The 55,273-nt window shown below is 64.5% G+C and carries 56 protein-coding genes and 1 tRNA gene (2 of these 57 only partly in view); 23 read left to right on the forward strand and 34 right to left on the reverse strand.

Annotated features, from left to right (window positions below; translation table 11 throughout):
• The 5 genes in view from ROH8110_RS15310 to ROH8110_RS15330 are tightly spaced (at most 58 nt apart) and all read right to left on the reverse strand, a layout consistent with a single transcriptional unit that may run on beyond the window.
• On the reverse strand, positions 1–343 hold the start of the coding sequence (locus ROH8110_RS15310; protein ID WP_085818635.1) for a winged helix-turn-helix domain-containing protein. It extends 827 nt beyond the left edge of the window; the window shows 343 of its 1,170 coding nt (coding positions 1–343); its start codon is at positions 341–343; its stop codon lies off the left edge, out of view.
• Positions 340–1,914, reverse strand: a complete 1,575-nt coding sequence (locus tag ROH8110_RS15315; protein WP_085818636.1) for an ABC transporter ATP-binding protein — start codon at positions 1,912–1,914, stop codon at positions 340–342. The genes ROH8110_RS15310 and ROH8110_RS15315 overlap by 4 nt, the downstream gene beginning before the upstream one ends.
• Positions 1,911–2,729 carry an ABC transporter permease gene (locus tag ROH8110_RS15320; RefSeq protein WP_085818637.1) on the reverse strand — a complete coding sequence of 273 codons (819 nt, stop codon included), beginning with the start codon at positions 2,727–2,729 and terminating at the stop codon, positions 1,911–1,913. The genes ROH8110_RS15315 and ROH8110_RS15320 overlap by 4 nt, the downstream gene beginning before the upstream one ends.
• Positions 2,726–3,673 carry an ABC transporter permease gene (locus tag ROH8110_RS15325; RefSeq protein WP_085818638.1) on the reverse strand — a complete coding sequence of 316 codons (948 nt, stop codon included), beginning with the start codon at positions 3,671–3,673 and terminating at the stop codon, positions 2,726–2,728. The genes ROH8110_RS15320 and ROH8110_RS15325 overlap by 4 nt, the downstream gene beginning before the upstream one ends.
• A gap of 58 nt (positions 3,674–3,731) precedes the next feature.
• Positions 3,732–5,171, reverse strand: coding sequence for an ABC transporter substrate-binding protein (locus tag ROH8110_RS15330; RefSeq protein ID WP_245962886.1), 1,440 nt, complete (start codon positions 5,169–5,171; stop codon positions 3,732–3,734).
• Positions 5,172–5,367: 196 nt separating this feature from the next.
• On the opposite strand from ROH8110_RS15330, the gene panB reads away from it, so the two are divergent.
• Both panB and panC read left to right on the forward strand, forming a co-directional pair.
• Positions 5,368–6,195, forward strand: coding sequence for a 3-methyl-2-oxobutanoate hydroxymethyltransferase (gene panB, locus ROH8110_RS15335; protein WP_085818639.1), 828 nt, complete (start codon positions 5,368–5,370; stop codon positions 6,193–6,195).
• A complete protein-coding gene (gene panC / locus ROH8110_RS15340) occupies positions 6,192–7,043 on the forward strand; it encodes a pantoate--beta-alanine ligase (RefSeq protein ID WP_085818640.1) in 852 nt (283 codons plus the stop codon). The genes panB and panC overlap by 4 nt, the downstream gene beginning before the upstream one ends.
• A gap of 22 nt (positions 7,044–7,065) precedes the next feature.
• Here the strand turns inward: panC and ROH8110_RS15345 are convergent, their stop codons facing one another.
• On the reverse strand, positions 7,066–7,878 hold the full coding sequence (locus ROH8110_RS15345) for an alpha/beta fold hydrolase (protein WP_085818641.1): 813 nt from the start codon (positions 7,876–7,878) through the stop codon (positions 7,066–7,068).
• Between the two features lie 170 nt (positions 7,879–8,048).
• Between ROH8110_RS15345 and ROH8110_RS15350 the strand changes: the two genes are divergently transcribed.
• A complete protein-coding gene (locus tag ROH8110_RS15350) occupies positions 8,049–9,065 on the forward strand; it encodes a ribose-phosphate pyrophosphokinase (RefSeq protein ID WP_085818642.1) in 1,017 nt (338 codons plus the stop codon).
• Positions 9,066–9,086: 21 nt separating this feature from the next.
• Here ROH8110_RS15350 and ROH8110_RS15355 read toward each other — a convergent pair whose 3' ends face one another.
• On the reverse strand, positions 9,087–9,437 hold the full coding sequence (locus ROH8110_RS15355; RefSeq protein ID WP_085818643.1) for an H-type lectin domain-containing protein: 351 nt from the start codon (positions 9,435–9,437) through the stop codon (positions 9,087–9,089).
• 182 nt (positions 9,438–9,619) lie between these two features.
• Here ROH8110_RS15355 and ROH8110_RS15360 point away from each other — a divergent pair, with 182 nt between their 5' ends.
• On the forward strand, positions 9,620–10,363 hold the full coding sequence (locus ROH8110_RS15360; protein WP_085818644.1) for an SDR family NAD(P)-dependent oxidoreductase: 744 nt from the start codon (positions 9,620–9,622) through the stop codon (positions 10,361–10,363).
• Positions 10,364–10,509: 146 nt separating this feature from the next.
• On the opposite strand, the gene ROH8110_RS15365 is transcribed toward ROH8110_RS15360, so the two are convergent.
• The 5 genes from ROH8110_RS15365 to ROH8110_RS15385 form a co-directional block, all read right to left on the reverse strand.
• The gene (locus tag ROH8110_RS15365) at positions 10,510–10,935 is read right to left on the reverse strand and encodes a F0F1 ATP synthase subunit epsilon (RefSeq protein WP_085818645.1); all 426 of its coding nucleotides are present in this window, start codon (positions 10,933–10,935) and stop codon (positions 10,510–10,512) included.
• A gap of 63 nt (positions 10,936–10,998) precedes the next feature.
• Complete coding sequence (atpD, locus tag ROH8110_RS15370) at positions 10,999–12,423, reverse strand: F0F1 ATP synthase subunit beta (RefSeq protein WP_085818646.1); 1,425 nt, start codon at positions 12,421–12,423, stop codon at positions 10,999–11,001.
• 21 nt (positions 12,424–12,444) lie between these two features.
• Positions 12,445–13,329 (reverse strand): F0F1 ATP synthase subunit gamma, encoded by an 885-nt coding sequence (locus ROH8110_RS15375; RefSeq protein ID WP_085818647.1) that lies wholly within the window; start codon positions 13,327–13,329, stop codon positions 12,445–12,447.
• Between the two features lie 15 nt (positions 13,330–13,344).
• Entirely contained in the window at positions 13,345–14,883 is a 1,539-nt protein-coding gene (gene atpA / locus ROH8110_RS15380; protein WP_085818648.1) for a F0F1 ATP synthase subunit alpha, read from the reverse strand.
• Positions 14,884–15,444: a F0F1 ATP synthase subunit delta gene (locus ROH8110_RS15385; RefSeq protein ID WP_085819042.1), complete on the reverse strand. Its 561-nt coding sequence runs from the start codon at positions 15,442–15,444 to the stop codon at positions 14,884–14,886. It abuts the gene before it with no gap.
• 394 nt (positions 15,445–15,838) lie between these two features.
• Between ROH8110_RS15385 and ROH8110_RS18755 the strand changes: the two genes are divergently transcribed.
• Complete coding sequence (locus tag ROH8110_RS18755; protein ID WP_085818649.1) at positions 15,839–16,171, forward strand: VanZ family protein; 333 nt, start codon at positions 15,839–15,841, stop codon at positions 16,169–16,171.
• Between the two features lie 157 nt (positions 16,172–16,328).
• Here the strand turns inward: ROH8110_RS18755 and ROH8110_RS15395 are convergent, their stop codons facing one another.
• The gene (locus ROH8110_RS15395) at positions 16,329–17,069 is read right to left on the reverse strand and encodes a methyltransferase domain-containing protein (protein WP_085818650.1); all 741 of its coding nucleotides are present in this window, start codon (positions 17,067–17,069) and stop codon (positions 16,329–16,331) included.
• Between the two features lie 63 nt (positions 17,070–17,132).
• On the opposite strand from ROH8110_RS15395, the gene gloB reads away from it, so the two are divergent.
• The 3 genes from gloB to ROH8110_RS15410 all read left to right on the forward strand — a co-directional run bounded on the left by gloB (position 17,133) and on the right by ROH8110_RS15410 (position 21,365).
• The gene (gene gloB / locus ROH8110_RS15400; protein ID WP_085818651.1) at positions 17,133–17,900 is read left to right on the forward strand and encodes a hydroxyacylglutathione hydrolase; all 768 of its coding nucleotides are present in this window, start codon (positions 17,133–17,135) and stop codon (positions 17,898–17,900) included.
• Positions 17,901–18,054: 154 nt separating this feature from the next.
• The gene (gene clpA, locus ROH8110_RS15405) at positions 18,055–20,388 is read left to right on the forward strand and encodes an ATP-dependent Clp protease ATP-binding subunit ClpA (protein WP_085819043.1); all 2,334 of its coding nucleotides are present in this window, start codon (positions 18,055–18,057) and stop codon (positions 20,386–20,388) included.
• Positions 20,389–20,390: 2 nt separating this feature from the next.
• Positions 20,391–21,365 (forward strand): M23 family metallopeptidase, encoded by a 975-nt coding sequence (locus ROH8110_RS15410; RefSeq protein ID WP_085818652.1) that lies wholly within the window; start codon positions 20,391–20,393, stop codon positions 21,363–21,365.
• On the opposite strand, the gene ROH8110_RS15415 is transcribed toward ROH8110_RS15410, so the two are convergent.
• From ROH8110_RS15415 to ROH8110_RS15425, 3 genes are all read right to left on the reverse strand, one after another.
• A complete protein-coding gene (locus tag ROH8110_RS15415; RefSeq protein WP_085818653.1) occupies positions 21,352–23,277 on the reverse strand; it encodes a peptidoglycan -binding protein in 1,926 nt (641 codons plus the stop codon). The genes ROH8110_RS15410 and ROH8110_RS15415 overlap by 14 nt on opposite strands.
• A 3-nt stretch (positions 23,278–23,280) precedes the next feature.
• The gene (locus ROH8110_RS15420; RefSeq protein WP_085818654.1) at positions 23,281–24,507 is read right to left on the reverse strand and encodes a biopolymer transporter ExbB; all 1,227 of its coding nucleotides are present in this window, start codon (positions 24,505–24,507) and stop codon (positions 23,281–23,283) included.
• A 68-nt stretch (positions 24,508–24,575) separates the two neighbouring features.
• Complete coding sequence (locus tag ROH8110_RS15425) at positions 24,576–25,106, reverse strand: gamma-glutamylcyclotransferase (RefSeq protein WP_170156529.1); 531 nt, start codon at positions 25,104–25,106, stop codon at positions 24,576–24,578.
• A gap of 65 nt (positions 25,107–25,171) precedes the next feature.
• Between ROH8110_RS15425 and ROH8110_RS15430 the strand changes: the two genes are divergently transcribed.
• Complete coding sequence (locus ROH8110_RS15430) at positions 25,172–26,182, forward strand: DUF2125 domain-containing protein (RefSeq protein WP_085819044.1); 1,011 nt, start codon at positions 25,172–25,174, stop codon at positions 26,180–26,182.
• Between the two features lie 83 nt (positions 26,183–26,265).
• Here ROH8110_RS15430 and ROH8110_RS15435 read toward each other — a convergent pair whose 3' ends face one another.
• From ROH8110_RS15435 to ROH8110_RS18760, 13 genes are all read right to left on the reverse strand, one after another.
• The gene (locus tag ROH8110_RS15435; RefSeq protein WP_085818656.1) at positions 26,266–26,871 is read right to left on the reverse strand and encodes an extensin-like domain-containing protein; all 606 of its coding nucleotides are present in this window, start codon (positions 26,869–26,871) and stop codon (positions 26,266–26,268) included.
• A gap of 4 nt (positions 26,872–26,875) precedes the next feature.
• Complete coding sequence (locus ROH8110_RS15440) at positions 26,876–27,793, reverse strand: prephenate/arogenate dehydrogenase family protein (protein ID WP_085818657.1); 918 nt, start codon at positions 27,791–27,793, stop codon at positions 26,876–26,878.
• Positions 27,793–28,875, reverse strand: a complete 1,083-nt coding sequence (gene hisC / locus ROH8110_RS15445) for a histidinol-phosphate transaminase (RefSeq protein ID WP_085818658.1) — start codon at positions 28,873–28,875, stop codon at positions 27,793–27,795. The genes ROH8110_RS15440 and hisC overlap by 1 nt, the downstream gene beginning before the upstream one ends.
• A 179-nt stretch (positions 28,876–29,054) precedes the next feature.
• Positions 29,055–29,675: a 30S ribosomal protein S4 gene (gene rpsD / locus ROH8110_RS15450; protein ID WP_085818659.1), complete on the reverse strand. Its 621-nt coding sequence runs from the start codon at positions 29,673–29,675 to the stop codon at positions 29,055–29,057.
• Between the two features lie 169 nt (positions 29,676–29,844).
• A complete protein-coding gene (locus ROH8110_RS15455) occupies positions 29,845–30,912 on the reverse strand; it encodes a Hint domain-containing protein (RefSeq protein WP_085818660.1) in 1,068 nt (355 codons plus the stop codon).
• Between the two features lie 596 nt (positions 30,913–31,508).
• The gene (locus ROH8110_RS15460) at positions 31,509–32,093 is read right to left on the reverse strand and encodes a GNAT family N-acetyltransferase (RefSeq protein WP_085818661.1); all 585 of its coding nucleotides are present in this window, start codon (positions 32,091–32,093) and stop codon (positions 31,509–31,511) included.
• Positions 32,090–32,485: a ketosteroid isomerase-related protein gene (locus ROH8110_RS15465; protein WP_085818662.1), complete on the reverse strand. Its 396-nt coding sequence runs from the start codon at positions 32,483–32,485 to the stop codon at positions 32,090–32,092. Before ROH8110_RS15465 ends, ROH8110_RS15460 begins: the two co-directional genes overlap by 4 nt.
• On the reverse strand, positions 32,482–32,943 hold the full coding sequence (locus tag ROH8110_RS15470; protein ID WP_085818663.1) for an arsenate-mycothiol transferase ArsC: 462 nt from the start codon (positions 32,941–32,943) through the stop codon (positions 32,482–32,484). The genes ROH8110_RS15465 and ROH8110_RS15470 overlap by 4 nt, the downstream gene beginning before the upstream one ends.
• Positions 32,944–32,949: 6 nt before the next feature.
• Positions 32,950–33,429, reverse strand: coding sequence for a UPF0262 family protein (locus ROH8110_RS15475; protein WP_085818664.1), 480 nt, complete (start codon positions 33,427–33,429; stop codon positions 32,950–32,952).
• A 4-nt stretch (positions 33,430–33,433) separates the two neighbouring features.
• A complete protein-coding gene (hisD, locus tag ROH8110_RS15480) occupies positions 33,434–34,738 on the reverse strand; it encodes a histidinol dehydrogenase (RefSeq protein WP_085818665.1) in 1,305 nt (434 codons plus the stop codon).
• Positions 34,739–34,815: 77 nt separating this feature from the next.
• Positions 34,816–35,286: a DUF2948 family protein gene (locus ROH8110_RS15485; RefSeq protein ID WP_085818666.1), complete on the reverse strand. Its 471-nt coding sequence runs from the start codon at positions 35,284–35,286 to the stop codon at positions 34,816–34,818.
• Positions 35,283–36,551 (reverse strand): UDP-N-acetylglucosamine 1-carboxyvinyltransferase, encoded by a 1,269-nt coding sequence (murA, locus tag ROH8110_RS15490; protein WP_085818667.1) that lies wholly within the window; start codon positions 36,549–36,551, stop codon positions 35,283–35,285. The genes ROH8110_RS15485 and murA overlap by 4 nt, the downstream gene beginning before the upstream one ends.
• Before the next feature lie 5 nt (positions 36,552–36,556).
• Entirely contained in the window at positions 36,557–36,715 is a 159-nt protein-coding gene (locus tag ROH8110_RS18760; protein ID WP_170156527.1) for a hypothetical protein, read from the reverse strand.
• 86 nt (positions 36,716–36,801) lie between these two features.
• Between ROH8110_RS18760 and ROH8110_RS15495 the strand changes: the two genes are divergently transcribed.
• The 7 genes from ROH8110_RS15495 (at position 36,802) to ROH8110_RS15525 (ending at position 43,595) form a co-directional block, all read left to right on the forward strand.
• Positions 36,802–36,876, forward strand: a tRNA-Thr gene (locus tag ROH8110_RS15495).
• 144 nt (positions 36,877–37,020) lie between these two features.
• Positions 37,021–38,067 carry a rod shape-determining protein gene (locus tag ROH8110_RS15500; RefSeq protein WP_085818668.1) on the forward strand — a complete coding sequence of 349 codons (1,047 nt, stop codon included), beginning with the start codon at positions 37,021–37,023 and terminating at the stop codon, positions 38,065–38,067.
• Positions 38,068–38,099: 32 nt separating this feature from the next.
• Complete coding sequence (mreC, locus tag ROH8110_RS15505; RefSeq protein ID WP_085818669.1) at positions 38,100–39,047, forward strand: rod shape-determining protein MreC; 948 nt, start codon at positions 38,100–38,102, stop codon at positions 39,045–39,047.
• On the forward strand, positions 39,040–39,579 hold the full coding sequence (locus ROH8110_RS15510; protein ID WP_085818670.1) for a rod shape-determining protein MreD: 540 nt from the start codon (positions 39,040–39,042) through the stop codon (positions 39,577–39,579). The genes mreC and ROH8110_RS15510 overlap by 8 nt, the downstream gene beginning before the upstream one ends.
• Positions 39,576–41,519, forward strand: a complete 1,944-nt coding sequence (gene mrdA / locus ROH8110_RS15515; protein WP_085818671.1) for a penicillin-binding protein 2 — start codon at positions 39,576–39,578, stop codon at positions 41,517–41,519. Before ROH8110_RS15510 ends, mrdA begins: the two co-directional genes overlap by 4 nt.
• On the forward strand, positions 41,516–42,655 hold the full coding sequence (gene rodA, locus ROH8110_RS15520) for a rod shape-determining protein RodA (protein ID WP_085818672.1): 1,140 nt from the start codon (positions 41,516–41,518) through the stop codon (positions 42,653–42,655). Before mrdA ends, rodA begins: the two co-directional genes overlap by 4 nt.
• 4 nt (positions 42,656–42,659) lie before the next feature.
• The gene (locus tag ROH8110_RS15525; RefSeq protein ID WP_085818673.1) at positions 42,660–43,595 is read left to right on the forward strand and encodes a 2-hydroxyacid dehydrogenase; all 936 of its coding nucleotides are present in this window, start codon (positions 42,660–42,662) and stop codon (positions 43,593–43,595) included.
• Between the two features lie 10 nt (positions 43,596–43,605).
• Here the strand turns inward: ROH8110_RS15525 and ROH8110_RS15530 are convergent, their stop codons facing one another.
• A complete protein-coding gene (locus ROH8110_RS15530; RefSeq protein ID WP_085818674.1) occupies positions 43,606–45,822 on the reverse strand; it encodes a primosomal protein N' in 2,217 nt (738 codons plus the stop codon).
• A gap of 78 nt (positions 45,823–45,900) precedes the next feature.
• Between ROH8110_RS15530 and fsa the strand changes: the two genes are divergently transcribed.
• The 4 genes from fsa to ROH8110_RS15550 are packed head-to-tail and all read left to right on the forward strand — an operon-like array spanning position 45,901 to position 48,945.
• Complete coding sequence (gene fsa, locus ROH8110_RS15535) at positions 45,901–46,554, forward strand: fructose-6-phosphate aldolase (RefSeq protein ID WP_085819045.1); 654 nt, start codon at positions 45,901–45,903, stop codon at positions 46,552–46,554.
• A 38-nt stretch (positions 46,555–46,592) separates the two neighbouring features.
• A complete protein-coding gene (locus ROH8110_RS15540; RefSeq protein WP_085818675.1) occupies positions 46,593–47,300 on the forward strand; it encodes a DUF484 family protein in 708 nt (235 codons plus the stop codon).
• Entirely contained in the window at positions 47,297–48,220 is a 924-nt protein-coding gene (locus ROH8110_RS15545) for a tyrosine recombinase XerC (protein WP_085818676.1), read from the forward strand. Before ROH8110_RS15540 ends, ROH8110_RS15545 begins: the two co-directional genes overlap by 4 nt.
• A gap of 26 nt (positions 48,221–48,246) precedes the next feature.
• Entirely contained in the window at positions 48,247–48,945 is a 699-nt protein-coding gene (locus ROH8110_RS15550; RefSeq protein WP_085818677.1) for a CDP-alcohol phosphatidyltransferase family protein, read from the forward strand.
• Positions 48,946–49,043: 98 nt separating this feature from the next.
• On the opposite strand, the gene ROH8110_RS15555 is transcribed toward ROH8110_RS15550, so the two are convergent.
• From ROH8110_RS15555 to ROH8110_RS15570, 4 genes are read right to left on the reverse strand one after another with little or no spacing between them, the layout of a single operon-like run.
• Positions 49,044–49,979 carry an OmpA family protein gene (locus ROH8110_RS15555; protein ID WP_254903798.1) on the reverse strand — a complete coding sequence of 312 codons (936 nt, stop codon included), beginning with the start codon at positions 49,977–49,979 and terminating at the stop codon, positions 49,044–49,046.
• 38 nt (positions 49,980–50,017) lie between these two features.
• Entirely contained in the window at positions 50,018–50,590 is a 573-nt protein-coding gene (locus ROH8110_RS15560; protein WP_085818679.1) for a peroxidase-related enzyme, read from the reverse strand.
• Complete coding sequence (locus ROH8110_RS15565; RefSeq protein ID WP_085818680.1) at positions 50,587–51,315, reverse strand: GNAT family N-acetyltransferase; 729 nt, start codon at positions 51,313–51,315, stop codon at positions 50,587–50,589. Before ROH8110_RS15565 ends, ROH8110_RS15560 begins: the two co-directional genes overlap by 4 nt.
• Complete coding sequence (locus ROH8110_RS15570; RefSeq protein WP_085818681.1) at positions 51,312–52,034, reverse strand: competence/damage-inducible protein A; 723 nt, start codon at positions 52,032–52,034, stop codon at positions 51,312–51,314. Before ROH8110_RS15570 ends, ROH8110_RS15565 begins: the two co-directional genes overlap by 4 nt.
• A 46-nt stretch (positions 52,035–52,080) precedes the next feature.
• Here ROH8110_RS15570 and sfsA point away from each other — a divergent pair, with 46 nt between their 5' ends.
• The 3 genes in view from sfsA to ROH8110_RS15585 are tightly spaced (at most 32 nt apart) and all read left to right on the forward strand, a layout consistent with a single transcriptional unit that may run on beyond the window.
• Positions 52,081–52,782, forward strand: a complete 702-nt coding sequence (sfsA, locus tag ROH8110_RS15575; RefSeq protein ID WP_085818682.1) for a DNA/RNA nuclease SfsA — start codon at positions 52,081–52,083, stop codon at positions 52,780–52,782.
• Between the two features lie 32 nt (positions 52,783–52,814).
• On the forward strand, positions 52,815–54,590 hold the full coding sequence (locus ROH8110_RS15580; protein ID WP_085818683.1) for a sensor histidine kinase: 1,776 nt from the start codon (positions 52,815–52,817) through the stop codon (positions 54,588–54,590).
• Positions 54,587–55,273, forward strand: the 5' portion of a protein-coding gene (locus tag ROH8110_RS15585) for a sigma-54-dependent transcriptional regulator (protein ID WP_085818684.1). It continues 555 nt past the right edge of the window; 687 of the gene's 1,242 nt are visible here — the first part of the coding sequence; the start codon lies at positions 54,587–54,589; its stop codon lies off the right edge, out of view. The genes ROH8110_RS15580 and ROH8110_RS15585 overlap by 4 nt, the downstream gene beginning before the upstream one ends.

A 55,273-nucleotide genomic window follows, 5' to 3' on the forward strand; every position in this document is an offset into this window, starting at 1 on the left:
GATACCAGTCCGCGCGCGCCACCTTCTCGCCAAGACGACGGAACTGGCGCTGCCAGAGCGGCAGCACCTCCATCGGCAGAAGCGAGGCATCATGGGTGAAGTGCTCGAACAGGTCACGCTTGCGCAGCAGCGGCCACAGCATCCCCTCGCGATAGGACTGGTTGCGCGACCACACGATATGATGATGCGCGCGCGTCACGTTGCGGATCGTGTCGATCTGCACGAAGCCCAGCGCGCGGATGATCCCCATCACATCGGGCTTCCCGCCCGGCGCGCCCGTCAGCCCGTTGCTCCAGAGCCATAATCGGCGCGCATCGCCATTCGGGATCGCCAGCGCGCTCATGCCGACACCGGCAAGCGCGGCGTCGCCGCGATCAGGCGGCGCGTATAGGGATGGCGCGGTGCCTCGAATACCTGCGCCGTCGCGCCCTCTTCCACGATGCGTCCGTCCTGCATCACCAGCACCCGGTCGGTGACATTGCGCACCACGCTCAGATCATGGCTGATGAACAGATAGGTCAGCCCCAGCCGCGTGCTCAGATCGGCCAGCAGGTCCAGCATCTGCGCGCGGATCGACACATCCAGCGCGCTCACCGCCTCGTCCAGCACGATCAGATCGGGGCGGATGATCAACGCGCGCGCCAGCGCGATGCGCTGCCTTTGCCCGCCGCTGAACTCGTGGATATAGCGCGCACCATCCTCGGGCTTCAGCCCGACACTGGTCAGCGCCTCGGCCACGGCGGCCTTGCGCGCAGCGTCCTTCGGGGGATCATCCAGCAGGTAAAGCGGCTCGGCCACAAGCCGCGCGACGCTCCAGCGCGGGTTGAAACTGCCATAGGGGTCCTGGAACACCACCTGCATCCGCCGCCGCACCGCGCGGTTCACGCCATGCCCGTCGAAAACCGGCTGGCCGTCCAGTTCGATCCGCCCGTCCTCGACAGGCTCAAGACCAAGGATCGCGCGCGCCAATGTCGATTTCCCGCAGCCCGATTCACCGACCAGCCCAAGGTTCTCGCCCTGCCTGATGTCGAAACTCACGCCATCGACGGCCCGGACCGGGGCCGCGCGCCCGCGCCAGCCGCTCCGCTTTCCGGGATATGCGCGCACCACCTCGGAAACCCGCAACAGCGGCGCCTGCCCCTCGTGGGCCGGGCGCGCGGGCACATGGTCGGATGCTTCCAGAAGCGCGCGCGAATAGGGATGCGCCAGCGTGCCGAAACGCCCCTGTTCGACGACGCGACCCTGCCGCATGATGACGATCCGCTCGGCCATGCCCGCCACCACACCAAGGTCGTGACTGATCAGCATCAGCCCCATGCCATCCTCCTGCACCAGCCGCTTCAGCAGCTTCAGAACCTCGGCCTGCGTGGTCACATCGAGCGCGGTTGTGGGCTCGTCCGCGATCAACAGGCGCGGGCGCAGCGCGATGGCCATCGCAAGGCCGACGCGCTGGCGCTGCCCGCCGCTCAGTTCATGGGGATAGCGCGACAGCGCCACCCGTTCGGGGGGCAGTTCGACCCGCTCCAGCGCCTCGGCGGCGCGCATCATCGCCTCGCGCCGCCCGACGCGCTCGTGGATCAGGATGGTCTCCGCCACCTGCGCGCCGATGGTCTGCAACGGGTTGAGCGCGCTCATCGGCTCCTGGAATACCATGCCCACCGCCTGCCCGCGCAGCCCGCAAAGCGCGCGTTCGCGCAGGCTCAGCACATCCTGCCCCGCCAGCATCACGCGCCCCTCGCAGCGCGCGCCCCGCGGCAAGAGCTGCATCACCGACAGCGCCGTCATCGACTTGCCCGAGCCGCTCTCGCCGATCACCCCGACGATCTCGCCGGGATCGACATGCAGCGACACATCGCGCAGCACCTCGTGCCCGTGAATGGACAGGCCCAGCGCCTCGATCCGCAACAGGCTCATCGCGCATCCCTCCGCAGGCGCGGGTCCAGCCAGTCGCGCAGCCCGTCGCCCATCAGGTTCAGCCCCAGCACCGTCAGCAGGATCGCCAGCCCCGGAAACAGCGCCATATGCGGTGCCATCGAGATCATCGTCTGGCTGTCCGCCAGCATCCGCCCCCAGCTCGGGATCGGCGGCTGCGCGCCCAGACCCACGTAACTCAGCCCCGCCTCGGCGAGGATCCCAAGGCTGAACTGGATCGTCCCCTGCACGATCAGCAGGTTGGCGAGGTTGGGCAGGATATGCTCGGCGCTGATCCGCAGCCGCCCCTTGCCCGCCACCCGCGCCGCCAGCACGAAATCGCGTGTCCACAGGCTCAGCGCTGCACCGCGTGCCAGCCGGGCAAAGACCGGGATGTTGAAGATCCCGATGGCGATGATCGCATTCACCGCGCCCGCGCCGAACACGGCCGTGATCATCACCGCGATCAACAGGCTGGGAAAGGCGAAGATCAGGTCATTGCCGCGCATGATGATCTCGTCCAGCCAGCCGCCCCGCCGCGCCGCCGCCAGCAGGCCCAGCGGCACGCCCAGCCCCATGCCGATCCCCACCGCCACCAGCGCCACCGCGATCGAGGTGCGCGCACCCACCATGATCATGCTCAGGATGTCACGCCCGAAATGATCCGTGCCCAGCGGATGCGCCGCGCCGGGCGGCTGCATCCGCTCGGCGATACGCATCGCCTCGATGTCGTAAGGCACCCAGACCAGCGACAGGATTGCCGCGCCGGTGAACAGCAGCGTCAACACCGCGCCCAGGATCAGCCCGGTCCGGCTCATCGCTGCCCCCTCAGCCGCGGATCGACCCAGGCATAGGCCATATCGACCGCGAAATTCACCACGATCACCGCAAAGACCAGCAGCATCACCACCGATTCCACCACGATGAGGTCGCGCGCGCTGATCGCCTGAAACACCAGCCGCCCCAGCCCCGGCAGGAAAAAGACATTCTCGATGATGATCGCCCCCGCCAGCAGGAACGAGAACTGCAAGCCGATGATCGTCAGCACCGGGATCATCGCATTGCGCAGCGCATGCCCGCGCAACGCCTGCCCGCGCGTCAGCCCCTTGGCACGCGCGGTGCGGATATAATCCTCGCCCAGCGTCTCAAGCAGGGCCGAGCGCATCACCCGCGTCAGGATCGACGCCTGCGGCAGCGCCAGCGCCACCGCGGGCAGGGTCAGGCTTTTCAGGCCTGCGCCGATGCCCGCCTCCCAGCCAGCGAACCCCCCGGCGCTGAACCAGCGCAGGTTGATGGCAAATACCAGCACCATCAGCATGGCGAACCAGAAATTCGGAATTGCCACGCCCAGCTGCGTGACCCCCATCACCCCCAGATCCACCGCCGATCCGCGCCTCTGCGCGGCCCATATCCCGGCAGGAAAAGCGATCAGCGTGCTCAGCCCCAACGCATAGAGCGCCAGCGGCAGGCTCACCTTCAGCCGCTCGGCGATCATGTCCGCCACCGGCGTGCGATAGGTATGGGAAATCCCGAAATCGCCCTGCATCATCCCGCCGATCCAATCGAGATAGCGCAGCGGCGCCGCCCGATCGAGGCCCAGCTCCGCGCGCAGCGCCGCCAGCGTGTCGGGTTCGGCATTGATGCCCAGCATATAGGCCGCCGGATCGCCCGGCACGATCTCGAGCGCGAAAAAGATCACGAGACTCGCCACCAACAGCGAAACCATCAGGGACATCGCGCGCCGCGCGCCATATTGCAGCATCACTTGCCCCGCCGTTCCATCGCGCCGAAAAGACAACCGCCCCGAAGCGCTCTTGCGCTCACTCCTCCCAATAGACGCCGGTCAGGTCGGTCGCCTGCGTCGGCGCATCCGCCCAGAGCCCGCGCAGCCGGGCATCGGCCACGGTCGGCACCGCCAGCTGGAAAAGGTAGGCGTTGACGTGATCCTCGGCGATCCGGGTCTGCATCTGAACCAGAAGCTCCGAACGCTTCTCGGGGTCGGTCTCGGTGCTCAGCGCCGCATTCAGCGCCTGGAAGTCCGGGCTGTCATACTGGAAATAATACTCCGGGCGCGCATAGATGCCGATATCCATCGGCTCGGTGTGGCTCACGATGGTCAGGCCGAAATCCTTGCCGCGAAACACCTCTTCCAGCCACTGCGCCCATTCCAGGTTAGTGATCTCGGTCTCGATCCCCACATTGCGCAGCTGCGCCGCGACGATCTCGCCGCCGCGCCGCGCATAGGATGGCGGCGGCAGCTTGAGCGTGGTTGTGAAACCCTCCGCCATCCCCGCCTCGGCCAGCAACTGGCGCGACAATTCGGGATCGTAATCGGACAGATACATCAGATCGACGTAATCGGGATGATGGGGTGCGAAATGCGTGCCGATCGCCGTGCCAAGGCCGAACATGGCCCCCTCCATGATCGCCTTGCGGTCGATTGCATGGGCCACCGCGCGGCGCACCATCGGATTGTCCAACGGCGGCAGCGCGTTGTTCATCGCCAGGATCGTCTCGCCCTCGGTCGATCCGACCAGCACCTGGAAACGCGGATCGGCCTCGAATTGCGGCAGGTTCTCGGGTGCGGGATAGAACGGAAACGCCTGCACATCCTCGGCCATCACCGCCGCAAAGGCCGCCGTGGGGTCGCTGATGAACTTGAAGGTCGCACTGTCCAGCCGCGCCGCCTCGCCCCAGTAATCGGGATTGCGTTCAAGCGTGATCCGGTCGCCCTGCACCCAGCCCTTGAACCGGAACGCGCCGGTGCCCACCGGGCTTTGCTTGATGCTCTCGATGCTTTCGGGCGCCACGATCACCGCATCGCCCCAGGCCATGTTGAACAGGAACCCGCCATCGGGCTGCGCCAGCGTCACCCTGGCCGTGAGATCGTCCAGCGCCTCCACGCTTTCGATCCCGGCGAACAGCGCCTTTTGCGCGTTCTGGCTGTCCTCGGCGCGGGCGCGGTCCAGCGTGAACACCACGTCCCCGGCATCCAGCGCGCTGCCATCGTGAAACGTCACGCCCTTTCGCAGGTGAAACGTATAGACCCGCCCGTCATCCGATATGTCCCAGCTTTCCGCGAGGCCGGGATTGACCGAACCGTCCGGCCCGAACCGCGTCAGACCCTCGAAGACATTGGCATATAGCACCTGGTCGATCGCCCCCGCCGCGGCGCTCGTCGGGTCCAGATGCGGCGGCTCCAGCTGCAGCCCGACCACCAGATCGCTCTTTGCCTGCGCAACCGGGGCCACAAACGTCATCGCGCCCACAAGCGCAGTCATCGCCAGCACCTTCATCGCATGTCTCCTTCCCTCGGCGGAACCACGCGAGGCCCCGCGCCCGCAGTGAACCCGCATTTGCCCGCGCAATCAAGCACCCTGCGGCCAGAACGCAGTGGCGTTTTCACCGGCGAGTTGATATTTGACGCCGCAACGCAGCAAGCTCCGGTGACCAGACATGAGCGCGACAGCCCGCAAGACCGCCCCCCTCCCCGACGATATCCGCGCCATGAAAGGCGCCGCCCCGATCGTCAGCCTGACCGCCTATACCACTCCGATGGCGCGAATGATGGACGGGGTCTGCGACTTCGCGCTGGTGGGCGATTCCGTAGGCATGGTGCTGCATGGACTCAATTCCACCCTCGGCGTCACGATGGAGATGATGATCCTGCACGGTCAGGCGGTGGCGCGTGGACTGACGAAAACCATGCTGGTGATCGACATGCCCTTCGGCAGCTACGAGGAAAGCCCCGCGCAGGCCTTCGCCAATGCCGCGCGCCTCATGCGTGAAACCGGCGCAGCGGCCGTCAAGCTCGAAGGCGGGCGGCACATGGCCGAAACCATCGCCTTTCTCGTGGCGCGCGGCGTGCCGGTGATGGCCCATATCGGCCTCACCCCGCAATCCATCAACACGCTTGGCGGCTACAAGGTTCAGGGCCGCGCCGAACAGGGGGATGCACTGATGGCCGATGCCAAGGCCGTGGCCGATGCCGGCGCCTTTTCCGTGGTGCTCGAAAAACTGCCCGCCAGCCTGGCCGACCGCATCACCGCCGCCATTCCCATCCCCACCATCGGCATCGGCGCTTCGGTCGATTGCGACGGTCAGATCCTGGTGGTCGATGACATGCTGGGCCTCTTCACCGCCTTCAAGCCGAAATTCGTCAAACGCTACGCCACCCTCGGCGAGGACGGCGAAGCCGCGATCCGCGCCTATGCCGATGATGTCCGCGCCCGCCGCTTTCCCGGTCCCGAACATATCTTCGCCGACAAGGCACCGGGCCAATGAGCGCGGCCCCTGCCCCCATCATTCGCACCCTGCCCGAACTGCGCGCCGCCACCGCGCCCTGGCAGCGGGCGGGCGAAACCATCGGCGTCGTGCCCACGATGGGTGCGCTGCATGACGGCCACCTGTCGCTGGTCGAGGCCGCCAAGCGCAGCTGCGACCGCGTGATCGTCACGATCTTCGTCAATCCCAAGCAGTTCAACAATCCCGACGACCTCAAGAACTATCCGCGCACCGAAGAAGAGGACGCCCGCAAGCTGGCGCGCTTCTCGGTCGATGCCCTCTATGTGCCCGACGCCGATCAGATCTATCCCGACCGCTTCGCCACCACCGTCTCGGTCGCCGGACTGACCGACGTGATGGAAGGCGCCCACCGCCCCGGCCATTTCGACGGGGTCGCGACCGTCGTGACCAAGCTCTTCCTGCAAAGCGCGGCCACCGATGCATTCTTTGGCGAGAAGGATTTTCAGCAGTTGCAGGTGGTGCGCCGGATGGCGGCGGATCTGGACATTCCCATCACCGTGCATGGCTGCCCCACCATCCGCGAGATCGACGGCCTCGCCATGGCCTCGCGCAATCTGCTCCTCTCGGACCGCGCCCGCACCCTCGCGCCGCGCCTCCACGAGGAAATGGAAACCCTGGCGCAGGGCGTCGCTTCGGGCGGGGCGTTTGACGCCCTGCAACGCGCCGCGATCGAGCGGCTGGAAAAGACCGGCTTCACCGGCGTCGATTACCTCGAGATCCGCGCCAATGACGATCTGTCGCTCATTGACCGCCCCGACCGCCCCGCGCGGCTCTTCGCGGCCGCATGGCTCGCCGGGGTGCGCCTGATCGACAATATCGCAGTGTGAACGCCGCCCGCTCCGGCGCGCCTCACGCCCATTCCAGGAACCGCAGCACTTCCGATCCCACCTGCTTGGGATGCGTAAGCGGCGCCATATGCCCCGCGCCGCCGATCATCGTGCGCTCCGCGCGCGGCAGCCGCGCCGCCAGCGCCTCGTGGATCGCCGCCACGATGGGCGGCGATTCGCTGCCCTCGACCAGCAGCACCGGCACATCGACGGCCCCCAGCACGCCGGGCGCCAACAGCCCCGCCTCGTCCTCGTAGAGCGTCGGTTCCGCCGCCTTGATCAGCGGCATCCGCTCGGCCATCGCTTCGCGTTGCGCAGGCGGGATCGCATCCCAGGGCATCCCCGCCCCCCAGATCGTCGCAAAGGCCTGCGCCGCGCCCATCAGGTCGCCCGCGGCCATCGCCCCTGCATACCCCATCATCATGCTGTCGAATGTCGCGCGCGCCCCCGGCGCATCGGCGAAACCGGCGGCAAAGAAGACCGGCTCGATCAGGATCAGGCTGCGCACCAGCTCCGGGCGCTCCACCGCCAGCCGCAACGCCACCGTCGCGCCAAAGGAATGCCCGATCAGGTCGGCAGGCGCCCCGCTGTCCAGGAAATCCGCCGCGATGGCGACGCTCAGCGCCTGGATATCGCCCTGCCCGTGCCACGCGCCACTGCGCCCATGCCCCGGCAGATCGAACGCGGTCAGCGTCATCTCGCTCGCGATCCGCTTGGCCAGCCCGGCCCAGCTCCCGCTATGCGCCAACGAGCAATGCAATGCCAGCGCCGCGCGCGGCCCGTGCCCGTAACTTGTCCAATAGGTCGGGAACCCCGCCCGCTCACCGCTTGGCATGTTTCAGCCCTGCCCCCGCGCGCAAACGCCTCTGGTGCCTCTCAAACGCTCATCCTGCGCCATTTTGGCCCGTTCCCCCTAGCCTTAGCTTTGCCCGACGCTAAGCGCATGCTAAGCGAAGTTCAACTTAACGAATCTGTAACACGCCGCCATCCCGGGGACTTTGCACCATGCCGACCACGCCTGAACCCAAACTGATCACCGGCAACGCCAACAAGCCGCTTTCGCAGGCGATCGCCCGCCGCATGTCGATGCATCGCGGCGTCAATGTCGGGCTGGTCGATGCCCGCGTCGAACGCTTCAACGATCAGGAGGTCTTCGTCGAGGTCTATGAGAACGTCCGCGGCGAGGACATGTTCATCATCCAGTCCACCTCGAACCCGGCCAATGACAACCTGATGGAACTGCTCATCATGTCCGACGCGCTGCGCCGCTCCTCGGCCAAGCGCATCACCGCCGTGATCCCCTATTTCGGCTATGCCCGACAGGACCGCCGGTCCAAGGCGCGCACCCCGATCTCGGCCAAGCTGGTCGCCAACATGCTGGTCGGCGCCGGGATCGAGCGGATCCTCACGATGGATCTGCACGCCACCCAGATCCAGGGCTTCTTCGACATTCCCGTCGACAACCTCTATGCCGCACCGGTCTTCGCGCTCGACATCAAGTCACAGTTCAAGGACACGATCGATGACGTGATGATCGTCTCGCCCGATGTCGGCGGCGTGGCGCGGGCGCGCGAACTCGCCAAGCGAATCGAAGCGCCCCTCTCCATCGTCGACAAGCGCCGCGAAAAGGCCGGCGAAATCGCGGAAATGACCGTGATCGGCGACGTTTCGGGCAAGAAATGCGTGATCGTCGACGACATCTGCGACACCGCCGGGACGCTCTGCAAGGCCGCCCAGGTGCTGATGGACAACGGCGCCTCCGAGGTCCACGCCTATATCACCCACGGCGTGCTTTCCGGCCCCGCGGTCGAACGCATCACCAAATCGGTGATGAAGTCGCTGGTCATCACCGACACGATTCAGCCCACCCCCGAAATCAAGGCCGCGCCCAATATCCGCATCATCCCGACCGCCCAGATCTTCGCCCAGGCGATCCTGAACATCTGGAACGGCACATCGGTGTCCTCGCTGTTCGAGACCGAAACCCTCGAACCCATCTACGAAGGCCAGTTCGGCAGCTGACGCGCCGCGCGCGCGAACGCCTCAGTAAAGCTGCCAGTCATCCTCATGCGCGACCTCGCCGATGGCGATCCAGCGGATGCGCGCGCGTGCCACGCGGGTGTCGCCCCAGGTGCGGAACACCACGTCAAACCCCTTTTCAGTGATCTTTTCGGCGGCCACGTCGGCGCGGGCATTGGTGGCGCTGTCCATGTCCCACATCGACAGCGACACATGCACCATCGGCGCGCCCCGGAACGGTTCCCTGAACAAGAGCGCCTTGCGCCGCTCACGCGCACCCTCACCCGTCCACATCTCGCCGCCATCCTCGAAATCCGAGAACAGCACGTCATCGCCCTGCGCGACACCTATGGACTGACTGGTTAAATATTTCATTGGCAAGATCCCGGCGTTCCGGCCAACCGTAATAGGGCTTTTGGGCGGGATTGAGAAGGCGAAAAGGAAAATCCGTGAACGCACCGCCCGCCGCCCTGGCGCCGACCCTCGAAATCCCTGTTGCATTCGCCCCGCCGCACGGCCCAAGGTCAGCACGCGCCTGACAGGGATTGGACAGCCACATGCCGGATATCGACACCCAACGTACATTGCTTCTGACCGGGGCCAGCCGCGGAATCGGTCATGCCACCGTGCGCACCTTCGCCGCCCGCGGCTGGCGCGTCATCAGCTGCTCACGACAGCCGTTCTCCAGCGAATGTCCCTGGCCCAATGGCGAACGCGACCACATCCAGGTCGATCTCTCCGACCCCCGCCAGACCATCGCGGCGGTCGAGGAAATCCGCACCCGCCTCCCCGGCGGCAGGCTCGACGCGCTGGTGAACAATGCCGGCATCTCGCCCAAGGGCGATGCGGGCGCGCGGCTCAACACGATCGACACCGGACTCGATGTCTGGGGGCAGGTCTTCCACGTCAATTTCTTCGCCCCCGTGGTGCTGGCGCGCGGACTGATAGATGAACTCTCGGCCGCAAAGGGCGCGGTGGTCAATGTCACCTCGATCGCAGGATCGCGCGTGCATCCCTTCGCCGGGGCGGCCTATGCCACGTCAAAGGCGGCCCTGGCGGCGCTCACCCGCGAAATGGCGCATGATTTCGGCCCCGCCGGGGTGCGGGTCAACGCCATCGCACCGGGCGAGGTGGAAACCGGCATCCTCAGCGAAGGCACCGACAAGATCGTCGAAACCCTGCCCCTGCGCCGCCTCGGCCAACCCTCGGAAGTGGCCGAAGCGATCTATTTCCTCTGCACCGAAGCCAGCTCCTATGTCTCCGGTACCGAGATCGAGGTGAACGGCGCACAACACGTCTGACCGGCGCGCCGTCGCCCCTTCATCTGGCCTCAAATACCTCGGGGGGTCCGGGGGGCTGGCCCCCCGGCCTTGTCCCCGAAAGGCTGAAACGTCAAAAGGCCCGCCATCCGGCGGGCCTTTCCTGTAACGTCCGGCGGCGCGTCGCCTCAGTTCGGCGACAGGCCGATATGGTCGCCCATCGCCACCATGTCCGCCAGCAGCTTGGCGGCATCGTCCACCGGGCCGGGCTCGTTGACAAAGACCTCTTGCGCCTTGGCCAGCTTGTCGGTTGCCTCGTCCACGAGCGACTTGAAGTGCTCCTGGGTGATCTCTTCGCGCGGGATCGCGCGCTCGGCCAGGACCGACACGGTCTCGCCGTCGATCTCGGCGAAGCCGCCGGTCACGACATAGTCGGTGCTGCCCTCGGCGCTCGTCACCGTGACGATGCCGGGACGCAGCGTGGTGATCAGCGGGCTGTGCTGCGCCATCGCCGTCAGGTCGCCCTCGGCGCCCGGAATACGCACTTCGCGCGCTTCCATCGACACCAGGCGACGCTCGGGCGACACCAGATCGAATTGCACTGTATCAGCCATGCTTGGCCTCCTTGTCATGCCCGCACCCCGGATCGAAGCGATCCGGGGCCGGACAGGCGTTCATCAGGCCGCGTCGGCAGCCATCTTCTCTGCTTTGGCCTTCACGTCGTCGATGCCGCCGACCATGTAGAAGGCACCTTCGGGCAGGTGGTCATACTCGCCCGCGACAACCGCCTTGAACGACGCGATCGTGTCGTCCAGCGGCACCTGGATGCCGTCCGAACCGGTGAACACCTTCGCCACGTCGAAGGGCTGGCTCAGGAAGCGCTGGATCTTGCGGGCGCGCGACACGGTCAGCTTGTCCTCTTCGCTCAGTTCGTCCATCCCCAGAATGGCGATGATGTCCTGAAGCGACTTGTAGCGTTGCAGGATGCCCTGCACGTCGCGGGCCACCTGGTAGTGCTCCTCGCCGACGATGGACGGGTCCATCAGGCGCGAGGTCGAGTCGAGCGGGTCCACGGCCGGGTAGATGCCCAGCTCCGAAATCGCGCGGCTCAGAACCGTGGTGGCGTCGAGGTGGGCAAAGGTCGTGGCCGGGGCCGGGTCGGTCAGGTCGTCCGCGGGAACATAGACGGCCTGGATCGAGGTGATCGAGCCCTGCTTGGTCGAGGTGATCCGCTCCTGCATCTGGCCCATGTCGGTGGCCAGCGTCGGCTGATAGCCCACGGCCGAAGGAATACGGCCCAGCAGCGCCGACACTTCCGAACCCGCCTGGGTAAAGCGGAAGATGTTGTCGACGAAGAACAGAACGTCGGTGCCCGACTGGTCGCGGAACTGCTCGGCCAGCGTGAGGCCGGTCAGGGCAACACGGGCGCGCGCTCCCGGCGGCTCGTTCATCTGGCCATAGACCAGCGCAACCTGGCTCTCTTCCAGATTGTCTGGCTTGATGACGTTGGATTCGATCATCTCGTGGTAAAGGTCGTTGCCCTCACGGGTCCGCTCACCCACACCGGCGAAAACCGAGTAGCCCGAGTGCACCTTGGCGATGTTGTTGATCAGTTCCATGATCAGAACCGTCTTGCCCACGCCGGCGCCGCCGAACAGGCCGATCTTGCCGCCCTTGGCGTAGGGTGCCAGCAGGTCGATCACCTTGATGCCGGTGACCAGCACCTCGGATTCGGTCGACTGCTCGGAGAATTCCGGTGCCGGCTGGTGGATCGAGCGCATTTCCTTGGCCTTGATCGGCGCGCCCTCGTCGACGGGTTCGCCCACCACGTTCAGGATGCGCCCCAGCGTGACATCGCCCACGGGAACCGTGATCGGGCCGCCGGTGTCTTTCACTTCCTGCCCGCGCACGAGGCCCTCGGTCGCGTCCATCGCGATGGTGCGCACGGTGTTCTCACCCAGGTGCTGCGCCACTTCCAGAACCAGCCGCTTGCCGTTGTTGTCGGTCTCAAGGGCGTTCAGGATCTCGGGCAGGTGATCGCCGAACTGAACGTCCACCACGGCGCCGATCACCTGCGTGATTGTGCCTTTTGCTTGTGCCATGTCTCGTGTCTCCGGTCTCGGTTAGAGCGCCTCGGCGCCCGAAATGATTTCAATAAGCTCGTTGGTGATGACGGCCTGACGCGAACGGTTGTATTCGATCGTCAGCTTGTCGATCATCTCGCCGGCGTTGCGGGTGGCGTTGTCCATCGCCGACATCCGCGCGCCCTGCTCCGAAGCGCCGTTCTCCAGCAGCGCGCTGAAGATCGCCGTCGCCACGCCGCGCGGCAGAAGATCGGCCAGGATGGCCTCCTCGTCCGGCTCGTAATCGTAGACGACACCGGCCTCGGGCGCATCGGCGGCGGCATCCTCGTCCACCTGGAACGGGATCACCTGCTGCATGGTCGGGATCTGGCTGACCACATTCTCGAACCGCGAGAAGAAGATCTTGGCCACATCGAACTCGCCCGCATCGAACCGGCCGAGAACCTCCGCCGCGATCGCCTGCGCATCGCTGTAGCTCAGGTGCTTCACATCGCTCAGGTCGACATGGTGGACAAAATGCTTGCCGAAGTCGCGCTTCAGCGAATCCCGGCCCTTCTTGCCCACGGTGATGATCTTCACCGTCTTGCCCTTGGCCAGCAGCTCGTTGGCCTCGGCGCGGGCTTTCTTTGCGATATTGGCGTTGAAGCCACCGCACAGACCCCGCTCGGCGGTCATCACGACCAGCAGATGCACGTCATCGGCGCCGGTGCCCCGCAGCAGGCGGGGGGCGCTGTCGCTGTCCCCGACCGATGCGGCCAGCTTGCCCATGACGGCATTGAACCGCTCGGTATAGGGACGCGACTGCTCCGCCGCGTCCTGCGCCCGACGCAATTTCGCCGCGGCCACCATCTGCATGGCCTTGGTGATCTTGCGGGTCGATTTGACCGACGCGATCCTGTTTTTCAGGTCCTTGAGATTCGGCATTGCCTTATCTCCCCCTTAAGCGAAGTCGGTGGCGAATTCGTCCAGCGCAGCCTTGATCTTGTCTTCGGCCTCGCCCTTCACCTTGGGATCTTCCTTGGTGATGAAGTCCAGCAGATCCTGGTGCTTGCCGCGCAGGTGGTTCAGCAGGCCCTGTTCGAAACGCCCGACCTGATCGACACCGATCTTGTCGAGGTAACCATGCGTGCCCGCATAGATCACGCAGACGATCTCGGCATTGGTCAGCGGCGAGTATTGCGGCTGCTTCATCAGCTCGGTCAGGCGCGCGCCGCGGTTCAGCAACTGCTGAGTAGCGGCATCGAGGTCCGAACCGAACTGGGCGAAGGCCGCCATCTCGCGATACTGCGCCAGTTCCAGCTTGACCGGGCCGGCGACCGATTTCATCGCATTGGTCTGCGCCGACGAACCCACGCGGCTCACCGACAGGCCGGTGTTCACGGCCGGGCGGATGCCCTGGTAGAACAGTTCGGTCTCGAGGAAGATCTGACCGTCGGTGATCGAGATCACGTTGGTCGGAATGAATGCCGACACGTCGCCGCCCTGGGTTTCGATGATCGGCAGAGCCGTCAGCGAACCAGAACCGTTATCCTCGTTCAGCTTGGCCGAACGCTCCAGCAGGCGAGAGTGAAGATAGAACACGTCACCCGGATAGGCTTCGCGGCCGGGCGGGCGGCGCAGCAGCAGCGACATCTGGCGATAGGCCACGGCCTGTTTGGACAGATCGTCGTAAACGATCAGCGCATGACGGCCATTGTCGCGGAAATGCTCGGCCATCGCAGTGGCGGCATAAGGCGCAAGGAACTGCATCGGCGCGGGGTCCGAGGCGGTTGCGGCGACGACGATGGAATATTCGATGGCGCCGGATTCTTCCAGCTTCTTCACCAGCTGCGCCACGGTCGAACGCTTCTGGCCGATGGCGACATAGACGCAGTAGAGCTTCTTGCTCTCGTCGTCGCCGGCGGCATCGTTATAGGATTTCTGGTTCAGGATCGTGTCCAGCGCCACGGCGGTCTTGCCGGTCTGGCGGTCGCCGATGATCAGCTCGCGCTGGCCACGGCCGATCGGGATCATGGCGTCGACCGATTTCAGGCCGGTGGCCATCGGCTCGTGAACCGATTTGCGCGGGATGATGCCCGGCGCTTTCACATCGGCCAGGCCGCGGGTCTTGGTCTTGATCGGGCCCTTGCCGTCCAGCGGGTTGCCCAGGCCGTCCACGACGCGCCCGAGAAGCTCGTCACCGATCGGAACGTCCACGATCGACTTGGTGCGCTTCACCGTGTCGCCCTCGCCGATCTCGCGGTCCGAGCCGAAAATCACGATACCGACGTTGTCGGTCTCGAGGTTCAGCGCCATGCCCATGACACCACCGGGGAATTCGACCAGCTCGCCGGCCTGAACATTGTCCAGACCGTGCACGCGCGCGATCCCGTCACCCACCGAAAGAACCCGGCCCACTTCGGCCACTTCGGCCTCTTGGCCGAAATTCTTGATCTGGTCCTTCAGGATCGCAGAAATCTCTGCAGCTTGGATACCCATTTATCCGACCTCTTTCATTGCATTCTGGAGGGAATCGAGGCGCGAACGGATCGAGGTATCGATCATCTTCGAGCCCACCTTGACGACAAGACCGCCGATGAGACTCTCATCGACGGTCGCATTGATCTTGACAGTCTTGCCGACGCGCGCCTTGAGCGTCTTCGCCAGCTTGTCGGATTGTGCCTTGGTCAGCGCCTTTGCGCTGGTCACGTCGGCGGTCACTTCGCCCTTGTGATCGGCAATCATGGCGCGCAGCTGCTTCAGAAGCTGCGGCAGCACGAACAGGCGGCGCTTGGAGGCCATCACGGCCAGGCCGTTGGACATGGCCGGTTCAAGCCCCATCTTTGCGGCCAGCGCCTCCATCACCTTGCCCTGGTCTGCACGCGACAGGACCGGCGATGCAATCACCTCGCGCAGTTCGCTGCTCTCATCGAGGGCGGCGGACAGGTCGGCGATGTTGGATTCCAGTTTGGCCAGAGATTTGCTTTCCGTCGCAATCTCGAAAATGGCGGTGGCATAGCGCTCGGCAATGCCGGATGAGATCGAAGCTGGTTCGGACACGTCCACCCTTCCGATTTTCTGGCCCCGGTCTTGACGCAGAGGTATCATCTGCTGCCGGGGGCGTTGACAGGCGTTGAAGATTTTCAAAGCACCGAAATTCGGCAGGGGTGTAGCAGAGCCTTGCGCACCTAGCAAGCTGCACGCAAAGCGATGTATACCATTGAATACCGCTTGTTTTCAATGACTTGCCCCAAGTGCGACCGTTTGCGCGCATTTTCCCGAATTAAAAAGTTATGATTTTCCCTTCATTTGGCGATTCCTTGACGCGTTTGTCGCGCAAATGCCGCTTGCGGACGTTAACGCTATCAGCGCGGCGCCGGGCTTTGCGGTGCCACGCCAAGGGTGTATCGCAGGGGCGGGCGCAACCTTGGGCGCCTCTTTTGCGGGCGCGCTCATGAAGCATCCATATGCCATTCTGTTAACCCTTTTCGTGGCGCTGCTGATCGGCTGGGGTACGCTTTCGCCGCCGGGTGCGCCCGGCCCGGCGCTGCCGCTGACCGACAAGCAGATCCACGCGCTCGCCTTCGCGCTCCTCGTCCTCCCGCTCGGCTGGCTGCGCCCAAGCGCCGCACTCTGGTTCGCGCCGCTGGCGCTGGCCTATGGCGGCGCGATCGAACTGATCCAGCCCTCGGTCGGGCGCAGCGCCGAATGGGGCGACTTTCTCGCTGACGCCATCGGCATCGCCCTCGGCCTCCTCCCCGGCCAGCTCCGCGCGCGGCTGGGCTGAGGGACGGCATGGGCCGAACATCCGGCCTCGTCAGCAGGATTCGAGACAGGATCGCGCCCCTCGATCACCCGCAAGAAACCAATTTGTACGGAATTTCGCGCCGCACCCCCGAATCCCGTACAAAACCGCCGTACAAAACGGGCGTTTCGTACAGTCCTCAGACCGGCTTCGCCTCGGGTTTGGGCTTCAGGACATCCAGGGGTTTGCGCACCGTTTCGCGCAGCCCCGGCCCCAGCGGCGCATGGACCCGCTTCGTCGCCTCGACCATCAGGACACCCCCCGACAGCACCATCGACAAGCGACCGCCCAGCTTCTCCCACATGCCCGCCGTCTTGCGCCAGAACCGCCGCTCCGAGGGGGGCTGATACAGGGTCGTGGCATGTTTGAGCGGCATGAAACCGTGTAATTTCAACTGGTTCTCAAGTTGCGATTGGCTATAGGGGCGGCCATATCCGAATGGCGTGCGGTCCGAGCGCGACCACAGTCCCGCACGGTTGGGCACCACGAAAAGCGCCGATCCCCCCGGCCCCAGCACCCGCCAGCACTCCTCCAGCAACGCCCCCGGATTCTCGCTGGTTTCCAGCCCGTGCATCACCAGCAGCTTGTCCACATGACCCGTTTCCAGCGGCCAGATCGTCTCCTCGCACAGCACCGAAACACTCGGCCCGCCCTGCGGCCACCCGATAACCCCTTGAGGTGCAGGCATTAATCCGATCACCCGGCGTGATTCCTCAAGGTAGGGCCGCAGGAACGGTACCGCGAATCCGAACCCCACCACCGTCTGCCCCTGTGCCTCGGGCCAGAAACGGAGCACCTCTATGCGCACGGCCTTCTGCGCCGCACGCCCCAACTGGCTGCGATAATAGAAGTTGCGAAGGTCCTGCACATCGAGATGCATTGCAGCCGGGCCTATGATCGGTCAGTCTCGACGCTAACATTAACCGGCAATCGGGAAAATACCATGACTCTTCAGATCGAGACCATTCCCTGCCTTTCGGACAATTACGCCTACCTGGCGCATGACCCCGACACAGGCCAGACAGCCGCGGTGGATGTCCCCGAGGCGCAACCGATCCTCGAGATACTGGAGGAAAGGGACTGGACTCTCAGCCATGTCCTGATCACCCATCACCACGCCGATCATGTGCAAGGCCTCGACGAACTGCTGGAAAACGCACATGCAAAGGTCATCGGCGCCGCCGCCGACGCGCACCGCCTGCCGCCGCTCGACATCGCGGTGCAGGAAGGCGACAGCATCATCATCGGCAACGCCACCGGCCATGTCATCGAGGTGCCGGGCCACACGGTCGGCCACATCGCCTTCCATTTTCCCGAAAGCGAAACGGTCTTCTCTGCCGACAGCCTGATGGCGCTTGGCTGCGGGCGGGTGTTCGAGGGCACGATGGAACAGATGTGGGACAGCCTGTGCAAGCTCGCCGCCCTGCCGCCCGCCACCACCGTCTGTTCGGGCCATGAATACACCCAGGCCAACGCGAAATTCGCGCTGACTATTGATCCTGACAATGCCGCGCTTACATCCCGTGCAGCGGCAGTGGACGCGGCCCGCGAAAAGGGCCACCCCACGGTCCCGTCCAAATTGTCCGAGGAACTGGCAACGAACCCCTTCCTGCGCGCCACCGACCCGGCGATACAAGCGCTTCTGGGTATGACCGGTGCCGACCCTGCCGAGGTTTTCGCCGAAATCCGCAAGCGCAAGGACGCGTTCTGATCGCCCATCTGCAACATTTGCAATCCCACGGAACGAAAAGTGACCGCCCGGAGCCAGAAAAAACTTGAAGACCGGGTGATATAGACCAAACTTTAAACCTATCAGGCCACGGTCGGTGGCTCAGGCCCCGACCCAGATCAGCAAGGAGCACGACGTGCCTTCATTTTCGACCACGCTGGAACAGGCAATCCATGCGGCGCTGGCCCTGGCCAACGCCCGGCAGCACGAGTTCGCCACGCTGGAGCACCTTCTGCTGGCGTTGATCGACGAACCCGACGCCGCGCGCGTGCTCAAGGCCTGCAGCGTCGACACCGAGGATCTGCGCGGCACGTTGGTGGAATTCATCGACGACGACCTCGCAAATCTCGTCACCGACATCGAAGGCTCCGAAGCCGTGCCGACCGCCGCTTTCCAACGCGTCATCCAGCGCGCGGCGATCCATGTGCAATCCTCCGGCCGCACCGAAGTGACCGGCGCCAATGTTCTCGTCGCCATCTTCGCCGAACGGGAATCGAACGCCGCCTATTTCCTTCAGGAACAGGACATGACCCGCTACGACGCGGTGAATTTCATCGCGCATGGCGTCGCCAAGGATCCTGCCTATGGTGAATCGCGCCCCGTGTCCGGCGCCACCGAATCCGATGGCGACAGCAGCCGTGCCGATACCGAATCCGACGCCGTCGAGGCCGGGGAATCCGCGCTGGCGAAATACTGCGTCGACCTGAACGAAAAGGCGCGCCGCGGCGATATCGACCCGCTGATCGGGCGCGATTCCGAGGTCGAGCGTTGCATCCAGGTGCTCTGCCGCCGCCGCAAGAACAATCCGCTTCTGGTGGGCGATCCCGGCGTCGGCAAGACCGCCATCGCCGAAGGCCTTGCGCACAAGGTCGTCAAGGGTCAGACCCCCGCGGTTCTTTCCAAGACAACGATCTACTCGCTCGATATGGGCGCGCTTCTGGCGGGCACCCGCTATCGCGGCGATTTCGAAGAGCGGCTCAAGGCTGTCGTCAACGAACTGGAGGATCACCCCGACGCGGTCCTCTTCATCGACGAGATCCACACCGTCATCGGTGCCGGCGCCACCTCCGGCGGCGCGATGGATGCCTCCAACCTGCTCAAGCCCGCGCTTCAGGGCGGCAAGCTGCGTTGCATGGGCTCAACCACCTACAAGGAATTCCGCCAGCATTTTGAAAAGGATCGCGCGCTCAGCCGCCGGTTCCAGAAGATCGACGTGGTCGAACCCACGACCGACGACGCGATCAAGATCCTCAAGGGCCTCAAACCCTATTTCGAGGAGCATCACAGCGTCAAATACACCAACGACGCGATCAAGTCGGCGGTCGACCTGTCGGCGCGCTACATCAATGACCGCAAGCTGCCCGACAAGGCGATCGACGTGATCGACGAAGCTGGCGCCGCGCAGCATCTGGTCGCCGCCTCCAAACGCCGCAAGTCCATCGGCGCAAAGGAGATCGAAGCCGTCGTCGCCAAGATCGCCCGCATCCCGCCCAAGAACGTCTCCAAGGACGACGCCGAGGTGCTCAAGGACCTGGAAAAGACCCTCAAGCGCGTCGTGTTCGGGCAGGACACCGCGATCGAGGCCCTCTCGAGCGCGATCAAGCTGGCGCGTGCCGGCCTGCGCGAACCCGAGAAACCCATCGGCAACTACCTCTTCGCGGGCCCCACCGGCGTCGGCAAGACCGAGGTCGCCAAGCAACTGGCCGATTCGCTCGGTGTCGAGCTTCTGCGCTTCGACATGTCCGAGTACATGGAGAAACACGCGGTTTCCCGCCTGATCGGCGCGCCGCCGGGCTATGTCGGCTTCGATCAGGGCGGGCTTCTGACCGACGGTGTCGATCAACACCCGCACTGCGTCCTGCTTCTGGACGAGATCGAAAAGGCGCACCCGGATGTCTACAACATCCTGTTGCAGGTGATGGATCATGGCGCGCTGACCGATCACAACGGTCGGACCGTGGATTTCCGCAATGTCGTGCTGATCATGACCTCGAATGCCGGGGCGACCGAACAGGCCAAGTCGGCCATCGGCTTTGGCCGCGATCGCCGCGAGGGCGAGGATACCGCCGCGATCGAACGCACCTTCACGCCGGAATTCCGCAACCGTCTGGATGCGGTCATTTCCTTCGGCCCGCTTCCCAAGGACGTGATCCTGCAGGTGGTCGAGAAATTCGTCCTCCAACTCGAGGCGCAGTTGATGGATCGCAACGTGACCATCGAACTGACCAAGCCAGCCGCCGAATGGCTGGCCGAAAAGGGCTATGACGACAAGATGGGCGCGCGCCCCCTCGCCCGCGTCATCCAGGAGCACATCAAGAAGCCCCTGGCCGAGGAACTGCTGTTCGGCAAGCTCGCCAAGGGCGGCGTGGTTCAGGTCGGCGTGACCGACGGCAAGATCGACCTGCGCATTGACGGTCCGGACCGCCCCCGCCTCTCGGGCAAGCGGCCCCCGCTTCTGACCGCTGACTGACCATGCGCCGCATCGCTGGCGTGCTTCTGCTCTGGCTTGTGTCGGTCGCCACTCCCTTGGCGGCCGACCAGCCCGAACTTACTCTCCCCGTCGCCTGCGACCTTGGCCGGACATGCTTTATCGAGGATTACGTCGATACCGACCCCAGCGATGGCCAGCGCGACCACGCCTGCGGCATCAAAAGCCGTGACGGGCACCGCGGTACCGATATCGCGCTCCTGTCATTCGAGGCGATGGAACAGGGTGTCAGCGTCCTCGCTGCGGCGCCCGGTGTCGTGGCCGCCACCCGTGACGGCGTTCAGGATCGCGCGATTAGTCCCGACACCCGCGACCAGATCGAAGGGCGTGAATGCGGAAACGCAGTGCGCATCGACCACGGCGGCGGCTGGCAGACCCTCTATTGCCACATGCAGAACGGCAGCATCGCGGTGAAGTCGGGGCAACAGGTGCAGGCCGGAGACGTTCTCGGACTTGTCGGGCTCAGCGGTCTGACCAATGTGCCGCATCTTCATCTGGGCGTGCTGAAGGATGGCGAGGTGGTCGATCCATTCAACCCCGGAAACCGCGACACCTGCGGCGCCGGGGGCAAGGGGCTGTGGCGCGATGCGCCGGGCTATGACCGCGCGGGCCTGTTCACGGCCGGTTTCTCAACCTCCGTGCCCGATCTCGACACCGTCAGTTCCGGCGCCGCCCGCATGCAAGAGGCCACGCCCGACCAGCCGCTGGTTCTTTATGCGCACGTGTTTTATGCCAAGCCGGGCGACACCCTCACCTTCACCGCCCAAGGTCCCGACGGCGAGGTCTTCGCCACCCTGCTGGACCTCGAAGCACCCCAGGCACAGCTGTTTCGCGCCTTCGGACGTCGCGCGCCAGAAACCGGCTGGCCCGAAGGCGCCTATCGCGGCTATGTCGTGCTGCAGCGTGATGGCCGGGTGCTCGCCGCTCGCCATGCCGATATCGGCGTCATTTCCCGGTGAACTTCAACTCGATCCGGCGGTTTTGCGCCCGCGCCTCGGGGGTGTCGGCGGTATTGATCGGCTGATACTGGCCAAATCCGTTGGCCGACAGCCGCTCGGGCGAAAGCCCCAGATTGTCGATCAGGTAGCGCACCACCGACAACGCCCGCGCCTGGCTCAGTTCCCAGTTGTCTTCAAACGCGGCGCCGGGCACGACCGGCACGTCATCGGTATGGCCATCAACCTGCAACACCCAGTCGATCCCCTCGGGGATATCGTCGGTGACGCTGCTGATGATGTCGGCAACCTTGGCGATTTCCCGGCGTCCATCTTCCGACAGCGTCGCCTGTCCGGGCGCGAACAGCACCTCCGAGGAGAACACGAACCTGTCGCCCTCGATCCGCACGCCTTCGCGTGAGCCCAGGACATCCCGCAGCCGTCCGAAAAACTCCGAACGATAGCGCTCGAGATCCTTGTTCTGCTCCTCCAACGCCTTTGCCCTGGCTTCCTCGGCCTCACGGCGCTTGCGTTCCTCGGCCGCAACGCGCGCCAGCGCTGTATTGAGTTCGTTGCCCAAAGACTGAAGCTGCACGTCCTTTGACGCCTCGCGCGCCTTTGCATCGTCCAGAAGCGCCTGCAACTGCCCAAGCTGATCGCGCAACGCCGCCACCTGCCGATTGAGCAGCGTCTGCTGCTTTTGCGCCTCGCTGGCAATGTCCTGCTGCTCGGCCAGCTTGTCTCGCGCCTGCGCCAGAAGCGCCGCGCGCTCCTCGGCTTCGCTCAGGCGCTCTTCGGCCTTCTGTTCGGCATCAAGGCGGGCCGCAAGGGCGGCGGCCAGTTTCGCGCGCACATCCTCAACATCCATCGCCTCGGCCTTGGCGGCCTCTTTCTGCGCAACCATCCGCGCAAGCTGCTCGCGCGCAGCTTCCAACTGGTCGCGCACGCGGGCCAGCTCGGCGGCGGTGCCTTCCTGGCCGCTCTCGGCCTCGTCGACCCGCGCTTCCAGTTCGGCCAGCCTTGCATCCTTGGTCGCAAGGCTTTCCCGTGTCTCGTCGCGTGCCAGGATCGCCGCCGCCAGCTGCGCATTCAGATCCTCCTGCGCCGCCTCGGCGGCGGCCAGCAGGGTCAGGGTTTCCTCGGCCCGCTTGCGCTGCTCTTCCAGGGCAAGGGTCATGGCGCTCAGCTCGGATTCCGAATTCCTCAGCCTTTCGCGTAGCGCCTCGGCGGCAGCCGCCTCAGCAAGGCGCGCCTTTTCCTCTTCGCTGAGCTCGCTTTCCAGCGCCTCCACCCGTGCGCTCAGATCGGCCTCGGCATCTTCCTGCGCCGCGGCCTCGCTGCGCAGATCGGCGACGAGCGCCTCGAGTGCTTCGCGCCGGGCGGCCGCCAGCCGGGCCGCTTCCGCCGAGGCGTCGACCTCGCTGCGCAGATCCGCCAGCGCCAGCTGCAACTGCTCCTGGCGCGACATCAGCTCCTGATTGGTATCCTCCAGATCGGCCACCTGCCCCAACGCCTGATCGCGCTGCGCCAGAAGCCCCGCCACCTGGTCCTCGAAACTGGCCAACCTTGACTGCGCCGCCGACAACGCCTCGTCTTGCGCTGCGCGCTCGGATTGCAGGCTGGCAATCAGCGCCGCCTGCTCCTGCTGGCGCGCACGCGCATTGCCAAGCGTGGTGGTCAGCTCGCCGACCCGTTCGCTCAGCGTCGCGTTGCGGTCCTGTTCAAGCCCCAGAGCCTGCGCCAGCGCCGCCACCTCCGCAGACAGCTCATCCAACTCGCTGTTCTGTCCGCTGATCGTTTCGCGCAGCACGAACTGCACCATCATGAAGATCGTCAGCACGAACATCAGCACCAGCAGCAACCCGGTCATCGCATCCACGAATCCCGGCCAGATCGAGGCCTGGAAACGCGCACCTGTGCGCCGGGAAAGCGCCATCGCCTAGCTCTCCCGCCCGTCGTCTGGACCCGGCGCAAGAGATTGACCCGCGCCGCGCCCGCGCTGCTGCCCGCGCAACTGGTTGAAAACCCGTGTCAGCGCCGCAAGATCGGTGCGCAGCTCGGTCATGGTTTCCTGCCGCCCGGCGCTGATCTCCTCGAGGATGCGCAGCATCTGCACGTCGATTGAGCGCAGCCGCATGCGGCTTTCCGCATCCATCCCCTCGCCGCCATGCTGGGCGCTTTCCTCCATCAGGTGGATCATCCGTTCCTGCCCGTCGGCCAACCGGTTCAGCGCCGATGTCACCGGGTTGGTGTCGCTCATCCGATGCGTCAGGCGCTCGATCGAATCCGCCAGCACACCCAGCTTTTCATCGACCATTGCCCGGCTCACATCCGACTGGGTCAGCACCATCTGCAGATTGTCCATCTGCTCGGCCATCTGATCCAGCACACCGGCCATCGCGCCGCTATCGCCGCCGCCCTCGCCATCCCCGGCCGAGAACCCGACCCGCGTGATCGTCGACATCCACTCCTCGAGTTCGCGGTAGAACCGGTTCTGACCGTGGCCGGCGAAAAGCTCGAGCAAACCCACGACAAGCGAGCCCGCAAGGCCCAGAAGCGACGATGCAAAGGCCACGCCCATCCCGCCAAGCTGCGCCTCAAGCCCCGTCATCAGACGATTGAACACATCCACGCCGCCTTCGCCCTCCTGGGGGGCAAGGCTGCGGATGGTGTCCACCACCGCAGGGACCGTGGTGGCCAAACCATAGAACGTGCCGAGAAGGCCAAGGAAAATCAGCAGGTTGACGATATACCGCGTGATCTCTCGGGCTTCGTCGATCCGCTGCGCAACGGAATCCAGGATCGAGCGGGCCGAGGTCGAAGCGATCTGCATCCGCTTGCCCCTCTGGCGCAGCAAGGTCGCCAGCGGCGCCAACAATTGCGGCGCCTTGACCATTTCGTGCCCCGGATGCTGAGCCGCAAAACCCTCGATCCAGCGCACCGAGCCGATCAGCTGGAACACCTGCCAGAAACAGGCGATCACGCCGATAAAAAAGACGAACATGATGAACCCGTTCAGAAACGGGTTCGCCTCGAAGACGGGCATCACACTGGGCAGCGCAAGAAAGGCGCCCGCCCCGGTCAGGCCAAGCACGATAAGCATCAGAACGATCTGACGCACGGGGCGTGAAAAATGCGGCTCGACCTCGCGGTCCGGCTGGTCCATCTGGACGGCTCCCGGCTCTGTTTCTCGTTGTGCCAACCCTACGCCCCCGGCGCGGGCAAGCCAAGGATTTATGCGGTCAGCGCGCGCACGCGCCGCGCCAGCCAGTCAAGTTCCCGGTCGGTGATACCCAATTCGCCCAGATGCGCGGCGGTATTGAACAGATATTCGGTATTCGGCCCCCGCCCGCCGACCGCCCGCGCGATGATACGCGCCTGCTCTTCGAGGTCCAGGCCGCCGCAATACTGAACATGGTCGGGATCGATCACATAGGTCACCGCCTCGACCTTGCGGCCATCGGCCAACGCAACATGCAGCATCTTTTCCAGATAGGCCGAGGAAATCAACTCGCGCTCGCGCAGATAGGCCAACACGTCGTCCTGCTCGTGGCTGGCCACCGACAGCGCGACACCGTTGCACTGCGCCCCCTCCAGCGCATCGAGCGCCAACACGAGGCCGGGCTCATCCTCTGTCCCGCGATGATGGATCGAACGCATGCAGAAGCTGCGGTGATAGCCGGGCAGCGTGGCGATCACCCGTTCCTGCGCCTCGAAACCGGGATTCCAAAGCAGCGACCCGTAGCCGAAGACCCACATCGTCATTATTGCTGTTCCTCTCGCTTTTGACGCCTTAAACACCATCGGGAAACCGCATGAAAGGGGCCGGAATGCTCAGGCTGCTGCTGACTGTCATCGTGATCGCCGCCGCGGCGTGGTCGGGATATTGGTATGTCGGCGCAACCAGCCTCGAATCCGCTTTCTCGAACTGGTTCGAGGAGCGCCGCGCCGAAGGCTGGGTCGCCGATTACACCAGCCTAAAGGTGCAGGGCTATCCCAACCGGCTGGATACGGTCGCAACCGGGCTTGCCATGGCCGATCCAGGCACCGGGCTGGCATGGGAGGCGCCGCAATTCGAAATCAACGCGCTCAGCTACCAGCCCAATCACGTGATCGCCGTCTGGCCCGGACAGCAGCTTCTGGCGACGCCGCAAGAGAAATATCACCTCTCCAGCGACGACATGCGCGCAAGCCTCGTGATTGCGCCGGACACGACGCTTCAGGTCGAACGCACCGCGCTGACCGCCGAAAGCCTCGAAATCCGCCCCGCTTCGGGTAAAGGCAGCACCGCGCTCCAGTCGCTCCGGCTGGCGGCCGAGCATGTGCCGATGGCCGATGCCGCAACCTACCGTCTGGGCTTGGCCGCCGAAGGGTTCTCGCCCTCGCTTGGCTGGCGCGACCTCGTTGATCCGAACGGCACCCTGCCCGACAGGTTCGACGCCCTGAGCGCCGACCTGACGGTGGAGTTCGACAAACCCTGGGACCGCAGCGCGATCGAGATCGCCCGCCCTCAGCCCCAGATGATCCACCTGCGCCTCGCGGAGGCCCGCTGGGGGCGGCTGGAACTTCAGGCGGCGGGCGAAGTGAGTGTGGACAGCGCCGGACAGCCAACCGGCGAAATCACCATCAAGGCCCGCAACTGGCGTGAAATTCTCGAGCTTGCGGTGAACGCGGGCGCGATCCCACCGGGGCTGGCCGGGACGCTGCGCGACGGGCTGTCGCTGATTTCCGGGATGGCGGGCAATCCCAAGACGCTCGACATTCCCCTTGGGCTCAGGGGCGGACGGATCATGCTGGGGCCGGTTCCGATTGGCCCTGCGCCGGTGTTGCGCCTGCGTTGAGGGCGGCGCAAAACAGGGGGCCTTGCCCCCTCGGCCTGCGGCCTCACCCCCAGGATACTTGAAAACAGAAGAAGGTCGGGGGCTTAGCGGCAATAAGGCCCATAGCCGTGTTCGGCAGTGTCGAAATGGAAATGGTCGCGGTGATGGACATCCGACTCCGGGCCAAGCACCGTGCCGAAAGGGCCACATGCCGAGGAGTGGAGCTTGCGCAGCACGCGGCCTTTCTTGCCATTGTCCCAGTCATTGAGAACCGAGATTTCCGAACCGTCCCTGAGCTGGATCGCGGCGATGTCGATGGCCTTGCCCTTGGCATGTTCGGACAGGCGTGCGCCGGGGCGATGATTGCGCGTGCGGCAGGCGTAATGCGCCGCGACCCTCAGGCCGCTCACGCCGCCGCCCATCTTGCCGACGGCCGGGGTCATGTCCCGGGAAACCCAGTGTCTGAGTGTGCGCGCCGTGTTGCATTCCATCACCGATGGCTGGCTGAGCACGATCCCGCCCACCGAGCGCACGCTGACCGCACTCACCACGCCGCAGCCGCCTGGTCCCGGCAACTGGCCGACGACTTCGCCCTTGATCGTGGGGTCGCCGCAAACCGATCCGCGGCTCGAGACGACCGGATCGTCGGCGCCACCCGGCAACAGCGAACAGCCCATCAGGACCAGAGGGAGAAGCAGAACGTTGCGCATGAACTCATCCTTTCTTGACGCGCCCGAAATCGGGGGCATCGGTATCCTGACCCGCCTCGATGATACCGCGCCGGATGGCACGGGTGCGAGTGAAATACTCCAGCAGGTGATCGCCGTCCCCGGTGCGGATCGCGCGCTGCAGCGCGAAAAGCTCCTCGGTGAAGCGCCCGAGGATCTCCAGTGTGGCGTCCTTGTTGTTGAGGAACACGTCGCGCCACATGGTCGGATCACTGGCGGCGATGCGCGTGAAATCGCGAAATCCGGCGGCGGAATACTTGATGACCTCGCTGTCGGTCACCCGGCGCAGGTCATCGGCCACGCCCACCATCGTGTAGGCGATCAGATGCGGCGCGTGGCTGGTCACCGCCAGCACGAGGTCGTGATGCTCGGCGTCCATCTCATCGGTCTGCGCGCCCATCCCCTGCCAGAGCGACTCGACACGCGCCACGGCGTCACGATCGCTGCCTTCGACCGGCACGATCAGGCACCAGCGGTTGTCGAAGAGTTCAGCAAACCCCGCGCGCGGGCCGGAATGCTCGGTGCCCGCAAGCGGGTGGGCGGGCACGAAATGCGCATGGTCGGGCAGATGCGGGGCGACCGCCTCGATCACCGCCTTCTTGACCGAGCCCACATCGCTGACCGTCGCGCCGGGCTTGAGCGCCGGGGCGATCTGCACCGCCACCTCGCTCATCGCGCCAACCGGCACGCAGAGCACAACCAGATCCGCGCCCTCCACCGCTTCGGCGGCGCTCTCGCAGACCCGGTCGCAAAGACCGATCTCGCGGGCGGTGGCGCGGGTCTCGGGCGAGCGGGCGTAGCCCGTCACCTCACCGGCCAGCCCCCCGCGCCGGATGGCCCAGAACATCGACGAGGCGATCAGCCCCAGCCCGATCAGCGCCACACGGTCATAGAGCTGCGCCATCACTCATCCCCCATGAACTGCCCCACCGCATGCGCCACGCGGCGGCAACTGGGTTCGTCGCCGACGGTGATGCGCAGGCAATTGGGCAGCTTGTAGCCCGCCACCCGCCGCACGATCAGCCCTTCGGAGCGCAGGAAGGTATCGCAGGCCTCGGCCTCGGCCTGGCTCGAAAACCGCGCCAGGATGAAATTCGCCATCGAGGTATCCGACACCACTCCGTGTCCCGCCAGCGCCTCGGCCAGCCAGGCGCGCAGCCGGGTGTTGTCGTTGCGGCATTTCTCGGTCCAGGCGGTATCGCCGATCGCCGCCTCGGCCGCCACCAACGCCGCTTGGCTCAGGTTGAAGGGGCCGCGCACACGGTTGAGCACGCCGATCACGTGATCCGGCCCATAGCCCCAGCCCACACGCAGCGCGCCAAGACCGTAGAGCTTGGAAAAGGTGCGCGTCATGAAGACATTGTCGCGCGCGTCTACCAACCGCGCACCACCATCGTATCCTTCGACATATTCGGCGTAGGCGCCATCGATCACCAGCAGCGCCTGTTCCGGCAGGCCCGCGGCCAGCCGGGTCAGTTCCCCTTCTCCGATCATCGTGCCGGTCGGGTTGTTGGGATTGGCGATGAACACCAGCTTCGTGCGCTCGCTGCACGCGGCCAGGATCGCATCCACATCCGTCACCCGTTCGCGCTCGCTCACCTCGACAGGGGTGGCGCCGTTGGCCAGCGCACCGATCTTGTAAAGCGCGAAACCGTGCTCGGTGTGGATCACCTCGTCACCCGGGCCGGCATAGGCCTGGCACAGAAAGGCGATGATCTCATCGCTGCCCGCGCCGCAGATCACGCGCGCCGGGTCAAGGCCATGCTTCTCGCCGATCGCTTCGCGCAGGGCGCGATGGTCGCTCGACGGGTAGCGATGCAAATCAAAGGCCACTTTGCGAAACGCCTCCTTGGCGGCTTCGCTCGCGCCGAACGGGTTCTCGTTCGAACTGAGCTTCACGACATTGGAAACGCCGTCCACATGGCTGGCGCCACCTTCGTATAGCTCGATGTCCAAAATGCCGGGCTGTGGTATGATCTTCGTCATGCTCAGGTCTCCTTGACCGGTCTTCTAACTTTGCCCATTTACCTTGACCAGCGCCAAAAGGCATTTGCCTGCCAGGGTCGGCCCGTGTGGCCACACAGCCGCACGAGCACGAGGGGATAAAATAGAAAAGGCCGCGGCGGGGGTCCCGTCGCGGCCTTCCAGCGAATATTTCAGAACACTTAGTTCTGCGCGTAGAATTCGATGACGAGGTTGGGTTCCATGATCACCGGATAGGGCACATCGCTCAGTCCCGGTGTGCGCACGAAGGTGGCGACCATCTTGGAATGGTCGGCATCGATGTAGTCGGGCACGTCGCGCTCGGGAAGCTGCGAAGCCTCCAGCAGGGCGGCCATCTGCTTGGACCGGTCACGCACCTCGATCACGTCGCCTTCCTTGACGCGGTAGGAGGGGATGTTGACCTTCTTGCCGTTCACGCGGACATGGCCGTGGTTCACGAACTGGCGCGCAGCGAACATGGTCGGCACGAACTTGGCGCGATAGACGACGGCGTCCAGGCGACGCTCCAGCAATCCAACCAGAAGCTCGCCGGTATCGCCGCGCAGACGCTCGGCTTCACGGAAGATGCGGCGGAACTGTTTTTCCGTCAGGTCGCCGTAATAGCCCTTCAGCTTCTGCTTGGCGCGCAGCTGCAGACCGAAGTCGGACATCTTGCCCTTGCGGCGCTGACCGTGCTGGCCGGGGCCGTATTCGCGGCGGTTGACGGGTGATTTCGGACGGCCCCAGATGTTTTCGCCCATCCGGCGGTCGATTTTGTACTTGGCAGCAGTTCTTTTTGTCATCTGCTGATCTCCTTCGTTTCAGGTTTCGAAGGGCGTTGTCCTCTCTTCGGATTTGGCCGAAGTGACAGGCATCCCCTTGCGAGGGCCACCAACACCAATGAAGGCGCGCTTATACCTGCGCGCGCAGCGGAGTCAACCGCTCTTCAGAAATTGCCTGCAAAGGCGCCCTTTACGCGGCCTCATGCATCAGCAACGCCGCCTCGGACCCGCTCAGCTTGCGCCGTGCGAACCGGCCGTAGCGCTCCGGCTCGTGCTCCAGCCTCGGCTCGATACACAGCAGGCGGCGGCGATCCTCGGGGTCCAGCGTCGACAGCATGGCGCTGGCGGGATGGAAACTCTCGGTCTCGATGCCATTGGCCCACAGGATCTGATGACTGGGCAGAAGCAGATGAATATAGGTCACCTCGCGCATGTTGAGGTCAACCGCGATGGTGCCGTTGTTCACCAGGTCCTTGGCAGCAACCAGAACCTCGGGCGTATTGAACAGCGCCCGCGCCACCTGACCGCTGATCAGCATCCGGTGCTCGGGCGAAACCAGCAGTTCCTCGTCCGGCCGCTCGACGCCAAGCGCCCCGGTGCGAATCCGTACCGGCCGCAGATAGGGCATCGCGAACAGCCTTGCGCCGCTCATCCGGCGGCTGCCGATCCATTGGATGTCCTGGGCACCGTTATCCTTGGTCTGCACCCGGTCGCCTTCGCGCAGTTCCTCGACAAGCCGTGGTCCTTCAGGCGTGGCGATACGTGTGCCAGGTGTGAAACAGATCACGCCACCGGCATCGGGATTGTCACCCGGCGTCCGGTAGAGCCCCTCCATCGTGTGATGCACCACCCACATCTCCGTATTTGCGGGCGGAACCTGATCGAGGAACATCAAAAGCGGCGGCGCGCCCGTGCCCACTTCGATCACGGTTACCGTATAGCTCTGCGCCCCATCGGTGACGACGAAACCGCAATCCATCAGCGGCTCTTCGACTTCGACCTTGTTGATGTCCATGATGTTGGCTTGCGCCGCGCCCACCAGACGCCGCACCAGCCGTGTCGCTCGTTTGCGACAGTTGATTGCCCCGTTTGCCCCTTCAAGGCGCAGCGACTCGTTGGGTCCGTCCACCCGCACCATATCGCCTCGCCAGGACCATGCGGCCCCGACCGAAAGCGCATGAAGCGGGGCGGCGTCCAAACCGTCCACTTCCGTCTGCGACCAGGAGATGACAAACGCGCCACGAAAGCCCGTCTTCATTGCCTGTATGCCTGCCTCTTTTATTTTTTATTAGGAGCAGGTTAGCAGACACGAATCATCCTGGGAAGCCCTGTCAAATGTTTCGTCTGAAAAATTGCAAGCCTCGTCGCGCCAATCCCACAGGACAGCCGGCGTCGGCTGAACTCCGCACAGAGACGCAGGTCGCGTAAGCAAGTCTTCGCCGCCCCACCCGCTCGCCCGATCTTTGCTGTGAAAACGACCAGATTTCGCCACGATTGCGGGCGTATTTGGACACAGCAGCCAAGCCTGTCGCGGTCCGGTTTCCGGACATGTGTCAGGCGCCAGCGGCTCGGATGGCGGTATGACCTCGCATTCAACTTGTGCCGCCAACGCCGGGACCACCGTGGGGCCGGTGGCACCGAGGAAGATCAAGACTGGGCGGTCCCTCCGGGCCGGTTCGCCGGTCCTTCGACTCAGAGATCTTCGGGGGCGCGCATATTGCGCGCCCTTTCGCCTTTGCGGCTCCTTGGCGTCTGCGGCTAACCGATAACGACACCGACGCGATACCGACGAGATGCAGACGCGATACCGAAGTGATTTTTTATGGCTTTCAAAGACCTACCTGAAACCCACGCTCAGAGCGTCCGGCACCAGACCTGCAAGTCATGCGCCGTCTCATCGGGCTGATCCACGTCCTTCCACCGAAACGACGCGACCGCCCCCGCAAGCGGCACATATCCGCGCTTGCGCCAGAAGGGATCAAGTGACTGATATTGCGCGGGTTTCATGGGGTGATCGTCGGGTCGCACCACCGCGCAGAAGGCCGCATGACGCCGTTTCATGGCGCGTGCATGCGCCTCCCTCGCGTCGAAAAACGCATGCCCGATCCCCTGCCCCCGGTAAGCGGGCAGCAGAACGCTCTCGGCGCAATAAAAAACGTCTTTCATATCAATATCTTGCCCATCAAACGCCGCCCTAAAGTCATCAGCATGATCCTCCAGGGGCGTCCCCGTCGCCGCCCCGATCAACCGCGTCCCATCAAACGCCCCCACCAGGATCGCGTCATCACTGTCGCGGTAGGTCTGCAGGTAGTGTTCCTCATAGGTCTCATCCCCATCATATAGATAGGGCCATGCGTGAAACACTTCGATCCGCAGCCGCGCAACATCCTCAAGCGCCGCCGCCAGCACCTCGCCGGTCAGTCGCTCGACACGGATCATCCTCTGACCTGACGGATCCAGTCAGCCAGGTTGTAATAGGTCACAACCCGCGTTATCTGCCCGTTTTTCAAAGAGAAAAATGACCCTGCCGGCAAGCGGTAGGTCTGTCCCGCTGCCTCCGGCAGGCCTTCATCGGTGACAAGATAGGTTCCATTCACCACGAACTCAGCCGCCGCCCGCGTCCCATCCTCGGCGTCGAAGATGACAATATCGGTCAGATTCTCGCTGTAACAGCGGTTCATATGCGCGCAGAACTCTCCAAACGCCGCCTTGCCAACACGCACCTGCCCCTCGTTGACATGGTGCGCCACGTCATCGCTGAGACATGCCAGCATTCCGGCCACATCGCCTGCATTGAAGGCGTCGAAATACGCCTTGACTGTTGAATTCATTCGCTTTCTCCCGGCTCGCCCCACCGACCCTTCAGATGCGAGACGATCTGATCGCGCGTCTGCCGGTAAGCGTCCAGCTTCGCTTCGCGCGTCTCGGCCAGACCCGTCGGGTCCATGATCGGCCAATAGATCACATCAAGATGAAAGACCCGCGTCAGTTCCAGGGCCTTGCGCTGACTGGCGGGACTGAGCGCCACGATCAGATCGAAGGACGACAGATCGTCCCCCCACTGCTCCATCTCGTCGAAACTGCGCGTGCGGTGGCGCCCCAGTTCCACCCCGATCTCGTCGCAGACGGTGATCGAGAACCCATCGATCTCCATGTCGCTTTTGACACCAGCGGACTGGACGTAAACACTTGCGCCATATAACTTTTTCATGATGCCCTCGGCCATGGGCGAGCGCACCGCGTTGTGGTCGCAGCAAAAGAGCACCGACTGAGGAAGCTCTTCAGCCATCCGCACTCAGCCCCCGAAATGCAGCACGCAGATCAGCGTGAACAGCCGGCGGGCGGTGTCGCTGTCGACATCCGCCTTGCCTTCGAGCCGCTCTTCCAGAATCCGTGCACCTTCGTTGTGGATACCGCGACGCGCCATGTCGATCGTCTCGATCTGGGCGGGCGGCAGGTTTTTCACAGCGTCGAAATAGCTTTCGCAGATCTGCCAGTAATCCTTGACCACCTGCCGGAACGGGCTGAGCGAAAGATGAAACTCCGCTGCCGGCTCATCGGACTCGGTGCGGATATCGAACACCAGCCGTTTTTCGCGGATCGACAACCCCACGCGATACGGCCCCTCGGGCGCGGCCCGGTCGCCGCGCCCCGGCAGGGCAAAGGCGTTTTCCTCGATCAGGTCGAACATGGCGACCTTGCGCTCCTGTTCGATTTCCGGCGTGGGCGGCGGCAGGTTGGCGTCATCCAACTCGATATGACAGATACGCGACATTGATCTAATGCTCGTTCAGGTGATTGAGACGCGCGGTGACCGACAGGCCATGCGCCTCGAGACTTTCGGAAGTGGCCAGCGTCTCGGCGGCGGGGCCGATGGCACGCAGGGCCGCGGGTGTCATACGGGCCATTGTGGTCCGTTTGAGAAAATCCAGAACGCTCAGACCCGACGAGAACCGCGCCGAACGCGCCGTTGGCAGCACGTGGTTCGGCCCGCCCACATAATCTCCGATCGCCTCGGGCGTCCACGCTCCCATGAAAATCGCGCCGGCATGCTTGATCTTGTCGGCCAGCATCTCGGCATCGGCAACGCATAGTTCCAGGTGCTCGGGAGCGATGCAATTGGCCAGTTCAGCGGCACGATCCATATCCGGGACGGTGATGATCGCGCCGAAATCGCGCCAGCTTGCGCCAGCGATCTCGCGGCGTTCCAGCGTGTGCAAATAGCGGTCAATCGCCGCCTCGACAGCCTTGGCCATTGCTGGATCATCGGTGATCAGGATCGACTGCGCGCTTTCGTCATGTTCGGCCTGACTCAGCATATCAAGCGCGATCCAGTCGGGATTGTTGTCGCGATCGGCGATCACCAGGATCTCGGAGGGACCGGCAATCATGTCGATCCCGACGCGCCCGAAAACGCGGCGCTTGGCGGCGGCGACATAGGCATTGCCGGGTCCGGTGATCTTGTCGACCGGGGCGACGCTCTGCGTGCCATAGGCCAACGCGGCAATCGCCTGCGCGCCGCCAATGCGGTATATCTCGTCAACACCGGCCAGCCGGGCTGCCAACAGGACCAGCGGATTGGCCTGCCCGTCCGGCGTGGGCACCGTGATCGCAAGGCGTTCGACCCCGGCGACCTTGGCGGGAATGGCGTTCATCAGAACCGATGACGGATATGAGGCCAGCCCGCCAGGCACATAGAGACCCGCGGCGCCCACCGGCGTCCAACGCCAGCCAAGCGTCGCGCCCGCCTCGTCGGTCCAACTGGCGTCCTCGGGGATCTGACGCTCGTGATAGGCGCGGATGCGGTCTGCTGCGATCTGCAGCGCCTCGCGTTCGTGCGCGGACACCTCGCCTATCAGCGCATCGATCTCTGCCGTCGAAAAGCGCATCGTTTCAGGCGTCAGATCCAGCCGGTCGAACCGCGCCGTCAACTCCAGCACCGCCGCATCGCCGCGTGCGCGCACGTCGGCAATGATCGCCGCTACGGTCGCGTCGACATCGGGCGAATCCTCGCGCTTGGCGCCCAGAAGCGCGGTGAACTGGGTTTTAAAATCCGCGCCTGCGGCATCGAGATAAACCGGCATCTCACATCTCCTTGCAGATGCTTAGTGCGAACCACGCCGTGCGACAAGGCGCGAGGCCCCGCCGACAGCCCCGGGATCTACGTTTCGTGGCGCGGAATACTGCGTGAAGGTGCACGATATGGCCGCGTGACATCCTTCAGCGTCAACTCCAGCGCCTCGATCTCGAGGCGGATCGCCCCGTCGCCCGCAAGCGTCAGGATCACCTGCCCCGCACCTTCCTCGCCGGGTTCAAAGCCGATCGTCAGCAAGGACAGAACCGTATCGCGGTCGCCACGATCAATTCCAAGACTGGACACGCGCAGCACGTTGTCGACCACCAACAGCGACTGGACACGCTCGGGGTCATGACGGTCGATCCCGCGATCTTCCCACCGGAAACGATTGAGCAGCAACGCAAAACGCCGCTCGGCGGGCCGCCATGTCATTTCGGTTATCGGAAACACCGCATCCTGCACAAGCGACGCGATAACCTGAAGGTCATCGGGATCAAGCGCGCCCAGATTCAGCGGGCTTTCCGCGCCATCCTCGAATCTTGCGTCATCGCTCACTGTCCCGACACCCGTTCAATTCTTGCGCCCACATTGCCCAGTTTCTCCTCGACACTCTCATATCCGCGATCAAGGTGATAGACCCGGTTCACGATGGTCTCACCCTCGGCGGCAAGCCCAGCCAAGATCAACGAGACACTGGCGCGCAGATCGGTCGCCATCACCGGCGCCCCTTTCAACCGCTCGACACCGGTTACCGTGGCAGTGCCGCCATGTACGTCGATGTGCGCACCCATGCGCATCAGTTCCGGCGCATGCATGAACCGGTTCTCGAAGATCTTTTCTTCTAGCACACTCGTCCCGTCGGCGGTGCACATCAACGCCATCATCTGCGCCTGAAGGTCAGTCGGGAAACCGGGGAAAGGCTCGGTCGTGACATCGACGGATTTCACACGCCCGTTCTTGCGGCTGACCTTGATGCCCTTGTCGGTCTCGCTCACGTCAATCCCTGCCGCGTCGAGCTTCTCGCAGAATGCTCCGACAAGGTTGATCCGACCGCCCAGGCATTCGACCTCGCCACCACAGATCGCCGGGGCCAGCATGTAGGTCCCGAGTTCGATCCGGTCGGCCACGACCGGGTGGGTGGCCCCGCCCAGCCGATCGACACCCTGGATCGTGATCGTGCCGGTGCCGTCACCTTCGATCTGGGCACCCATGCGGCGCAGGCAGTCGGCCAGATCGACAATCTCGGGTTCGCGCGCGGCGTTCTTGAGAACCGTGGTGCCCTTTGCCAGCGTGGCGGCCATCAACGCGTTCTCGGTCGCGCCGACCGACACCAGCGGAAAATCGACCGTGCCGCCCTTGAGGCCGTTCGGCGCCTTGGCGTGGACATAGCCTTCCTTCAGCTCCAGTTCCGCGCCCATGGCTTCCAGGGCGCGCAGGTGCAGATCGACCGGCCGCGCCCCGATGGCGCATCCACCGGGCAGCGACACCACGGCATGACCGTCACGCGCCAGCATCGGCCCCAGCACAAGGATGGACGCGCGCATCTTGCGCACGATGTCGTAGTCGGCAACATGGCTCGAGAGCGCATGGCTGGACATGACCAGAACCTTGCCGTCCTGCAATTGCGATACCTCGGCACCAAGCGATTCAAGCAGCGCCGACATGGTCTTTATGTCGCTCAGCCGTGGCGCGTTGGTCAGGGTCAGCGGCTCGTCGCTCAGAAGCGTCGCCGGCATCAGCGTGAGACAGGCGTTCTTGGCCCCGGCGATCGGGATCTGGCCTTTAAGCGGGCCATTGCCCGTAACGATTATGGAGTCCATCTGCTCTAGTCCTTGTCCTCGGGCTTGCCTGCCGCCGCGTCGCCCGACCGGGCACGCATCTGCGCCTTACGCCGAGCAAGGTTGGCCTTCAAGGCTGACTTGAGCCGATCCTCGCGGCTTTGCGCCGCTTTGTCGGCCTTCTTTTGGGGGTCTTTGCTGTTCATTCTCCCTGTCTATAGCAGGGCTTGAAAAGCGTCCAGATTCGGCTTGCGCCGATCCCAATTAGCGTCTAAGCAGCGCGCCACAATGTGCTGCTGTAGCTCAGTGGTAGAGCGCACCCTTGGTAAGGGTGAGGTCGGGAGTTCAATCCTCCCCAGCAGCACCATTCCCCTACCCTCCGGCGACATGGCGCTTACGCGACTGAAAGTCCCCCTTTCACCGCTTGCGGTGGCGAACTATAAGGGCAGCCGGTCCCGACCGTTCGAGTCGCGGGCCCAATGACTCATTGGATGACTGGAAAACGACGCAAATGGCCATCTTTCAAAACATCCCCGGCCTGTTCTCTTCGGACATGGCTATCGACCTGGGCACTGCGAATACGCTGGTTTACGTCAAGGGTCGCGGCATTATCCTGTCCGAACCTTCGGTGGTGGCCTATCATGTCAAGGACGGGGTAAAGAAAGTCCTGGCCGTGGGCGAAGACGCCAAGCTGATGCTTGGGCGCACCCCCGGCAGCATCGAGGCGATCCGCCCGATGCGCGAAGGTGTCATCGCCGACTTCGACACGGCCGAGGCGATGATAAAGCACTTCATCCGAAAGGTTCACAAGCGGACCACCTTCTCCAAGCCCAAGATCATCGTCTGCGTGCCGCATGGCGCGACCCCGGTTGAAAAGCGGGCAATCCGCCAGTCGGTTCTTTCGGCGGGCGCGCGGCGCGCGGGCCTTGTCGCCGAACCCATTGCCGCCGCAATCGGCGCGGGAATGCCGATCACCGATCCCACCGGTTCGATGGTGGTCGATATCGGCGGCGGCACGACCGAGGTCGCCGTCCTGTCGCTTGGCGATATCGTCTATGCCCGCTCGGTGCGGGTCGGCGGTGACCGGATGGACGAAGCGATCATCAGTTACCTGCGTCGCCAACAGAACCTTCTGGTGGGTGAATCCACGGCCGAACGCATCAAGACCTCGATCGGGACGGCCCGGATGCCCGATGACGGGCGCGGCGCGTCGATGAAAATCCGTGGTCGCGACCTTTTGAACGGCGTGCCCAAGGAAACCGAGATCAGCCAAGCCCAGGTGGCCGAGGCACTCGCCGAACCGGTGCAGGCGATCTGTGAGGCGGTGATGACCGCGCTCGAAGCCACGCCGCCGGATCTGGCTGCCGATATCGTGGATCGCGGCGTCATGCTGACCGGGGGCGGTGCGCTCTTGGGTGACCTCGATCTGGCTCTGCGCGAGCAGACCGGCCTCGCCGTGTCGATCGCGGATGACAGCCTGAATTGCGTGGCCCTTGGCACCGGCAAGGCGCTGGAGTTCGAGAAACAGCTCCGCCACGCGATTGACTACGACAGCTGAACCGACCACCCTTTGCCCTGAAGGGGAGAACGTTGGCAAAGGACCGTGCACAGTCCGAGGACTACACCGGCCCGCTCAAGCGCTTGATGCTGGGTGTTCTGTTGCTGTGCCTGCTCGGCCTGTTCCTGCTGTGGCGGATCGACAGCCCGCGGGTCGAACGCTTTCGCGCGCAGGTGGTTGACCGGGTCGTGCCCAATTTCGATTGGGCAATGGCGCCGGTCACGGCAACCGTGAACATCCTGCGCGATTTCCAGAGCTATCAGCGAATCTACCAGCAGAACCAGGAATTGCGGCGAGAGCTGCAGCAGATGAAGGCCTGGAAAGAGGCCGCGCTGCAGCTTGAACAGGAGAACGCGCGTCTGCTCGATCTCAACAACGTGCAACTTGATCCGCGCCTGACCTATGTGACCGGCGTGGTGATGGCCGACAGCGGGTCGCCCTTCCGCCAGTCCGTGCTGATCAATGTCGGCAGCCGCGACGGGATCGTCGATGGCTGGGCCGCAATGGACGGTTTGGGGCTGGTCGGACGGATCGCGGGCGTCGGGCGCGCCACGTCGCGCGTCGTGTTGTTGACCGACACGTCCAGCCGGATACCGGTAACCATTCAACCCTCGGGTCAACGCGCACTGCTGATGGGCGACAATTCCGCGGTGCCCTATGTCGATTTCATCGAAGCGCCGGACCGCGTTCGCCCCGGCGACAGGGTGATGACCTCTGGCGATGGCGGAGTGTTCCCGGCCGGATTGCTGGTCGGTCAGCTTGCGCAGGACCCCGGCGGAAGGATGCGCGTGCGCCTTGCTGCCGATTACGAGCGGCTGGAGTTCCTCCGCGTGCTGCGCAGTTACGAACACGAAAACATCAACGACCCCGGCAATCTGATCGCACCTGTGATCCTGCCCGAAACATCGGGCGGGCCGGACCCGCAGGGCACACCGGATATTCCCACGGCGGACGAGCCCCCGGAGGCCGGAAATGGCTGAACGCAAGCGTCATAACCGCTGGCTCATGCGCCTTCTTTATGTTGCCTTGTGCCTTGCACTGATTTTCCTGCACCTGCTGCCGCTGGAAACCCTGCCGCGCGGATGGGCCGGACCGGACGTGATGCTGGCGCTGACATTCGCCTGGCTGCTGCGGCGTCCAGATTATGTTCCACCGCTGCTGATTGCCGCTGTCTTCTTGCTGGCTGACTTGTTGTTTCAACGTCCGCCGGGCCTTTGGGCGGCGATCGTCTTGCTGGGAAACCAGGCTCTGCGCGCGCGTGAGCCCGGTCTTCGCGACCTGACATTCGCGGTCGAGTGGTTGAGCGTCGCCACGACACTCTTCGTCATGATGCTTGGCTATCGCGTCATTTTGGCCTTGATGATGGTCGACCAGGCACCGCTTGGCCTGAGTCTCATGCAGGTGATCGCGACGCTTCTGGTCTATCCTTTGGTCGCGATCGTCTCCAAGGCCGTCTTCGGCGTACGCAAGATCGCCCCGGGCGACATCGACGCATTGGGAAGCCGGACATGAGACGCCCGACCCGTGACAATGCCGAAAGCCAGCGCCGTATCACCCGGCGCGGATTGATCATCGGCGGCGCGCAGGCGACGTTCGTCGGCGCCCTGGCTCTCAGGATGCGCTTCATGCAGGTAGATCAGGCCGATCAGTTCCGCCTGCTTGCCGACGAGAACCGGATCAACATTCGCCTGATACCGCCTGCGCGCGGACGCATCTTCGACCGCAACGGCGCCGTCGTGGCGGAGAACGTGCCCAGCTACCGCATCACGATGGTGCGCGAAGAGGCGGGCGACGTGGATGAGGTTATCGCGCGCCTCGCGCGGCTGGTCGAACTGGACCCCGGGGAGCTGGAACGCGCCCGCCGCGACCTGCGCGAATTGCGCGGCGACACCCCCGTGACGGTCGCTGACCGCGTGACGTGGGGCGATATCAGTCGCGTCGCGGTGAACACCCCTGCCCTGCCGGGCGTCACCCCCGAAGTCGGGCTGTCGCGCCGCTACCCGCAAGGGCGGGACTATGCTCATCTCGTCGGTTATGTCGGTCCGGTCAGTGACCGGGATCTCGAGAATATCGACGCGCCAAGTCAGCTGCTGCTGATCCCCCGGTTCCAGATCGGCAAGATCGGGCTTGAGGCCCGCCAAGAGGACCTCTTGCGCGGCAAGGCCGGCAGCAAGCGGGTCGAGGTAAACGCCGCAGGTCGCGTCATGCGTGAACTTGACCGCCGCGAGGGCCAGGCCGGCGCCGATCTTCAGATCACCATCGACAATTCCCTGCAATCCTATGTCCATGCCCGGCTGGCAAAGGAAAGCGCCGCAGCCGTGGTCATCGACTGCGATACCGGCGATCTTCTGACCTGCGCTTCTGCGCCCAGTTTCGATCCCAACCTTTTCGTGCGCGGCATTTCAGTGGCGAATTACCGGGCGCTGCTCGAGAACAAGTATCGCCCGCTTCCCAACAAGGCCGTGCAGGGGCTCTATCCGCCCGGCTCGGTCTTCAAGATGGTCACCGCGCTGGCCGCACTCGAAGACGACAAGGCGGACCTCGGCGAAACAGTCTATTGCCCCGGCCACATGGAAGTCAGTGGTCGCCGTTTTCATTGCTGGAAGCGCGCAGGCCACGGCAATGTCGACCTGCACCGCGCGCTACGCGAAAGCTGCGATGTCTATTTTTACGAAATGGCCTTGCGGACAGGGGTCGAGAAGATCAGCGAAATGGCCCGCCGGCTCGGTCTTGGCGTGCAACACGACCTGCCGCTGACCTCTGTGGCGGCGGGGCTGATGCCCACGAAGGAATGGAAGCTGGCCAATCGTGGACAGGAATGGGTGATCGGCGACAGCGTCAACGCCTCCATCGGGCAGGGGTTCGTGCTGGCCTCGCCATTGCAACTGGCCGTGATGACGGCGCGACTGGCCACAAATCGCAACGTCACACCCCGCCTGATCAAGTCGATCGACGGGGTGGAGCAACCGACTGGACGCGGTGAGGACCTGGGCTTGAACGAGAACACCCTGCGCGAGGTACGCAAAGCGATGTTCGCGGTTTCTAATGACCGGCGCGGCACTGCCTATTCGAGCCGCATCATCGAGGATGCCTTCCGGCTCGCGGGCAAGACGGGGACAAGCCAGGTGCGCAATATCACTGCCGCCGAACGCGCCCGCGGCGTCACCAGCAATGCCGATCTGCCTTGGGAACGTCGCGACCACGCGCTGTTCGTGAATTTCGCGCCTTACGACAATCCGAAATACGCGGTGGCCGTCGTGGTCGAGCATGGCGGCGGAGGATCGACAGCGGCCGCCCCGATCGCCCGCGACATCACGCTTCAGGCACTTTACGATGGCGACCCGCCGCTGAGCGCCTACCCGGCCAAGGATCGCGGGCGCATCAGCACTCAACAGGAAGAACTGCGCCGCACCCGCCCGAAAGGCGCCCCGGACGGGAGCGATCGCGCATGAGCTATCTTGAATACAGCGTCAAGACGACCCCGACCGGGCTGCGCAAGGTGCTCTATCTGAACTGGCCGCTGGCGATCCTGTTGACGGCAGTCGCCGGTATCGGCTTCCTGATGCTCTATTCGGTTGCAGGCGGCTCGTTCACACCCTGGGCCGAACCGCAGATGAAACGCTATGCGCTCGGCTTCGTCACGATGCTGATTGTTGCCATGATCCCGATCTGGTTCTGGCGAAACATGTCGATGCTGATCTATGCGGTGTCGCTGATTCTACTGGTGCTGGTCGAATTCTTCGGAACCGTGGGAATGGGTGCGCAACGCTGGATTGACCTTGGATTCATGCGCCTGCAACCGTCGGAGTTGATGAAGGTCACGCTGGTGATCGTGCTTGCGGCCTACTACGACTGGCTGCCCCTCAACCGTGTTTCACGTCCGCTTTGGGTGCTGGCGCCGATGGCGCTGATCCTGCTCCCGGTGACGTTGGTGCTGCGGCAACCTGATCTTGGAACATCGATTCTACTGATCGCAACCGGTGGGGTGATGATGTTCCTTGCGGGTGTCCATTGGGCATATTTCGCAACGGTGATCGCATTCTCGGTCGGGCTGATCACGGCGGTATTTCAAAGCCGCGGGACCGACTGGCAAATGCTGGCAAACTATCAGTTCCGCCGGATCGACACGTTCCTTGATCCCTCGTCCGACCCGCTTGGGGCGGGCTATCACATCACCCAGTCCAAGATCGCGCTCGGATCTGGCGGCTGGACAGGGCGCGGCTTCATGCAAGGCACGCAATCGCGGCTGAACTTCCTGCCGGAAAAGCACACCGATTTCATATTCACGACCCTCGCCGAAGAGTTGGGCTTTATCGGCGGGGTCTCACTCTTGGGGCTCTATACGCTTGTCCTCGTCTTTTGCATTGCCTCCGCGCTCAAGAACCGGGACAGGTTCTCGTCACTGCTGACACTGGGCGTGGCCTCGACATTTTTCCTTTTCTTCGCCGTCAACATGTCGATGGTCATGGGTCTTGCGCCCGTCGTCGGCGTGCCGCTTCCGCTTGTCAGTTACGGCGGCTCGGCCATGCTGGTCCTCATGATCGGTTTCGGCCTCGTGCAAAGCGCTCATATTCACAAACCAAGGTAGTCTGATGTCTCTCAATATCCTTTTCGCCGCCCGTCCCGAGCGGTGGGTCACATATGAACAGCCCCTCAGAGCCGCCTTTGCCGAGGCCGGGCTGAACGATGTGAACCTTGCGACCGAAATGAAACCCGAAGAGGTGGATTACATCATCTACGCCCCCAACGGCGATGTGCAGGACTTCACGCCCTACACCCGCACCAAGGCGGTTCTGAACCTCTGGGCCGGGGTCGAGGACGTGGTGGACAATGAAACCCTGACACAGCCGCTGGCGCGAATGGTCGACGAGGGGCTGACGCGCGGCATGGTGGAATGGGTCACGGGCCAAACATTGCGCCATCACCTCAACACCGATCTGCACGTGCTCCATCAGGACGGCAAATGGCGCAAGGAGGTGCCGCCCCTGGCCTGCGACCGCCCCGTCACGATCCTGGGTCTTGGTGCCTTGGGTCAGGCCTGCGGAGAGGCACTGGCGGGGTTGGGCTTCCCCGTGACTGGCTGGAGCAGGACACCGAAATCCGTCGACTCGATTACCTGTCTCTCGGGCGATGACGGGTTGGAAATGGCACTTGAAACGGCGCAGATCCTGATCCTTCTTCTGCCACTGACGCCTGAGACCGAGAACGTGATCGACGCCGCTGCTCTGGCGCGACTTCCGCAAGGCGCGGTCATCATCAACCCCGGGCGTGGCCCGCTTATCGACGACGACGCATTGCTAAAGGCGCTAGAGACCGGACAGATCGGCCATGCCACGCTCGATGTGTTCCGCGAGGAGCCCCTGCCCGCCAATCACCCGTTCTGGGCGCATGACAACGTTACCGTCACGCCGCATATCGCGTCCGAAACGCGGCCCGCATCCGCGTCGCGTGTCATCGCCGAGAATATCCGGCGAGGCGAGGCCGGTGAACCTTTCCTCTACCTGGTGGACCGAAAGGCCGGCTACTGATCGCGCTGGTTCAGTAGAAGCTTTGCGGGTCGATATCGATGCTCAGACGCAATTGAGCGGGTATCTTCAGCTGGCCGACCCATTTCGCCAACGCCCCCTGGAGCGCGACGCCCTTGGGCGCCTTGACCAGCAGACGCACCCGGTGACGGCCCCGGATGCGCGCGATCGGGGCGGGCGCGGGACCGAATACCTGCGCACCGATGGCGCGCACAGGAGCATCGCGCCGCGCCAGCTCGGCCGCGAAGTCGAAGACCTGTTGCGCATCGGGCGATGAGAGGATGATTCCGGCCATGCGTCCGAAGGGCGGGACCCCCGCATGGCGGCGCTCGTCCGCTTCGGCGCGCCAGAAGCCTTCCTCGTTGCCCGACAGGATCGCGCGGATCACGGGATGTTCGGGCTGAAAGGTCTGTAACAGCGCCGCACCGCGCGCCTCGGCGCGTCCCGCGCGCCCGGCCACCTGTCGCATGAGCTGGAACGTTCGCTCGGCTGCCCGCAGGTCCGACCCCTGAAGGCCCAGATCCGCGTCGATCACACCCACCAGCGTCAGACGCGGGAAATTGTGCCCCTTGGCGACCAGCTGCGTGCCGATCACGATATCCGTGTCGCCCTCGGCGATCTCCCTGATCTGTTCCTTGAGTGCGCGGGCTGAGCCGAACATATCCGAACTGAGCGTGGCGATCCGGGCGTCCGGGAACAGCGCCTGCGCCTCTTCCGTCAGCCGCTCGACACCGGGACCGACCGCGGCCAGCCGGTCCTCGGCCCCGCAGGAAGGACAGGTTTGCGGCACCGGTTTGGTCTCGCCGCACTGGTGGCACACCAGGCGCTTTTGAAAACGGTGCTCGACCATGCGCGCATCGCAGTGATCGCACCCGATCTGATGTCCGCAGGCCCGGCAAAGCGTGACCGGCGCATAGCCGCGCCGGTTGATGAACAAGAGCGCCTGTTCCCCCCGCGCGATTCGCGCATTTACAGCGGCCTGCAGGCTGGGTGAAATCCAGCGGCTTGACGGCAGGGTCTCGCAACGCATGTCGATGGCGCGCATTTCGGGCATAACAGCAGGCCCGAACCGCGCCTTCAGATCGAGGCGGCGATACTTTCCGGCCTCTGCGTTGGCCCAGCTTTCCAGCGACGGCGTCGCCGAGGCCAGCACCACCTGCGCCCCGCAGATCGATGCGCGCAGCACTGCCATGTCACGCGCGTTGTAAAGCACCCCGTCTTCCTGCTTGTAGGAATTGTCGTGTTCTTCATCGACAACGATCAGCCCGAGGTCCCGGAATGGAAGGAACAGCGCCGAGCGCGCGCCCACCACCACTTGCGCGCCACCCTCGCCTACCATCTTCCAGGTGCGGCGCCGCTCGGTCATGGTGACACCCGAATGCCATTCCGCCGGCTTGGCACCGAACCGCGCCTCGATACGCGTGATGAACTCGGATGTCAGCGCGATCTCGGGCAACAAGACCAACGCCTGGCGCCGCCCCTTCAGGGTTTCAGCCACCGCTTCCAGATAAACCTCGGTCTTGCCAGAACCGGTCACGCCGCGCAGCAGTGTGGTGCCGTAATCGCCACCGCGAATGGCATCGCGCAGCACCTCAGCGGCATTGGCCTGATCCTCGGTCAGCGCTTTTCCGCCGCGGTCCGGATCAAGCCAGGGAAACGGAAGATCGCGCGGGCAATCCTCTTCCAGCACGGCGCCCTGCCCGACCAGCCCCTTGATCACCGACGGCGTGACACCCGCCTGCTCCGCCAGTTCCCCCAGTGTGAAGGCCAGCCCGCCGTAGTCCTCAAGCACTGCCAGCACCCGTTTGCGCGCATCCGTCATCCGCGCAGGCATCATGCGCCCGTGCCGATAGATCTTCTGCATCGAAGGCGGGTTGGACAGGCCAGGCGCACGGGTGGCCAGACGCAACATGGCCGGCATGGGCGTCAGCGTGTAATCGGCGGCGCGGCGAAGAAAGTCCTGCATTTCGGCCCGCATCGGCGCAACATCCAGCACGCGGATCACCTGACGGATCTTGGCGATGTCGAAATCCCCGCGTCCCGCGCCCCAGACGACCCCGAGCACCTTGCGCGGCCCCAGCGGTACCTCGACAAAGGCCCCGGCATGGCATCCGCCCTCGGGCGCGCGGTAATCCAGCAGACGGTCCAGCGGCTGCGTCGTCAGCACCGCCACCAGCTCATTCTCAATGAAAAAGTCCTTGCAGGATGACGACACGTCCCTTGGCTCCATGTCAGGGGTTTCGGCAGCGCACTCTATGGGGTAAACGCTGGGATGAAAAACCCCAACCCGCGCCAAGGGATTCCCGACATGAAATTCTTCGTAGATACCGCCGAAGTCGACGCAATTGCCGAACTGAACGAATTGGGCATGGTCGACGGCGTCACCACCAACCCCTCGCTGATTCTGAAGTCGGGTCGTGATATCCTTGAAGTGACCAAGGAAATCGCCGAGATGGTCGATGGTCCGGTCAGTGCCGAGGTCGTCGCGCTGGAGGCGGACGCGATGATCGCCGAAGGGCGCAAACTGGCCAAGATCGCCGACAATATCGCCGTCAAGGTGCCGCTGACCTGGGACGGGCTCAAGGCCTGCAAGGTGCTTTCCGACGAAGGCCAGATGGTCAATGTCACGCTGTGCTTCTCGGCCAACCAGGCGCTTCTGGCGGCCAAGGCGGGCGCGACCTTCATCAGCCCGTTCATCGGCCGGCTGGACGATATCAACCTCGACGGGATGGAAGTGATCGCCGACATCCGCCAGATCTATGACAATTACGGCTTTGACACGCAGATCCTGGCGGCCTCGATCCGCACCGTGAACCATGCCTTTCAATCGGCACAGATCGGGGCCGATGTGATGACCGCGCCGCCCGATGTGATCAAGAAGATGGCGGCCCATCCGCTGACCGACAAGGGGCTCGAAACCTTCCTGAAGGATTGGGAAAAAACCGGGCAGAAAATCCTGTAAACCGTGTTATAAACCGTCAAAACAAGACCGAGGCCAGTATGAGCGGCAAGCCCCTGATGGACGACAACCTGCGCGAGCGCATCATCGCGCAGCCCGATGTTATCCTTGAAGATCAAGATCTTATGCGGGCTCTTATTGCCGCGAACGAGCGCGCCATGGGCGGCAATATCGTCGATCTTCGCGGCATTGCGATGGAGCGTCTTGAAGCGCGTCTGGACCGGCTCGAGGATACGCACCGCTCGGTCATCGCCGCCGCATATGACAATCTGGCCGGCACGAACCAGGTGCATCGCGCGATCTTGCGGATGCTGGACCCTGTCGAGTTCGAGGTTTTCCTGCGCGACCTGAGTGGCGAGGTCGCTGAAATCCTTCGGGTGGACAGCATGAAACTTGTGCTGGAATCCGTGCAGGACGAGGCCGACCCCACGGTAAGCCGCCTTGGCGGCGTCTTGTCGGTGGCCCAGCCGGGTTTCATTGCCTCATATCTCAGCGACGGGCGCAACAGCCTGCCGCGCCCGGTGACGCTTCGCCAGATCAGCGAAGGCGACGCACGGGTTTACGGGCCGGACGCGGGCTATGTGCGTTCCGAGGCGTGCCTGCTTCTTGATTTCGGCAATGGCCGCCTGCCGGGCATGCTGGCCATGGGCGCCGAGGACCCGCATCAGTTCAGCCCGCAACAAGGCACTGATTTGCTGACCTTTTTCGCGGGTATCTTTGAACGCACGATGCGCCGCTGGCTGTCATGATCAGCGCGGCCGCCCGCGACGCGCTCGAGGGTTGGCTGAAAGCCCAGAAGGCGCTGAAAGGCGCATCCGAAAACACGCTGGATGCCTATGGGCGAGATGTGGCGGGTTTCCTGTCCTTCATGACCGAGCACAAGGGCGAATCCCAAGGACTTGGCGCACTCAGCGCCATCGAAATCAGCGACATGCGCAGTTGGATGGCCTTTACCCGCGGACGCGACGTGGGGCCGCGGTCGCTGGCGCGCAAGCTGTCGGCCGTCAAGAGCTTCTATCGCTGGCTGTCCGAGCGCGAAGGGTTCGACGCCACCGCTGTCCTGTCGGCACGCGCACCGAAATTCCAGCGCAAGCTGCCCCGACCGTTGGCGCCCGACGCGGCGCGCGACATGATCGAAACCCTTGAAATGCAGTCGGAAAATCCGTGGATCGCCGCGCGCGACCAAGCTGTCGTGACGCTGCTTTACGGCTGCGGGCTGCGGATTTCCGAGGCGCTTGGCCTGACCTGCGATGTCCTTCCCATCGGTGACGCACTGCGCATTGTCGGCAAGGGCGGCAAGGAGCGCGTCGTGCCGGTGATCGCCCCGGCGCGCGATGCCGTGGCGCGGTATGTCGGTCTTTGCCCCTTCGACTTGGAGCCGGGAAAGCCCTTGTTTCGTGGGGTGCGGGGCGGTGCCTTGAACCCGCGCAGCGTGCAGAAGGTGACCGAGGCGACGCGCAATCAGCTTGGCCTGCCCGCCAGCGCCACGCCGCATGCGATGCGCCACAGCTTTGCAACCCATCTTCTGAACGCGGGCGGAGACCTGCGGGCGATCCAGGAGTTATTGGGGCATGCGTCGCTGTCGACCACGCAGGCCTATACGGCTGTCGATACTGGCAGGTTGCTGGAAGTCTATGATATGGCGCATCCCAAAGGCCGCTTACGTTGACGAACTGATTGAGCGAGAAAAGCTGTATGGTATTGAATTCAAAGGCATTGCTGGTTCATTTCCTGACGGCGTCGGGGGCGGTGTTCGCGATGCTGGCGCTGTTGGCGGCGACCGAGGCAAAATGGGATCTGATGTTCCTGTGGCTCGTGGTGGCCTTCGCGGTGGATGGCGTGGACGGGCCGCTGGCACGTCGCTACATGGTCTGGGACAACGCGCCGCGCTTTGACGGGGTGCTGCTGGATCTGATCATCGACTACCTCACCTACGTCTTCATCCCGGCCTTTGCATTGTTCAAATCCGACCTGCTTGCGGGCTGGACGGGATGGGTGGTGATCATCATCATCACTTATGCAAGCGCGCTCTATTTCGCCGATACGAACATGAAAACAAAGGATAATTCCTTTTCCGGATTCCCAGGTTGCTGGCAGATGGCGGTGCTTGTCATGTTCGCCGTGCAGCCGCCGGTCTGGTTAATCCTGATCCTGGTCACGGCGCTGTCGGTGGCGATGTTCCTGCCGCTGAAGTTCATTCATCCCGTGCGGACCGAGCGCTGGCGAGCCCTCTCGTTGCCGGTGGCGTTTGCATGGACCTTTTTTGCCGGATGGGCCGCCTGGGTCGATTTCCACCCGGAAAGCTGGGCGCATTGGGGGCTGGTCCTGACCAGTTTCTACCTGCTCTTTGCAGGCATCGCACAGCAGCTGATCCCGCAGCGAACGCGCGGCTGAACACTGTACAAAACGTCCGTTTTGTACGCCGGTTTTGCACAGAACTCGCGCATCCGCCGGACCATTTTGTACAAACCCCCAAAACGCCCCTTCGCGGGTCACTCGCTGCGCAGCAAAACCACCTCGACCCGGCGATTGGATTCACGCCCGTGATCGGAACGGTTCGAGGCGATCGGTGCGAGGTAACCCGCGCCCTCGGCGTCCATCTGAGCGCGCGGCACCTGGTAGTCTTCGGCAAGGCGCGAAAGAACCGAGGCGGCGCGTTCACGAGACAGGGCGATGTTGGGTTCGAGCCCGCCGACGGTGTCGGTATGCCCCACCAGCGCCACCCGGCGTGCGGAATCGGCATTGAGAAAATCCGCGAGCGCGCGAAGCGAGGCAAAGGGCCCCGCGCCCAGTGCCGAGGAGCCGGTTTCAAAGTCGAGGTCCGACAGGATCACATGGCCCCGGTCGAGCAGCGCCTGCGCAAGCGGTTGATCCGAGAGCGGCGCCGCGCCGGGTGCGACCGGCGGAGCGGAACCTGACCCGGCGGCGGGCGCGGTGGGGGTGTCGGCCACCTCGATCTGTTCACCTCCGGCCTGGATGATCTGGACATAGCCGGAGTCATTGGCGCGGCTGACCAGAAGCGTGACGTAATCGGCACCATTGTCCTGGCCGTTGCGGCGCGCCGAGAGGAAACGGAAATCTAGCAGATCGACGAACATGTCGGGAGCGGCCATGACCCGCGTGTTGAAACGGAAATCGAAGCCGCCGCAGGTCGGGGCCGTGCATTCAAAAAGGATCTCGAACCCGGCATCGACGAGTTGCTGGCGCATCGGCGCAAGGATCTGCAGCGTGGTCATGCCCTGCGCCTCGATCCGCCAGGCCTGTTGCACGATCGCGCCTTCGACCCGGAAGCTATAGACCAGGCCGTCGGAATAAGGCCCGACCGGCAGACGATAGCTGCCCGCCTCCTCGACGATCTCGCGCGTCATAGCGGCGCTGCCGGGAATCGTCAGATCGACCGCCCGCGCCATCGGTGGCGCAAGCGTCATCGCAAGGGCAATGAGGGTCAGGCGCAATGACATCGCGCTTAGCGGGCTTGCGCGTGGTAATCGGCGTTGGGTTGCATCCCGGTGGCGCTGGCGACGCGGTTGGTCATGTTGAAGAACCCGGCGACATTGGCGATATCCCAGATGTCGCGATCACTGAAACCGGCATCGCGCAGGGCCTGACGATCGGCCTCGGTGATTTCGGCGCTGGCGCGCGTGATCTTCTCGGCAAAGGCGAGCATCGCTGTCTGGCGGGCGTCGAGATCGGCGGCGCGCCAGTTCATCACCATGGCCTCGCCGAGTTCGGGCTTGCCGGAAAGCTCTCGCACTGCCGCGCCGTGGGCGACCTGACAATACCAGCAGCGATTGATCGAGCTGACCACCACCGCGATCATCTCGCGTTCCAGTTTGCTGACGCCGCTATCGGCCAGCATCAGGTCGTTGTAGATCGCCGAAAAGGCATTGAGCTTGTCGATATCGAAGGCATAGGCCCTGAGCACGTTGGGCACCATGCCCAGCTTGTCCTGGCAGATGTCGAAATATTTCTGCGTGGCCTCGGGCAGCGGGTCGACCATCTGCAGGTCGAGCGCGGTCGGGCTGTCGGTGTTGCTCATGTGGGTCCGGCCTCCTCCTTGATACGGTAGTGATACTGTCCCACAAGCGCCATCCCGAGGGAAGCATAGAGCGCATTCGCGGCGGCGTTCTCTTGCGTGCAGACAGCGGCGATATGGGTTGCGCCGTTCTCGCGCGCCCAGGCGGCAGCCCGGAGCATGACCCGCCGCCCCATGCCCCGCCGGCGGCAATGGGGGGTCACTTCGAGAGCATGGACCATGGCGACCCCGTCATGCAGGCCGACATAGGCGGTGGCGGCTGCGCGTTGCCCGTCGCGCGCCAGGATCGAGGTTTTCGGGCATTGCGCGCGGCGCATCACCGCGACGCGGTCGGGACCGATGCCGCCCGTCGCCCACATGTCGATCTGGATCGCCAGCGGTTCCCAGATGGCGAAGCTGGTGGAATGGGGTTGCGGCGCGTTCAGCTCGGAAACCGGAGCGAGATGGATATTCACGGGGTCGATCACCCCGTAGCCCGCGCCCGCCAGCAGGGTATCGAGCGCCTCGTCGCCCGCGCGGATCATGAAGAGCGGGGTCTGCCCAAGGGCGCGCATCGCGGATTCTGCGGCGGGCAGGTCGGCGGCGGTGATGGCGTCCGTGCGGGCGGTGGCGGCGGAGACCCGTTTGCCGCCGCCCTGCCCGTCGCGGATGGTCCAGCAGCCGCGTTCAACGGTCTGGGCGGCGGGCCATGTGGCCTCGACCACGGCGTAAAGCTGCGAGGGGGTCATGCGGGGAACATCGCGTTCAGTTCGGCGATGGCGGCATCGACGCGCCCCCCATCCTGACCGCGGATCACCACCTGGGCGCCGAAGGCGCCGTCGCGCTGGAACGGGTAGCAGCCGATCCCGAGATCTGGGTAGCGCGCGGCAAGCTCGCTGAGCGGCCCGGCGATGTCGCCTTCGCCGCGAAAGATCTGGAGCGATTGCGACAGGAGCGGCGCACCCCCGACCAGGGTGGGCAGGATCGAGGCGAGCATCGCCTCGAAGATCGTGGGCACACCGGCCATGACATGCACATTCCCCAGCGTGAATCCGGGAGCGGCACTGATCGGGTTGTCGATCAGGGTGGCGCCATCGGGGATGCGGGCCATGCGCAGGCGGGATTCGTTGAGTTCGGTGCCCGAGCGCGCGTAATGCGCGGCGAGCAGAGCGCGGGCATCATCGCGCACGGATATGGGCACGCCGAAGGCGCGGGCGACGTTTTCGGCGGTGATGTCGTCATGGGTGGGGCCGATTCCGCCTGAGGTGAAGACCATGTCGAATCCGTCGCTGAGCGCACGCACCGCGCCCGTGATCGCATCGGCGTCGTCGCTGACGACACGCACCTCGGCGAGGTCGATGCCGACACGGGTCAGTTCGCCGGCGAGGTGATACATGTTGGAATCGCGGGTGCGTCCCGAAAGAATTTCGTCTCCGATGACCAGCATGGCGGCGGTGGGGTTGGGCATGGCGCGCTCCTTGCAGCGATATGAGGATCGGTATAGGCCCGTCGCCATGCGCTTTCAAACCCCTCTTGAGCCTGCCGTGCTGATCCGCCGCTACAAGCGTTTCCTGGCCGATATCAGGTTGCAGGACGGGCAGGAGGTGGTCTGCCACTGCGCCAATCCCGGCGCGATGACCGGGCTTGCCGAGCCGGGGATGCGGATCTGGGTGGAGCGCAATGACGATCCGCGAAAGAAGCTGAGATATGGCTGGCGTCTGGTGGAGCATGGCGAGGGGCAATTCACCGGGGTCGACACGATGCTGCCCAACCGCGCGCTGCGCGCGGCGCTGGAGGCGGGCGAGGTGCCGGAACTGGCCGGGTATGAGCGGCTGCGCGCCGAAGTGAAATACGGGCAAGGCAGCCGGGTCGATTTCCTGCTCGAGGGCGCGGGGCGGCGCGACGCCTATGTGGAGGTGAAATCGGTCACGTTGATGCGCGAGCCGGGTCTGGCCGAGTTTCCCGACAGCGTGACGGCGCGCGGCACGCGGCATCTGGGCGAACTGGCGCAGATGGCGCGCGACGGCCACAGGGCGGTGATGTTCTATCTGATCCAGCGTGGCGATGCGCGGGCCTTCGCGCTGGCGGACGATATCGACCCGGCCTACAGCGCGGCATTTGCAAAGGCGCGCGATGCCGGGGTCGAGCTGTTGGTCTATGACACGCGCATCGACGTGCAAGGGATCACCTTGGGGCGCGCTGTCGGGATGGCGTGACAGCGGGCGCGCCACCGCCTAAAAAGGCCGTCATGACACATGCGCCGGGAAAACGTCTTGCGGTCGTCGCGCTGTTCGTTCTGGTGGTCGGTTTGCTGGCCGGCGGGATCTGGCGCTATGGCTATGGGCAGGCGCTGAACCAGCTGGAAAAGCAGGCGACGTCGGACCTGGCGCTGGCTTCGGACCGGTTCACCGGGCAGTTGCGCCGTTACCAGGAGCTGGCGGTGCTGATGGCGGAGCATCCCGAGCTGGCCGCGTTGCGCCGGGGCGGGGACAACCGCGCGGCGCAGGCGCTGTTGCTGGATGCCGCCGACAAGACCGGGGCGCTGGGGCTGTTATACGCCGATCCGGGGGGGCGGGTTCTGGCGCGCGCCGGGGACAGCCCGGACCGCCTGACGGGCACACCCTATTTCGAGCGGGCGCTGAATGGCGCGCTTGGGCAGAGCTATGGGCGTTACGGGCGCGCGGGGCAGCGCGCCTATATCTATGCCGCCCCCGCCTTTGGCCCCGGCGAGGGCGAGGTACGCGGCGTGCTGGTGGTGCTGATCGACATCGCCGAACTCGAATGGGACTGGATCGGCGGCCAGCCCGCCGTCTTCTTTACCGATGCGGCGGGGCGGGTATTCGTCTCGAACCGCTCGGAGCTGTTGTTCTGGCGCACGGGCTCTGGTGGCGCGGGGCTGTTGCCGCGCGGGCGCGCACGCGCACCCGCCTTCGAGGCCGACCGCGTGGCGGGGCATGAGCTGTGGCGGATGGAGTGGGGCGACTACCTGCCGACGCGCGCATTGCATCTGGCGAGGGAGCTGCCGGTGATCGGCATGACCGGTCATGCCCTGCTGGACGTGGCGCAGGCGCAATGGGTGGCGGGGCTGCAGGCCAGCGTCTTCGCGGTGATCTGCCTGGCCTTCGGCGCGCTGCTGTTCCAGGCGGCCGAGCGGCGGCGCATCCTGGCGCGGGCCAATGAACGGCTGGAACAGCGCGTCAACGAGCGCACCGCCGAGCTCTCGGGCGCGAACCTCGCGCTGCGGCGCGAGGTAAGCGAACGGCTGGAGGCCGAGGCCGCGCTGAAACAGGCGCAAAGCGACCTCGTGCAGGCCGGGAAGCTGAGCGCACTGGGGCAGATCTCGGCCGGGATCAGCCATGAGCTGAACCAGCCCCTGATGGCGATACGCCAGTTCGCCGATAACGGCGCCACCTTCCTTGGCAAGGGCAAGGCCGACATGGCCGGGCGGAACCTGTCGCGCATTTCCGATCTGGCGGCGCGGATGGCGCGGATCATCAGCAACCTGCGCGCCTTTGCCCGCCACGAAAGCGAACCCGTCGCGAAGGTCGATCTGGTGAGCGTGATCGAACAGGCGCTGGAACTGACCGAGACCCGGCTTGAACGCGACCGCGTCGGTGTGGAATGGCACCCGCCCGCCGGCCCGGTGATGGTGCAGGCGGGCGAGGTGCGGCTGGGACAGGTCCTGCTGAACCTGATTTCCAATGCCGCCGACGCCATGACCGAAAGCGAGCAAAAGCGCATCACGATCACCATCGAGCCGGGGGACCCGGTGGTGGCGATCGAGGTGAGCGACACCGGCCCCGGCATCGACGAGCCCGAAAAGATCTTCGACCCCTTCTATACGACCAAGGAGGTCGGCGGATCGGAGGGTATGGGGCTGGGCCTGTCGATCTCATACGGGCTGGTGCAGAGTTTCGGCGGCGAGATCCGGGGCCGCAACGCCAAGGAGGGCGGCGCGGTGTTCCGGGTTGAGCTGGAACGCTGGCCCGAAAACGAGGACGAAGACCGGGAGGACGCCGCATGAGCGCGACGCCGCAGAAGGTGCTGGTGGTGGATGACGACGCCGCCGTGCGCGAGGCCCTGACCCAGACGCTGGAACTGGCGGATCTGGATGCGCTGGCCGCGGGATCCTTCATCGAGGCGAAGGACCATATCGCGCCGGGATTCACCGGGGTGATCCTGTCGGACATCCGCATGCCGGGGCGCGACGGGTTCCACCTGCTGGCGCATGCCCAGAAGGTCGATGCGGAATTGCCGGTGATCCTGCTGACCGGCGAGGGCGATATCCCGATGGCGGTCGAGGCGATGGGGCAAGGCGCGTTCGACTTCCTGGAAAAGCCCTGCGCGCCCGATGCGCTGCTGGCGGTGCTGCACCGGGCCTTGCAAACCCGCGGGCTGGTGCTGGAGAACCGGCGTCTCAAGGCGCAGCTGGAAACCGGCGACCCGGCGGCGCGGATGCTGCATGGCACTTCGCGCATCGCCGAGGACCTGCGCGCAAGGGTGCGCGCGGTGGCGCGCACGCGGGCCGAGGTGCTGGTCAGCGGCCCGCCGGGTGCGGGGATTTCCAAGGTGGCCGAAGTGATCCACCTGATGTCGCCCGACGCCACCGGACCCTTCGTCAAGCGCCCCGCCGCCTCGCTGGATCTTGCGGCGCTGGACGCCGCGCTGAGCGCCGCTGCCGGGGGCAGCCTGTTTCTGGATGAGGTG

Origin of the sequence: Roseovarius halotolerans (assembly GCF_900172255.1) — a bacterium.
Classification (GTDB): domain Bacteria; phylum Pseudomonadota; class Alphaproteobacteria; order Rhodobacterales; family Rhodobacteraceae; genus Roseovarius; species Roseovarius halotolerans.

What these genes read in the sequence shown, in the direction of transcription:
- ROH8110_RS15345 (WP_085818641.1), bottom strand. Translation starts at nt 7,878, where the DNA reads ATGCCAAGCGGTGAGCGGGCGGGGTTCCCGACCTATTGGACAAGTTAC.
- murA (WP_085818667.1), bottom strand. Translation starts at nt 36,551, where the DNA reads ATGGACTCCATAATCGTTACGGGCAATGGCCCGCTTAAAGGCCAGATC.
- fsa (WP_085819045.1), top strand. Translation starts at nt 45,901, where the DNA reads ATGAAATTCTTCGTAGATACCGCCGAAGTCGACGCAATTGCCGAACTG.
- ROH8110_RS18755 (WP_085818649.1), top strand. Translation starts at nt 15,839, where the DNA reads ATGAAGCATCCATATGCCATTCTGTTAACCCTTTTCGTGGCGCTGCTG.
- ROH8110_RS15325 (WP_085818638.1), bottom strand. Translation starts at nt 3,673, where the DNA reads ATGCTGCAATATGGCGCGCGGCGCGCGATGTCCCTGATGGTTTCGCTG.
- ROH8110_RS15560 (WP_085818679.1), bottom strand. Translation starts at nt 50,590, where the DNA reads ATGAGCAACACCGACAGCCCGACCGCGCTCGACCTGCAGATGGTCGAC.
- ROH8110_RS15460 (WP_085818661.1), bottom strand. Translation starts at nt 32,093, where the DNA reads ATGATCCGTGTCGAGCGACTGACCGGCGAGGTGCTGGCGGCGGCGCTT.
- atpD (WP_085818646.1), bottom strand. Translation starts at nt 12,423, where the DNA reads ATGGCACAAGCAAAAGGCACAATCACGCAGGTGATCGGCGCCGTGGTG.
- ROH8110_RS15425 (WP_170156529.1), bottom strand. Translation starts at nt 25,106, where the DNA reads ATGACGATGTGGGTCTTCGGCTACGGGTCGCTGCTTTGGAATCCCGGT.
- rodA (WP_085818672.1), top strand. Translation starts at nt 41,516, where the DNA reads ATGAGCTATCTTGAATACAGCGTCAAGACGACCCCGACCGGGCTGCGC.
- panB (WP_085818639.1), top strand. Translation starts at nt 5,368, where the DNA reads ATGAGCGCGACAGCCCGCAAGACCGCCCCCCTCCCCGACGATATCCGC.
- ROH8110_RS15465 (WP_085818662.1), bottom strand. Translation starts at nt 32,485, where the DNA reads ATGAATTCAACAGTCAAGGCGTATTTCGACGCCTTCAATGCAGGCGAT.
- ROH8110_RS15355 (WP_085818643.1), bottom strand. Translation starts at nt 9,437, where the DNA reads ATGAAATATTTAACCAGTCAGTCCATAGGTGTCGCGCAGGGCGATGAC.
- ROH8110_RS15565 (WP_085818680.1), bottom strand. Translation starts at nt 51,315, where the DNA reads ATGACCCCCTCGCAGCTTTACGCCGTGGTCGAGGCCACATGGCCCGCC.
- ROH8110_RS15365 (WP_085818645.1), bottom strand. Translation starts at nt 10,935, where the DNA reads ATGGCTGATACAGTGCAATTCGATCTGGTGTCGCCCGAGCGTCGCCTG.
- ROH8110_RS15410 (WP_085818652.1), top strand. Translation starts at nt 20,391, where the DNA reads ATGCGCCGCATCGCTGGCGTGCTTCTGCTCTGGCTTGTGTCGGTCGCC.
- atpA (WP_085818648.1), bottom strand. Translation starts at nt 14,883, where the DNA reads ATGGGTATCCAAGCTGCAGAGATTTCTGCGATCCTGAAGGACCAGATC.
- ROH8110_RS15375 (WP_085818647.1), bottom strand. Translation starts at nt 13,329, where the DNA reads ATGCCGAATCTCAAGGACCTGAAAAACAGGATCGCGTCGGTCAAATCG.
- ROH8110_RS15580 (WP_085818683.1), top strand. Translation starts at nt 52,815, where the DNA reads ATGACACATGCGCCGGGAAAACGTCTTGCGGTCGTCGCGCTGTTCGTT.
- ROH8110_RS15320 (WP_085818637.1), bottom strand. Translation starts at nt 2,729, where the DNA reads ATGAGCCGGACCGGGCTGATCCTGGGCGCGGTGTTGACGCTGCTGTTC.
- panC (WP_085818640.1), top strand. Translation starts at nt 6,192, where the DNA reads ATGAGCGCGGCCCCTGCCCCCATCATTCGCACCCTGCCCGAACTGCGC.
- ROH8110_RS15360 (WP_085818644.1), top strand. Translation starts at nt 9,620, where the DNA reads ATGCCGGATATCGACACCCAACGTACATTGCTTCTGACCGGGGCCAGC.
- mrdA (WP_085818671.1), top strand. Translation starts at nt 39,576, where the DNA reads ATGAGACGCCCGACCCGTGACAATGCCGAAAGCCAGCGCCGTATCACC.
- ROH8110_RS15395 (WP_085818650.1), bottom strand. Translation starts at nt 17,069, where the DNA reads ATGCATCTCGATGTGCAGGACCTTCGCAACTTCTATTATCGCAGCCAG.
- ROH8110_RS15435 (WP_085818656.1), bottom strand. Translation starts at nt 26,871, where the DNA reads ATGCGCAACGTTCTGCTTCTCCCTCTGGTCCTGATGGGCTGTTCGCTG.
- ROH8110_RS15315 (WP_085818636.1), bottom strand. Translation starts at nt 1,914, where the DNA reads ATGAGCCTGTTGCGGATCGAGGCGCTGGGCCTGTCCATTCACGGGCAC.
- hisC (WP_085818658.1), bottom strand. Translation starts at nt 28,875, where the DNA reads ATGACGAAGATCATACCACAGCCCGGCATTTTGGACATCGAGCTATAC.
- ROH8110_RS15330 (WP_245962886.1), bottom strand. Translation starts at nt 5,171, where the DNA reads ATGACGTTTGTGGCCCCGGTTGCGCAGGCAAAGAGCGATCTGGTGGTC.
- ROH8110_RS15500 (WP_085818668.1), top strand. Translation starts at nt 37,021, where the DNA reads ATGGCCATCTTTCAAAACATCCCCGGCCTGTTCTCTTCGGACATGGCT.
- ROH8110_RS15510 (WP_085818670.1), top strand. Translation starts at nt 39,040, where the DNA reads ATGGCTGAACGCAAGCGTCATAACCGCTGGCTCATGCGCCTTCTTTAT.
- ROH8110_RS15440 (WP_085818657.1), bottom strand. Translation starts at nt 27,793, where the DNA reads ATGGCGCAGCTCTATGACCGTGTGGCGCTGATCGGGCTGGGGCTGATC.
- ROH8110_RS15475 (WP_085818664.1), bottom strand. Translation starts at nt 33,429, where the DNA reads ATGTCGCGTATCTGTCATATCGAGTTGGATGACGCCAACCTGCCGCCG.
- gloB (WP_085818651.1), top strand. Translation starts at nt 17,133, where the DNA reads ATGACTCTTCAGATCGAGACCATTCCCTGCCTTTCGGACAATTACGCC.
- ROH8110_RS15540 (WP_085818675.1), top strand. Translation starts at nt 46,593, where the DNA reads ATGAGCGGCAAGCCCCTGATGGACGACAACCTGCGCGAGCGCATCATC.
- ROH8110_RS15420 (WP_085818654.1), bottom strand. Translation starts at nt 24,507, where the DNA reads ATGGACCAGCCGGACCGCGAGGTCGAGCCGCATTTTTCACGCCCCGTG.
- ROH8110_RS15555 (WP_254903798.1), bottom strand. Translation starts at nt 49,979, where the DNA reads ATGACGCTTGCGCCACCGATGGCGCGGGCGGTCGATCTGACGATTCCC.
- ROH8110_RS15525 (WP_085818673.1), top strand. Translation starts at nt 42,660, where the DNA reads ATGTCTCTCAATATCCTTTTCGCCGCCCGTCCCGAGCGGTGGGTCACA.
- sfsA (WP_085818682.1), top strand. Translation starts at nt 52,081, where the DNA reads ATGCGCTTTCAAACCCCTCTTGAGCCTGCCGTGCTGATCCGCCGCTAC.
- hisD (WP_085818665.1), bottom strand. Translation starts at nt 34,738, where the DNA reads ATGCCGGTTTATCTCGATGCCGCAGGCGCGGATTTTAAAACCCAGTTC.
- ROH8110_RS18760 (WP_170156527.1), bottom strand. Translation starts at nt 36,715, where the DNA reads ATGAACAGCAAAGACCCCCAAAAGAAGGCCGACAAAGCGGCGCAAAGC.
- ROH8110_RS15550 (WP_085818677.1), top strand. Translation starts at nt 48,247, where the DNA reads ATGGTATTGAATTCAAAGGCATTGCTGGTTCATTTCCTGACGGCGTCG.
- ROH8110_RS15430 (WP_085819044.1), top strand. Translation starts at nt 25,172, where the DNA reads ATGCTCAGGCTGCTGCTGACTGTCATCGTGATCGCCGCCGCGGCGTGG.
- ROH8110_RS15415 (WP_085818653.1), bottom strand. Translation starts at nt 23,277, where the DNA reads ATGGCGCTTTCCCGGCGCACAGGTGCGCGTTTCCAGGCCTCGATCTGG.
- ROH8110_RS15455 (WP_085818660.1), bottom strand. Translation starts at nt 30,912, where the DNA reads ATGAAGACGGGCTTTCGTGGCGCGTTTGTCATCTCCTGGTCGCAGACG.
- ROH8110_RS15350 (WP_085818642.1), top strand. Translation starts at nt 8,049, where the DNA reads ATGCCGACCACGCCTGAACCCAAACTGATCACCGGCAACGCCAACAAG.
- rpsD (WP_085818659.1), bottom strand. Translation starts at nt 29,675, where the DNA reads ATGACAAAAAGAACTGCTGCCAAGTACAAAATCGACCGCCGGATGGGC.
- ROH8110_RS15545 (WP_085818676.1), top strand. Translation starts at nt 47,297, where the DNA reads ATGATCAGCGCGGCCGCCCGCGACGCGCTCGAGGGTTGGCTGAAAGCC.
- ROH8110_RS15570 (WP_085818681.1), bottom strand. Translation starts at nt 52,034, where the DNA reads ATGCCCAACCCCACCGCCGCCATGCTGGTCATCGGAGACGAAATTCTT.
- ROH8110_RS15530 (WP_085818674.1), bottom strand. Translation starts at nt 45,822, where the DNA reads ATGGAGCCAAGGGACGTGTCGTCATCCTGCAAGGACTTTTTCATTGAG.
- ROH8110_RS15470 (WP_085818663.1), bottom strand. Translation starts at nt 32,943, where the DNA reads ATGGCTGAAGAGCTTCCTCAGTCGGTGCTCTTTTGCTGCGACCACAAC.